The sequence below is a fragment of the Micromonospora sp. NPDC047557 genome (assembly GCF_043205095.1).
GTDB lineage: Bacteria > Actinomycetota > Actinomycetes > Mycobacteriales > Micromonosporaceae > Micromonospora.
Genome location: NZ_JBIDDK010000013.1, coordinates 112672 through 169162, shown reverse-complemented (window position 1 = coordinate 169162; position 56491 = coordinate 112672). Strand labels below are relative to the sequence as shown.

The window sequence follows — 56491 nt, the reverse complement described above, 5'->3', positions numbered from 1 at the left end:
GCGAACCGCCAACGGCGCCACCGGATCGTTCCCGCTCTACCGGTTCGAGGACTCGGGCGAGTACCAGTACCACTACAACCTCCCCCAGCCGGTGCCGAGCCGGCCCGTCCAGCTGACCGCCACCTCCAGCCTCGGCGGAGTCAGCCGGGCGGTCACGCCGGCGCTGTGGCCGAACGCCGCCCCGCCGCCGCTGCCCGCCGGCTACCAGAAGGACTTCATCGACGCGTACCTGACGCCGGTGGACATCCAGGCGCGGATCAAGCGACTGGCCCGCCAGTACCGGGACCTGGTGGACGTCATCGACCTGCCGAACAAGACCCAGGGGTACCGCCGCACCGCGGTCGCGTACCTGGGTGACCCGGCCGTCGCCGCCCTGGTGGTCGAGTCGGTCCGCTTCGGTGACCAGGGCATGAACGGTGTGCAGGTGCGCACGGTCGACCCGGGCAGGCCCAACCGGCCGCTGACCGTCGGCTACCGGGACCGCGTCCTCACGGTCACGCTCGCCACCGACGCGGCCGGCAAGACGGTGAGCACCACCGACGACGTCGCCGCGGCCATCAACGCCCGGCAGGCGAACCGGTTCCGGGCCACCGTCGAGGACGGCTCGACCGGGCTGCCGATGCCGGTCGCCGGTCCGGTCCGCCTCGACGACGGCCTCCAGGGCACCGAGGTGCCGGCGAAGCCGTGGACGGTGCAGGCGCTGCGCCTCGGCGTGCACCGCGACGGCTCCCGAGTCGGCGTGCTGGCGTACTCCCAGGAACACGCCCGGGAGTGGGCCACCCCGCTGGTGACGCTGGAGTTCGCCGAGCGGATGCTGGCCAACGCCCGTACCGACCCGGCCACCCGGGAACTGCTGGAGCAGGTCGACGTCTTCGTCATCCCGACGGTCAACCCGGACGGGGCGAACTACTCGTTCAACGACTACAACTTCCAGCGCAAGAACCTGGTCAACCACTGCACCGGGCCGGCCCGCGACCCGCGCTACCGCACCTCGTGGGGCGTCGACGTCAACCGCAACTACACCGTCGGGTCGTACTTCGACGGGTACGTGGGAGCCAGCGCCAACTGTCTCTCCGGCAACTACGCGGGCACGGCGGAGCTGTCCGAGTCCGAGAGCGGCAACGTCATCGCGCTGGCCAAGGCCCACCCGAACATCAGGTTCGCGATGAACGTGCACTCCTACGGCGGGTACTTCATGTGGCCGCCGGGGGCGTACCGGGCCGACGGTCGGATCACCCTGCCCCGACCGTCGATCGACGAGTCGACGCTGTTCCTCAACAGCGCGCGGCGCATCGTCGGCGCAATCGCCCAGGAGCGCGGCACGGTCACCTGGCCGTCGCAGACCGGCCCGGTCGCCGACGTGCTCTACTCCGCGGCCGGCAACTCGGCCGACCAGCTCTACTACGAGCTGGGCATCTTCGCCTGGGACTTCGAGGTCGGCAACGACCGCTGGAACCCGGCCACCGGCGAGTGGGAGGGCGTCGGCTTCCAGCCGCCGTTCGACGAGGCGCACGGCGAGTCCCAGGAGTACGCGGGTGGCCTTGTCGAACTGGTCCGGGTGGCCCGCGACCACGCCGCCGCCGAGGCGGTCACCGGCTGACCCACCGGCGGTGCCGTGTCGCAGGGTCGACGCGGCACCGCCGGACCGGCCGACCAACGCGGGTGACCGACGTCGCCCGCCGGACGCGACATTCCGGCCGTTTCGGGCTCCCGGCCGGCGGGTAGGGCAGACACATGGACACCAACACCAACGCCCACCTGGTCGGCGGCCCCCGCGACGGCAGCACCCACGACACCGGCGGCGACGCCCTCGTCGAGGTGGAGATCGACGGCATGATGCACCGCTACATCAAGACCACCAAGCAGCACGACGACGGCCGACCGCTCTACAACTACGACGGGATGGTCGACCCGGACGGCGGCGAGCCCGGCGTCGAGGACCCGGCCGCCCGGGTCGCCTCGCCCCGGGCCGACGCCGAGGGTCACGGCGGCAATCGCTGACCACAGCGGTTCGGGCGCACCCGAACGACGGACGCGCCGGCCGGCCACGGATGAACCGTGGCCGGCCGGGTAAGCAGCGGCCTTGCCTGGTGGGGAGACGACCGGGTGCACGGGCGGGCGGGGCTATGCCGGCCCGTCCGTGCATGCCTCGTCACACGTTCGAGGTGATCCAGTTCCAGGCCGAGACGACCCACTCGGTCTGCTGCAACCAGGCCACGCCGAGACCGACGAGGAAGACAGCTGTGGCCAGGTGGGCGCCCCGCGCGCTGCGTCGAACCCGCCCGAGCTGCCGCTCCAGCACCAACCGACCGATCACCCGGGCCAGCGCGAACAGGCCGACCGCCACCAGCAGGCTCAACACGAGCACCAGCAGCGGGCCGGACAGATCGCCCCCACCGGAGAGCGCCCAGATCCCCCAGCAGACGAACGCGAACAGGCCACCCGCCGCGCTCCACTCGCCGCCGCGACGTAACTGGGCCAGGCGCCAGCTCAACGGCCGGCGCGCCGCCGGCTCCCCGGGCCAGCCCGTACCGGTCGGCTCCTGTTCCACCACCGGAAACGGTTCGGTCCGTGGGTTACGCGGCTGACCCACCGGCGCCACACCCCGGCGGAACCCGTCCCGCTGCGGCGGCACCCCGACGCCGGCCTGCGGTGGGACCTCCACGGTTCGCTCCGCCCACGGCTGCGTCTGGTCTGCCATCTCGTCCTCCCCCTGACCGGCGGCAGCCCCGAATTCGAGGGTAGCCAGCCGGCGAACCCGACCGGCGGCACGATCACCGCCCGAATCCGAGGGTAGCCAGCCGGCAAATCGGTCGCCGACCGCCGTCCGGCGCGAACCCGGCACGACGTGCCGAATTCCACACCTGGCGAGGTACGGTCGGCTGATGGGTGATCCGGAGCGACGCAGGCGACGGCTGCGCCACCAGTCCGACTCCGACCCGGCCGGGCGCGGCGCCGACGGTTCGACGGTCAGCACGGCCGGCGTACACGACGGCGTGGAGTCGCCGCCGCGGCGTCGAGGGCCCGGCGGCGACGACCGCGACGGCGAGCGGGGTTTACGGGGGCTGGTCGGCTCCGGCTCGTCCCAGGTGGGGCTGAGCGCCGCGCTGCGGGCCCGGGACGCCGCCCGGCCCACCGACGACGACCTTGCCGAGGCGGAGGCCCGGGTGGTCGTCGTCCGCCGCAACTGGGTGCCCCGCGAGGAGCTGCCCCGCTCGCCGCGCTGAGGCCGGCGGCCCGGGTCAGGGCAGGTCGGGCAGTTCCCGGGTCTGCTCGTACGTGGCGACCTGGATGATCCGGCGGGCGTGCCGCTCGTTGCCGGAGAACGGCGTGTTCAGGAACGCCTCGACGATGCCGGTGGCCTCGTCCAGGGTGTGCTGGCGGGCGCCCACCGCGACGACGTTCGCGTCGTTGTGCTGGCGGGCGAGCTGAGCCGTCTCGACGCTCCAGGCCAGCGCGGCGCGTACGCCGACGACCTTGTTCGCGGCGATCTGCTCGCCGTTGCCGGACCCGCCGATGACCACCCCCAGGGAGGTCTCGTCGGCCACCACCCGGTCACCCGTGTGCAGGCAGAACGTCGGGTAGTCGTCGTCCGGGTCGTAGCTGTGCGGGCCGACGTCGACCACGTCGTACCCCTGCTTGGCCAGGTGATTGGCCAGGTGCACCTTCAACTCGAAACCGGCGTGGTCGGATCCCAGGTAGACGCGCATACCGGGCAGTCTGTCAGGCCGCGCTCTCCGACGCCGCAGGGGCGGCGTCGGAGAGCAGGGTTCGTCACACGGTCGGGCGGATGGTCAGTCAGCGCGGCAGTTCGGCGACCACCAGGCCGCCGCGCGCCTTCGGGGTGAACCAGGTGCTCTTGCGGGGCATCTTCTCCCGGGCCAGGTTCACCGCGACGAAGTCCGCCACGGTTACCGGCGCGATGAGGACGGCCAGCTCGGCCCGCCCGGCGTCGACCTCTTCGGTGAGCCAGCTCGCCGGGTAGTCACCGCCCACGTAGGTGATCCGCTTGTCGCCCGGATCCAACCCCAGGGCGTCGCGCAGCAGCAGCCGCTCGACCAGGGCGTGATCCAGGTTCTCCAGGCGGGCGTCGGCGGTGGCGGGCAGGCGCACCGCGTACCCCTGGCCGGCCAGCCGGAGGTGGACGGTGCCGCCGGCCGCCGGGACCTCGACCGGGCCGTCGATCGGCTCGACCTCGGCCCCCGCCGCGCGCAACCGGTCGAGGAGCTCGGCCGGCGTGGTGGTCAGCTCGCTGACCAGCCGGTTGTACGGCTGGATGGCCACCGACGCGGGGGTGGTGACCACGGCCAGGAAGCGCGACAACCCGCCGGTCTGGGCGGCCAGGCTGCGGTGGTTGCCGTCGGCGACGACCAGCTCGCCGGCACCGGCGAGAGCGGTCAGCGCGTCCTGCTCCGGGCCGGGGCCGACGAGCCAGATGGCGTGGGTGCGCCCCGCCTGGTCGGTGTCGGTCGCGGCGGGCACTCCGGCCGCGTCGGTCGCCGCCGCGAGCGCGGCGTGCAGCTCATCGCCGCTCCCGGTCTGCAGCAGGAGTACGGGTGAGAGCAGGTGACCCAGCGCGTCGGCCAGCGCGACACGCTCGCGCACCTTGGCGATGAAGACGTCCTCGTTGCGGATGACCAGGCCCGGCTCGTCGGCCCGGGTGGAGATCTGGTCGGTGTCCACCATCGCGAACAGCCCGTACGCCGGCTCCTCGCCCGGGGCGCTGATCCGGTACAGCACGATGACCTGCTCGGCGGGGGTGTAGCTGCCGTCGGCCTTGGCCTCGGCGAGGCGGGCCACCGAGTCCGGCAGCGCGTCGAGGAACGACTTGCCCAGGCTGCCCGGGGCCCGATGCGGCATCTCGATGCCGAGGGCACTGTGCGGGTTCGCCTCGATGATCGCGGTGATCTCCGCGTCGTCGGCGAACTCGTCGTAGTTCTGCGCGCCGGTGCCGCCAGTGGTGATCCAGGCCCGGGCGATCGGATGTACGACCGTCATGCCCACTGACGCTACCGGCGGCGACGTCGTCGGCGACGGGGACCCGCGCGGCGTCCACCAGATGAAAGTGCCGGGCCCGGACGCGATGTCAGCCGGCGCGGCCGGACGCGCCGTTGTGCCGCCGGTGTCGGCCCCCCGCGACCGGCCCGGCATTGCCGCGCCGGCCGTTCGCGACGGGCCCGGTGATGGCGTTGCGCCGGGGTGCGGCCGGCGGTCCCGGCACGGGACGCGGTTCCGGCGGTGGCGCCGGAACGGGTCGCGGGTTCGGCGGCGGCGTCGGCACGGGACGCGGGGCGGTGGGTGCCGGCGGGGGCGGGGCGGGCTCGGCCGGCGCGGCCGCCACCACGACCGGTTCCACGGCCGACGGTACGACCGGCTCCGGCGCCACCGGCGTCGACACGACGGGCGTCACCAGCGCCGGTGTGACCGGTGCGGGATGTGCCGCTGTGACCGGTGCGGGCGTCAGCCGTGAGGTGACCGGCACCCGGGCCACGCCGACCACGATGGGCGGGGCGAGCAGGTCCGCCACGTGGGCGGGGAGGTCGGGGCGGACCGTCGGCCAGCGGGAGTCGTCGACCGACCAGTACGCCGCGCCGGGAGTCTCGATCACCCCCTGTCGGGTCAACTGATCGTCACCGGACGCACGGTGCTTGGCCATCGGGATTGCCTCCACGAGCTGCGGGGTGCGGCCCTGCGGGTCGCTGCGGCGGACACCGAGGGAAACGACACCGCCCGCCCAGCGGTGACGCTGTGCCCGCGAGGCGTACCCACCACCGGCGTGGCGCGCCCCCGCCCGGTCCCACGAGCTGGGGACCGGACGGGGGCGCGTGGCGGTCGCGGTCAGTCGAAGATCGGGGACTGCTCGCGGGTGCGCTTCAGCTCGTAGAAGCCCGGGGTGCCGGCGACCAGGAGGACGCCGTCCCAGAGCCGGCCGGCGGCCTCGCCCTTCGGCCGCGGCGTGATCACCGGGCCGAAGAACGCGATCGGGCTGCCGTCCGGGCCGGGCGCGTGCACGACCGGGGTGCCGACGTCCTGCCCGACGGGGCGCATGCCGGCCTCGTGGCTGGCCCGCAGCGCCTCGTCGTACTCGGTGCTGTCGGCGGCGGCGGCCAGCACCGGGTCCAGGCCGGCCTCGGTCAGCGCGGCGACGTAGAGCTCCGGCCCGAGCTGCTCCTTACCGAGGTGGATGCGGGTGCCCAGCGCGGTGTAGAGCTTGCGCAGCGCGTCGCTGCCGTAGCGCTGTTCGGCGGCGATGCACACCCGCACCGGGCCCCAGCCGTTGTCCATCAGTTCCCGGTACTGCTCTGGCAGGTCCCGGCCCTCGTTGAGCACGGACAGGCTCATGACGTGGTAGCGGATGTCCACTTCGCGGACCTGCTCGACCTCCAGCAGCCAGCGGGACGTGATCCACGCCCACGGGCAAATCGGGTCGAACCACATGTCGGCGGTGACACGATCGGTCACGGTGAGGTCCCTTCGCGACGGGTGACGCCGGCAGTCCGGCGTCTCACCTCGATCCTCACCCCACGGCCCATCGACCGGCACCCGAATGAGAGCGTGACCTCGCCCACCGCCGGCTGCCCGTACGTGGAAGACTCGGATCGGGCCGGACGTCACGAGCGGTCGGCAGACGGGCGCCGCCGGGCGTACGGCGAGACGTGGGATGGAGACGAACAGTGCCGGGAGTGCGTAACCTGACGCAGGTCGAGGCGACCGAGCGGGCACGCCTGCTCGAGGTGACCGGGTACGACATCAGTCTGGACCTGTCGACCGCCGTGCTGGCGGCCGACGGCCGCACGTTCTCCTCGACGACCGAGGTCCGGTTCCGCTGCGCCGAACCGGGGGCGAGCACGTTCATCGAGGTGGCCGCCGAGTCGGTGCGCTCTGCCACCCTGAACGGCGCCCCAGTGGACCTGTCCGACTGGTCGGCTGAGAAGGGCCTGACCCTGTCCGGGCTGGACAGCGAGAACACCCTGGTCGTCGACGCGGACTTCGCCTACTCCAACAGCGGGCAGGGACTGCACCGCACGGTCGACCCGGTGGACGGCGAGACGTACCTCTACAGCCAGTTCGAGACAGCCGACGCGCAGCGCGTGTTCGCCTGCTTCGACCAGCCCGACCTGAAGAGCGTCTACACCTGGCACGCCACCGTCCCGGAGCACTGGCGGGTGGTGTCCAACATGCCGGTGCAGCGCGAGGAACCGGCCGGCGAAGGGCTCAAGACCCTCCACTTCACCGAGTCGCCGCGGATGAGCACGTACATCACGGCGCTGTGCGCCGGCCCGTACCACGAGGTGCGCGACAGCCACGACGGCATCGACCTGGGCGTGTTCTCCCGGGCGTCGATGGCTCAATACCTGGACTCCGACGATCTGTTCCTCATCACCAAGCAGGGCTTCGACTTCTTCCACGAGAAGTTCGGCGTGCGCTACCCGCTGCCCAAGTACGACCAGCTGTGGGTGCCCGACTTCAATGCCGGCGCGATGGAGAACTTCGGCTGCGTGACGCACGCCGAGTCGCACTACCTGTTCCGCTCCCAGGTCACCGACTTCGAGTACGAGCAGCGGGCCAACACGATCCTGCACGAGCTGGCCCACATGTGGTTCGGCGACCTGGTCACCATGCGCTGGTGGAACGACCTGTGGCTCAACGAGTCGTTCGCCGAGTGGGCCAGCCACTGGTGCAACACCAACGCCACCCGGTTCACCGAGGCGTGGACGACGTTCCTGTCCATCCGGAAGAACTGGGGCTACCGGCAGGACCAGCTCTCCTCCACGCACCCGGTCTACACCGAGATGCCGGACATGGAGGCCGTCGAGGTCAACTTCGACGGCATCACCTACGCCAAGGGCGCGAGCGTGCTCAAGCAGCTCGTCGCGTACGTGGGTGAGGAGCCGTTCGTGGCCGGGCTGCGGGCGTACTTCGGCAAGCACGCCTGGGGCAACGCCACCTTCGACGACCTGCTGACCGAGCTGGAGGCGGCCTCGGGCCGGGAGCTTCGCAAGTTCGCCGCGCAGTGGCTGGAGACCGCCCAGGTCAACACGCTGCGGCCGGAGGTGACCATCGGCGCCGACGGCACGTACGAGCAGGTGGTCGTCCGGCAGGAGGCGCCGGCGGCGTACCCGACGCTGCGCACCCACCGGATCGGCGTGGGCCTGTACGACCTGACCGACGGACGGCTGGTCCGCCGCGAACGGTACGAGGTGGACGTGACCGGCGAGCGGACCGACCTCGCCGACCTGCGCGGCGTTCGGGCCGCCGACGTGCTGCTGCTCAACGACGACGACCTGAGCTACACCAAGCTGCGCCTCGACGACCGGTCGATGGCCACGGTGGTGCAGCACATCGGCGGCTTCGACTCGTCGCTGGCCCGCGCCCTCTGCTGGACGGCCGCGTGGGACATGACCCGAGACGCCGAGCTGGCGACCCGCGACTACGTGGCGCTGGTGCTGGCCGGGCTGGCCGCGGAGACCGACATCAACCTGGTGACCGCCACCCTGCGCCAGGCCACCACCGCGCTCACCCTCTACGCCGACCCCGCGTGGGCGGCCACCGGCTGGGCGGGGCTGGCTCGCACGGCGAAGGACGCGCTCGCCTCCGCCGAGCCGGGCAGCGGCTTCCAGCTGGCCTGGGCCCGGGCGTACACCTCGGCCGCCCGGTCCGAAGAGGACCTGGCCACGCTGCGGGGCTGGCTGGACGGCACCGGCGTGCCGACCGGGCTGACCGTGGACACCGAGCTGCGCTGGACGGTGCTCGGGGCGCTGGTGGCCAACGGCGCGGCCGGTGCCGCCGAGATCGAGGCGGAGCTGGCCGGCGACCGCACCGCCAGCGGCGAGCGGGAGGCCGCGTACGCGCACGCGCTGGTGCCGACGGCGGAGAACAAGGCGGCCGTGTGGGCGCTGCTGACCGGCCCGGACGCGCTGCCGAATTGGCGACACCGGGCGCTGTTGCAGGGCTTCGCCCACCCGGCGCAGGTCGAGCTGGTCGCCCCGTACCGGGAGAAGTACTTCGCGGCGGTCGGCCAGGTGTGGGCCACGCGGGACAGCGAGCCGGCGCAGGAGTTCGCCCAGTTGGCGTACCCGACCTACCTGGTGGACGACGACACCGTGGCGGCCACCGACGCGTGGCTGGCCGGTGACGGCAACCCCGGCCCGCTGCGTCGACTGGTCGCCGAGGGCCGCGACGGTGTGGTGCGGGCGCTCAAGGCCCGCGCGAAGGACGCCCAGCAGAGCTGAACGCGACGAAGCCCGACCTGCCGTGCGGCGGGTCGGGCTTCGACGTACGAGGAAGGGCTCAGCCCTTGCCGGCGTGGCTGGCGAGCTGGTCGAGGCCGTTGATGATGCCGCCGGCCAGGTCGCCGCCGCTGAACGCGCCGGCCATGGAGAGCGCGGCCAGCTTGGCGTACGTGTCGGGGATACGCTTGCGGGCGTACCGCCCGGTGACGATCTCCAGCTGGCGCTGGTTGGGCGACACGGCGATCAGCACCGACTTGTCGGGGTCGGCGAGCTGGCGGTGCAGCCGCTGGGCGTGCTCACGGATCGGCTCGTCGAGGCCGCCGACGAACACCGAGAAGACCAGGCCGGTGCCCTGGTCGGCCAGGCGCAGGGCCTCGTCGATGCGCAGCAGTTGGCGGGTCGAGAACGGCCCGTCCAGCACCTCGGGCGGATTCTCCGTCCCGGTCTGCTTCTCACCAACGGTCACTTGCGCCTCCGGTTCCACCGGCCGGCGCCTCGACGCTGGCCTGCTCTAGCTTGTGGCTGGTCAGCGCGGGCGCCTGCGCCCCCGCGGTCAGCGCGGTGCCGGCCGAGTCGGCCAGCTGCTCCGGGCGGCCCAGGAACCAGACCGGAGTGAAGTCGAAGGGCCGGCCCGGCCGGTAGCGCTTGGCGCCACCGCCACCGCCGGTGGCACTCCCGCGACTACCGGCGTACGACAGGCCGGCGATGACCAGCACCGCGGCCACCGGGATGCCGACGAAGACCAGCAACGTCTCGGTAACAGACAATCCCAACGCCCCCAGGCGGAAGAAGGACCTCGAACAATCGGGTCGGATGGACGATCATGATGGTGACCGGCCAACTCCGTCACCATTCACGTTAGCGGAGTCGACGGCCCGCCAGATTGCGGGGTGCCGATCCCATCCGTCACTGGCGTGCTCCAGTTGCGCAGCGGTCGCGATGAGCCGCGCGTCGTCGCCGTACCGGCCGGTGAGGAGCACCCCGACGGGCAGGCCGTCGGCGGTGACGCCCACCGGCAGGGACACGGAGGGATCGCCGGTGACGTTGAAGATGGCGCAGTAGGGCGAGAAGCGGCGTTGTCTGTCGAAATCGGCCGCCGGGTCGCCGTCGGCGGTGAACCAGCCGACGGGTGCCTGGGGTGCGGCCAGGGTGGGGCAGAGCAGCAGGTCGCAGCCGGCGGTGCGGGCGGCGCCGAGACGTACCTGCGCCTGCAGCTCGCCGAGGGTGGCGGCCAGCGCGCCCGCGGAGACGCTGGCGCCCCGAGCCCGCAGCAGTTGGGTCAGCGGCAGCAGCTCCGCCTCGCGGTGCGGGGGCACGGGGGCGAGTGCCAGCACGTACCAGATGATCTCGAACAGCGGCCACGCCTGGGGCCCGAGCGGCGGCGGCACCTCGACCACCTCGTGGCCGGCGGTGGTGAGCAGGGCGGCGGCCCGGTCGACGGCGGCCACGCAGTCGGGGTGCACCGGCTCGTCGGCGAGCATCGGCGTGGTGAACCGGCCGATCCGCAGCCGGCCGGGCTCGGCCCGGCGGGCGGCGGCCAGGTACCCACCGGGCGGCGCGGGCGGCGGCAGGTAGGGCTCGCCCGGCACCGGCACGGCCATGACGTCGAGCAGCGCGGAGACGTCGGCGACGGTCCGCCCGAGCGGACCGCTGGTGGGCAGCCCGAACGCGCCGGAGCCGAGCGGCCCGCCGGAGACCACGCCACGACTGGGCTTGTAGCCGATCAGGCCGCAGAGCGACGCCGGGATGCGCAGGGAGCCGCCGCCGTCGGACCCCTGGGCGATCGGCACCAGCCCGGCCGCGACCGCCGCCGCCGCGCCGCCGCTGGACCCACCGGCTGTGTACGCGAGCTGCCACGGATTGCGGGCCGGCGGTGCGACACGGCCCTCCGAGTAGAGCGAGCAGCCCAGCTCGGAGGTGGTCGTCTTGCCGAGGCTGACCAGGCCGGCGGCCTTGATGAACCGGACCACGTCGGCGTCGACCGGCGGGACGAAGTCGGCGAACGCCGCCGAGCCGAAGGTGGTGCGTACCCCGGCGGTGAGGGTGAGGTCCTTGATCGCGGTCGGCACGCCGTGCAGCGGGCCGCGCCGATCAGCGGGCGCGGCGTCTGCGGCGAGGGCGGCCGCACGGGCCAGCTCCGGGGTGACGGTGACGAACGCGCCCACCGTGTCACCGAGCGCGTCGACCCGGCGCAGGTGGTGCTCGACCAGCTCGACGCTGGACAGCTCGCCGCGGGCGATGGCGGCGGCCTGCTCCAGCGCCGTCAGGTCGTGCGGCTCGGCCATGCCCTCATCCTGCCCGCTGGGAGCGGCTGTCAGCGGACCGACACGGCGTCGGCGTCGGACTGCGGTCGACCGCACCACCCTGCCGGCGTCCTTTGCTCTGCTTCAACAGAGGCAACAGCCGATGTCCGATTATCGGACACGTGGTGTTGCGTGGATTGAAGCAGAGCAAAGGCAACAGAACAGGTCCGTCGGCCCGTCGCAGCCGTCCGTCGTGCGAGGGCGCTACCAGGGGTACGCCGTCAGCGCCGCCCGTGCAGGAAGCGCAGGGCGTTGGTGGATCGGAGCTTGTCGCGCTGGGCGTCGGTGAGGAAGTCGGCAGCGTCGACGACCGCACCGGCCGGGCGCTCCCCCAGCGGGTACGGGTAGTCGCTGCCGACCAGCACCCGGTCCTCCCCCATCGTGTCGACCAGCAGCCGCAGCGCGGGCGGCGCGAAGACCACCGAGTCGACGCTGAACCGGTCGACGTAGCTGCTGGGCGGGGCGACGGACGCGCCCCGAACCAGGTCCCCACGTCGGTGCCAGGCGTTGTCGGCGCGGCCGAGCCAGAATGGGAAGCTGCCGCCCCCGTGCGCGAAGCAGATCCGCAGCGACTCGGGCACCCGGTCGAAGACGCCGCCCAGGATCATCGCCAGCACCGACAGGTGCGTCTCGGCGGGCATCCCGGTGAGCCACCGGGCCATCCAGCGGTCCAGACGCGGGCCGTCCGGCATGTCCCACGGGTGGACGAAGACGGGCGCACCCACCTCGGCACAGTGCTGAAGGAAGGTGACCACGCCGGCGTCGTCCAGGTCCCGGTCGCCGACGTGGTTGCCGATCTCCACGCCGACGTGCCCGGCGGCCAGGCTGCGATCCAACTCCGCGCAGGCGGCGTCCGGGTCCTGCAGGGGCACCTGGCAGAACGGCACCAGCCGGTCACCGCCGGCCGCGGTGACCTTCAGGGTGAGGTCGTTGAAGATCCGGGCGACCTTCACCGCCTGGTCGGCCGGACGGTCGTAGCTGAAGAAGACGGGCGTCGGCGACACCACCTGCACGGCCACGCCGTCGGCGTTCATGTCGGCCAGCCGCGTCGGGGCGTCCCAGCACTCGGCGCCGACCGGACGGAACTCCGTCTCCCCCACCATGATCATGGCGGCGCGCTCGGAGTCGACCCGCAACCAGGGCCAGCCGGACCCGCCGCACGCCGCGCCGAGATCCGGCCATCCCTTCGGTACGACGTGCGTGTGCACGTCGACGACACCAGCGGGCATCAGCCCTTGCCCGGGTGCAGAGTGCCGCAGTTGGCGCAGGTGCGGGCCTGCTCGTCTGCGTAGAACGCCTGGAACACCGGCGGCAGGTCGGCCGCGATGTCGCGGACCTGCAACTCCACCTCGTGCACTTTGTGCCCGCACTCGGGGCAGTACCACTGGAACGTCTCCAGCGTGCCCTCCTCGCGGACCCGCTCGACGACCACACCGATCGAGCCGGCCTCCGGCCGCTGCGGCGAGTGCGGGGTGTTGCGCGGCAGCATCCACATCTGACCCTCGCGCACGTGCACCGTACGCGGACCCTCGGGGGTCATCAGGTTGATGTGCATGTTGCCCTTGACCTGGTAGAAGAACTCCTCGTACGGGTCCACGTGGAAGTCGGTGCGCTGGTTGGGCCCGCCCACCACCATCACGATGAAGTCGTCCCCGCCGGGGAACATCTCCTTGTTGCCCACCGGCGGCTTCAGCAGGTGCTGGTTCTCCGCGATCCAGCCCGGAAAGCTGAACGGCTCGGCGATCTCACTCACGACTGACCTCCCGAGGGAAGAAGGGCCACGGCCTGGATCTCGATGAGCAGGTGCGGGTGCGGCAACTGGTGCACCGCCACCGTGGTGCGGGTCGGTCCGGACGCGTCGAAGAACTCCGCCCACACCTCGTTGTAACCACCGAAGTCGTTCATGTTGACCAGGTACGTGGTCACCTGGACGAGGTCAGTGAGGTCCGCGCCGACCGAGCGCAGCAGATCGCCGATGTTCTCGATCACGGCCCGCGTCTGCACCCGGATGTCGAGGTTCGTCGTGCCGAACGCGTCGACCTCGACACCGGCGAAGCTGTTGTCCGGCCGTCGCGACGACGTACCGGAGACGAAGACGAACCCACCCGCCACCTTGACGTGCGGAAAAGCCCCCCGCGGCACGGCCTTCCCGGCCACCACCCGAGCGCCGTCGACACTCACGACGCAGCCCGCAGAGACGCCGTTCCGAGCTTCTCGACGACCGCGCGGACATGGGCACCGGGACGCAACGGCACCGCGGCGGTGGCCGCGCCGGCCAGGAAGACCCAGCCGGACTGCAACCGCACCCCGTGTCGGCCGGCCAGCCGGATGCCCTCGTCGAGCGCCCGGCGCGGATCGCCGAGGATCGCCGCCGTCGAGCCGACCTGGGCCACCCGCCCGTCGATCTCCAGCAGCACGCCCAGGTTGTCGAGGCCCGACGGCACCGGCGACCACGGCCCGACCACGAACGCGGCGGCGGAGGTGTTGTCGGCGATGACGTCCGGCAGCGAGAAGCGGAAATCCGCGTACCGGGAGTCGATCAGCTCAATGGCCGGGGCGACCGCGCGGACCGCCGTGGCGAAGTCGCCGACCGGCTCGCCCGGCTCCGGCAGCCGGTCCAGCAGGAACGCCACCTCCGGCTCGACCCGGGGATGGATGTACGCCGCCGGGTCCACGGAACTGCCGTCGGGCACCCGCATCGCGTCGGTGAGCCGCCCCCAGATCACCTCGTCCACGCCGACCTGCGCCATCTTCGCCCTGCTGGTCAACCCCATCTTCAGCCCGACCAGCCGCTCGCCGCATTCCAGTCGGCGCTGCACCAGCGCGGCCTGCACGCCGTACGCGGTGTCCACGTCGAGACCGGTCTCGGCGGCGAGCTGACCGATCGCGGTGGCCGTGTCGGCCGCCGCGCCGAGCTTGTCGGCGATCCCCGTGATGTCCACGCCGATCATGACTGCTCCCCCTTGCCGGCCAGGTCGAGTGCCACGTCGACGATCATGTCCTCCTGGCCGCCGACCATCCGACGGCGGCCCAGCTCGACCAGGATCGACCGGACGTCGACGCCGTAGCGGTCCGAGGCCCGCTCGGCGTGGCGCAGAAAGCTGGAGTAGACGCCCGCGTACCCCAGGGAGAGCGTTTCCCGGTCGACCTGGACCGGCCGGTCCTGCAGTGGGCGGACGATGTCGTCGGCGGCGTCCATCAGCGCGAACACGTCGCAACCGTGCTTCCAGCCGTGCAGCTCGGCGACCGCCACGAAGACCTCCAGCGGTGCGTTGCCGGCGCCCGCGCCCATGCCGGCGAGGGAGGCGTCGACGCGCACGGTCCGCCCGGACGGCGAGCCGAGCGGCCCGGCGCCGAGGATGCGGCCGTGCTCGACGGCGAGCACGCTGTTGGCCACCCCGAGCGACAGGTTGTGGTGGGCGTGGATGCCGATCTGCGTCTCCGGGTCGAGGACCTGCCGGTACGCGTCGACCCGCTGCGCCACGTCGGACATCAGCAGCCGGCCGCCGGAGTCGGTGACGTAGACGCAGTGCGCCCCGTACGACTCCATGAGCTTGGCCTGCCCGGCCAGCCCGGCCGCGTCGTTCATGTGCGACATCATCAGGAACCCGGAGACGTCCATGCCGTTCTCCCGGGCCCAGGAGATGTGCTGGGCGGAGATGTCCGCCTCGGTGCAGTGCGTGGCGATGCGGACGCTTGTCACGCCGAGCGCCTTCGCCGCCCGCAGGTCGGCGATGGTGCCGATGCCGGGCAGCAGCAGGGTGGTGAGCTTCGCGTTCGTCAGCACCTCCGCGGCGGCGGAGATCCACTCGGCGTCGCTGGCCGCGCCGTGGCCGTAGTTGACGCTGGAACCGGCGAGCCCGTCGCCGTGCGCCACCTCGATGGCGGCCACCCCGGCGGCGTCCAGGGCGGCGGCGATGGTGCGCACCTGCTCGACTGTGTACCGGTGGGCGATGGCGTGCATGCCGTCGCGCAGCGTCACGTCCTGGATGTACAGGTCCGTCATGCCGGGACTCCCTTGGCCCGAAGCGCCACCAGCCGCTCCGCGGTGCGCAGCGCGGCGGAGGTCATGATGTCCAGGTTCCCGGCGTACGCCGGCAGGTAGTGGCCCGCCCCGGACACCTCCAGGTAGACCGACACCTGCAACGCGGCGAGCTGCCGCCCGAGCGTCGGCACGTACGCCTCGACGCGGTCGAACTGCACATCCTGCTTGAGCCGGTAACCCGGGACGTACTCCTGGACCGTCGCCACCATGTCCGCCACCGAGGCGGCGATGGCGGCGGTGTCGGCGTCGACGTCCGGGCAGAGGCAGTAGACGGTGTCCCGCATGAGCAGCGGCGGGTCCGCCGGGTTCAGCACGATGATCGCCTTGCCCCGCTCCGCCCCGCCGACCACCTCGATGGCGCGAGCGGTGGTCTCGGTGAACTCGTCGATGTTGGCCCGGGTGCCCGGCCCGGCGGACTTCGACGCGATCGACGCGACGATCTCCCCGTACGCCACCGGGGTGACCCGGCGGACCGCGGCGACGATCGGCACGGTGGCCTGCCCACCGCAGGTCACCATGTTGACGTTCGGTTCGTGCAGGTGCTCGTCGAGGTTGACCGGCGGCACCACGTACGGGCCGAGCGCGGCCGGGGTCAGGTCGACCACCGTCCGGCCGTGCGCGCGCAGCACCTCGTCGTGGCGTCGGTGCGCGCCCGCCGAGGTGGCGTCGAAGACCAGCCCGACGTCGGCGAACTCGGGCATCGCGACCAGCCCGTCCACGCCGTCGGCCGTGGTGGCGACGCCGAGGCGGCGGGCCCGGGCCAGGCCGTCGGAGGCCGGGTCGATGCCGGCCATCGCCACCATCCGCAGGCTGTCGCTCAGCCGCAACACCTTGATCATCAGGTCGGTGCCGATGTTGCCCGACCCGAGCACTGCCACTCCGACGCTCACGCTGACTCCCCTCGGGTGAAGGCCGTCCGTACCGAGCCGAGGCCGGAGATCCGGGCCTCGTACGCGGCGCCCGGGGTGACCGGCACCATCGGGCCGAGCGCCCCGGAGAGCACCACGTCCCCGGCGCGCAGCGGGTCACCGGCGCGGGCGAGGGTGCTCGCCAGCCAGTGCAGGGCGTGCAGCGGGTTGCCCAGGCAGGCCGCGCCCGCGCCCACCGAGACCGGCTCACCCGCGTGCTCCAGCACCATCCCGCACAGCCGCAGGTCGACGTCGGCGAGGCGGCGCGGCGTGGTGCCGAGCACGAAGAGCCCGCTGGAGGCGTTGTCGGCGACCGTGTCCACGATGGAGATGTCCCAGCCCGCGATCCGCGAGTCGACGATTTCGATCGCCGGCAGCACGTGGTCGACGGCGCGGATCAGGTCGACTGTCGTGATCTGCGGATCCGCGAGATCCTTGTCGAGCACGAACGCGACCTCCGCCTCGACCCGCGGCTGGAGCAGCCGGTCGATCGGCACCTCGACCCCGTCGCCGACCGCCATCGCGTCGGTCAGCATCCCGAAGTCCGGCTGGAACACCCCGAAGGTCTCCTGCACCGCCCGGGAGGTCAACCCGATCTTCGCGCCGACCCGGCGTTCGCCGCGGCCCTGCCAGGCCCGCGCCTGGAGCTGCTGCACGCGGTACGCGGACTCGACGTCGCCCTCGGGCAGCAGCCGCCCGCGCAGCGGCGGGCACGGCTTGCCGGTGCTGCGGGCCTCGGCCAGCTCCCGGTTGGCGGCCTCGATGTCGGCTTCCATGCCCGCTCCCTCGCTACGGCTCACGACAGGTCCACGCAGACGTTGGTGAGTTCGGAGTAGAAGTTCAACGAGTGCACGCCGCCCTCGCGGCCGATGCCGGACGCCTTCACCCCACCGAAGGGCGTGCGCAGGTCCCGCAGGAACCAGGTGTTGACCCAGACGATGCCGGCGTCCAGCCGGACCCCGGCCCGGTGCGCGACGCCCACGTCCCGGGTCCACACGGTCGCCGCCAGGCCGTACTCGGTGCCGTTGGCCAGGGCGTACGCCTCGTCCTCGGTGTCGAACGGCGCCACGTGCACGACCGGGCCGAAGATCTCCTCCCGGTTGGTGCGGGCGTCCGGCCCGAGGCCGGTGAGCACGGTCGGCTGCACGTACGACCCGCCGTCGCGGGCGTCACCGAAGGTGGGCGTGCCGCCACCGGTGAGCACCTCGGCGCCCTCGGCGCGGGCCAGCTCGTACGCGCCGAGCACCTTCGCCCGGTGCTGCGGGGAGATGAGCGGCATGGTGGCGGTGGCCTCGTCGGTCGGCCAGCCGTACGCCAGCTCGCCGGCCCGCTTCGCCAGCCGGGCGGTGAACTCCTCGAAGACCGGACGCTGCACGTAGATGCGCTCGGTGCACAGGCACACCTGCCCGCCGTTGGTGAAGCTGGAACGCATCGAGCCGGCCACCGCGGCGTCCAGGTCGGCGTCGGCGAAGACCAGGCCGGCGTTCTTGCCGCCCAGCTCGAAGCTCACCGCCTTCACGCCGTCGGCGGCGGCCCGCATGATCGCGCCGCCGGTGGCCGACTCGCCGGTGAAGGTGATCGCGTCGACGCCCGGGTGGCGGGTGAGGAACTCGCCGGCCGAGTCCGGTCCGAAGCCGTGCACAAGGTTGAACACCCCGTCCGGTACGCCGGCGGCGGCCATCACCTCGGCGAGCAGCGTCGCCGAGGCGGGCGTCTCCTCGCTGGGCTTGACCACGACGGCGTTGCCGCAGGCGAGCGCCGGGGCGACCTTCCAGGTGAGCAGCAGCAGCGGCAGGTTCCACGGCACGATGACCGCGACCACGCCGACCGGCTTGCGGACGGCGTAGTTCAGCGCCCGGCCGCCGGTCGAGGTGACCGTGGTGAACGACTCGGTGGGCGCGGTCGCCACGATCTCCGCGAACGCCCGGAAGTTCGCCGCGCCGCGCGGGATGTCCAGCGTGCGGGCCTGGGCGATGGACTTGCCGGTGTCCGCGACCTCGGCGGTGACCAGATCGTCGAAGCGACGTTCCAGCTCGTCCGCGACGCGGCGCAGCACCTCGGCGCGTTCCCGCTCCCCCATCCGGCCCCACGGCCCGCGCAGCGCCGCGCGGGCGGCGGCCACCGCGTCGTCCACCGTGGACCGTGCCGCCTCGACCACCTCGAAGACCGGCTCGCCGGTCACCGGGCTGACCTTGGTGAACGTCGACCCGCCGTCGACGAACTCGCCGCCGACGAAGTTGCGCAGCCGCGACGGTCCGGCCGGCGCGCGGCCGGTCATCAGCGTGGCGTCCCAGGTGCCCGTCATGCGCGCCTCCCTCGGCTCAGTGCAGCGCCGATCACGCCGACCAGCAGCAGCGCGGCCCCGCCCGCGACCGCGCCGAGCACCCGGTGCTGCCGGCGGACCCGGCGGCGCACCTCGGCGTACGGGGTGGTGGAGAAGGACACCAGCTCGTACTGGGAAACGTACCGGCCGGGCAGTGCCCGCTCCAGAGCGTGCTCCACCCGCCGCCGGGTCTGGAACACCGGCGAGGCGACCTTGTCGCGCATCTCCACGAAGTTGGTCAGCGCCATCTGCGCGATGGCCTCGGCGTTCTCCTGCCGGCGGCGCTGGAACAGCGGCAACGCCGCCGACCACTCGTCGGCACACTCGTCGAGGCAGCGGTCCAGTTCGACGACGTCCTCGAAGGCGCAGTTGGCGCCCTGGCCGTAGAACGGCACGATGGCGTGGGCCGCGTCGCCGAGCAGGCCGACAGTTCCGTTGACCTGCCAGGGGGCGCTGCGCACCGTGCCGAGCACGCCCACCGGGTTGTGCTGGTAGTCGTCGACCAGGTTCGGGGCCAGCGGGACCACGTCCGGGTAGTGCTCGGTGAAGTGCCGTTCGATCTGGGCCGGGCTGGTCAGCGACGCGAAGCTGCCGTCACCGTCGTTGGGCCAGAACAGCGTGCAGGTGAAGGACCGGTCCGGGTTCGGCAGCGCGATCATCATCGAGGTGCCCCGCGGCCAGATGTGCAGCGCCGCCGGGTCCAGGGCGAAGTCGTCGCCCAGCGGCGGAATCGTCAGCTCCTTGTAGCCGTAGTCGAGGAAGTCCACGCTCTCGCGCAACAGCCCGTGCGCCAGCAGTTGTCCGCGTACCGCGGAGCCGGCGCCGTCGGCGCCCAACACGACCGACGCCTTCGCGCCAACCGTGCCCTGCGGGGTGTCGAAGCTCAGGGTGCCGTCGGCCGGATCGAGCCCGACGAGCCGGTGGTCGAAGACGATCCGGACCCCGGGCAGCGCGGCGGCCGCGTCCAGCAGGGCGTTGTTGAGTGCGCCCCGGCTGATCGAGTTGATCGCCCGGTCACCGGCCGCGCTGTACGACTGGAACTGCGGCTGCCCCTCGACCGGGTGGATCATCCGGCCGCGCATGGGCAGCGCGTCGGTCATCACCTGCTCGGCCAGGCCGATCCGGCGCAGCGCGTCCAACCCGCGCTCGGAGAGCGCCAGGTTGATCGAGCGTCCCCGCTCGGCCGCGCCGGCACGCGGGTCCGGCCGACGCTCGTAGAGGGCGACCGGGTAGCCGCGCCGGGCCAGGAAGCAGGCGGCCAGGCAGCCCGCCAGGCCGGCGCCGATGATCGCGATCTCGTCGCGCCGGGCGGTCACTGGTTCACCTGCCCCACGGTGGCGGCGAGCGCGGCGGCGGCCCGCCAACAGTCGAGGTACGTGGAGTAGAGCGGCACCGGGGCGAAGCGGACGATGTCCGGCTCCCGGGCGTCGGCGATGACGCCGTGCTCGTGCCGCAGTCGCTTGGTCAGCTCGGCGGCGTTGCCGGCGCCGACGCGTACCGACAGCTGGCAACCCCGGCGGGCCGGATCACGCGGGGTGACCACGCGCAGCGGCCGGTCGGCGGTGACCTCGTCGAGGAGAGACTCCAGCCAACCGGTGAGTCGGAGGCTGCGCGCGCGCAGCGCCGGCATGCCGACCACGTCGAACAGCTCCAGCGAGGTCCGCACCGGGCCCATCGCGAAGATCGGCGGGTTGGAGATCTGCCAGGCCTCCACGGTGGACGGCGGCCGGGACACCGGCGTCATCTCGAACCGGGTCGCCGCCGCGGTGCTCCACCAACCCTCGAAGCGCGGCAGGTCGGGATCGCCGAGGTGCCGCTCGTGCACGAAGACGCCGGCAAGCGCGCCCGGCCCCGAGTTCAGGTACTTGTAGGAGCACCAGGCGGCGAAGTCGACGTCCCAGTCGTGCAGGGCCAGCGGCACGTTGCCCACGGCGTGTGCCAGGTCCCAGCCGACCACCGCGCCGGCCGCCCGACCGGCCGCCGTGATCGCGGGGATGTCCAGCAGCTCGCCGGTGAGGTAGTTGACCCCGCCCAGCAGCACCAGTGCCACCCGGTCACCCTCGGCGGCCAGGTAGCCGGTGACGTCCTCGGTGCGCAGCGCGTCCTCGCCGGCACGCGGGCGCAGCCGGACCACCGTGTCGTCCGGGTCCAGCCCGTGGAAGCGGGCCTGGCTGCGCACCGCGTAACTGTCCGAGGGGAACGCGCTGTCCTCGATGACGATGCGGGTGCGGACGCCGGCCGGGCGGTAGAAGCTCACCATCAGCAGGTGCAGGTTGACCGTGAGCGAGTTCATCACCACGGCCTCCGCGGGCCGGGCGCCGACCAGTCGGGCGGCCGGGCCCGTCAACAGCTCGTGGTACGGCAGCCAGGCGCGTTCCGCCTCCAGGTGCCCCTCGACGCCGAGCCGCCCCCAGGCGTCCAGGTCGGCGAGGAGCTCGTCGCGGGTGGCCCGGGGTTGCAGGCCGAGCGAGTTGCCGGCGAGGTACGCCGACTCGGGGTGGTCGCCGCCGTCGGCGGCCGGCACGTGGAAGAGGTGTCGGAGGCCCGGGTCGGCCTGGTCGAGGCGGTGGGCCTCGCTTTCTGGGGTGTGCATGTCTCGCTCTCCGGTCACATCGCGGTGCGGGCCGACCACAGCTCCGGGAAGACCACCCGGGCCATGCTGCGCTGCAACCACGCCAGCCCGGCGGAGCCGCCGCTGCCGACCTTGGCGCCCATTGTCCGCTGCACCGCCTTGACGTGGTTCCACCTCCAGTCGCCGAACTCCTCGGCGACGCCGCTCAGCGCCTCGCCGAGCAGCCGCAGGTGGTTGTCCGGACCGCCGTCGGCGTAGATCCGCACCCAGGCCGCCTCGACCTCCGGCTGCGGGTCGTGCTCGACCGCCACGTCCCGGTTCAACAGATCGGCGGGGAGGTCGAAGCCGCGCCGAGCCAGCAGCGCGACCACGTCGTCCCAGAGGCTCGGGGCGGCCAGCGCGGCGCTGAGCGCGGCGTGCACCTCGACCTGGCGGCGGAACGGCCGGATCAGCGCCGGGTCGCGCAGCCCGAGCAGGAACTCGAGGTGCCGGTACATCGCCGACTGGAAGCCGGAGCCCTCGCCGAGCAGGTTGCGGAACCGGTTGAAGTCGGCCGGGGTCATCCAGCGCAGGCCCTGCCAGGCGGCGTTGAGCCCTTCCAGGTGCAGGGTGGCGCGGCGCAGCGGGGCCAGCGCGTCCCAGATCCGGTCGGCGCGCAACAGACGCTGGGTCTCGCGCAGCTCGTGGCAGGTCAGCCCGAAGTACAGCTCCATGATCTGGCTGACCATGAGGAAGGACATCTCGCCGGGGTCGTCGCTGAGGGGCTGCTGCAACTGGTGCAGGGCGGTGGCCCGCACGTACGCGTCGTAGGGCACCAACTCGGCGAACTCCAGCGTCGGCTCGCCGCCGTTGCGCGCGGCGCGGGCTGCCCGCTGGCGCGGGGTCACCGGTCGTACCGTGGCGACGCGGTTCGGCGCCCGCCGGTCCGTCTGATCCACCAGTCGTCTCCCTTCCCCCGAAGCTGCCGACGCCATGATCTCGCGGCTGGATCGGGCTGCGGAATGCCGGATCAACGGCACTTGTCGGCCTGACCTGACGAACCAAAGGCAGCTGGGCGAATCCGGTTCACGAAAGTAAGGTTCGAGCGTGGACGACATGGACTGGGCGCTGCTGCGCGAGTTGCAGGCCGACGCCCGGCTCTCCTTCAGCGAGTTGTCCCGCCGGGTGCACCTGTCCCCACCAGCGGTCGCCGAGCGGGTCCGCCGGCTGGAGGAGGCCGGGGTGATCACTGGCTACCACGCCCACGTGGACCTGACCCGGGCCGGCCGTACGGTGGTCGCCCTGATCCGGATGTCCTGTTACGGCGCGCGGTGCATCCTGCACGACCCGGAGGTGTCCGGCTGGCCGGAGATTCTCCAGATCCACCGGATCACCGGCGACGCGTGCAGCATGCTCAAGGTGGCCGCCGGTTCGATCGGCGACTTCGAGGCGGTCATCGACCGGCTCGCCCCGTACGGGCAGCCGTCGAGCACGATGGTCCTGTCGTCCCCGCTGGACTGGCAGCCGATCACCCCGCTTCCGCCCGCCGGCGCCAGCTCCCGCCGCCGCTGACCCAACCCGCCCGCTGGTTTGCCTCCGGGCCAACGGGAACTCAGCCCGCGTGCCCAGGGGAGGGTTCCGGCGGTCGTCGCCGGTTGGGGGGAAATCATGCAGGGACTTCGCACGATCAACCGCGCACTCTCGTCCGCGCTGGCACTGGTGGGGCTCATCGGGGCGTTCGTCCTGTTGTCTGTCGCACCGGCGCGTGCCGGTGAGAACACATTCGTCGAGGTGACGCCGAACAGCGTCCCGGCGGGCAGCCGGGTCACGATCCGCGCGAGCTGCGACAACAACAACAATCGACAGGCCACCGTGCAGTCCGACGCGTTCGGGCGCGTGATGCTCAGACCGGACAACGGCTTCCTCAAGGGGGAGGTCACCGTTCCGGGCAACAAGGAACCCGGTGACTACCAGGTCGACCTGCGGTGCCAGAACAACCAGACGGCCCAGACGATGCTGACCGTGCTGAACATGGCCTCGCCCAGCAAGGGGCCGGCGACGGGGGGCGGCGGCACCGCGGGCGGCCGGGGCATGGGGTCGGTCCTGGTCGTCGGCGGCGTGGCCCTGGTGGCCGCCGCGGTCGCGCTCGGCATGGCGGGCGGTCGGCGTCGGACCGGAGCCGGCTCCTGAGCCGGAGCTGCCATGACCCGCAGATCCGCGCGTGCGCGGTCGGACCACCGTGCCCGCCTCCGGGCCGCAGCGGCCCTGCGCGCCTCGGGACGGCTGGTGGCCCGGGTCTCGGTTCGGCTGCGCCGGGTCGCCGGGCAGGCGGGGTCCGCCAGCGTCGCCACCACTGATCCGGACGCCCGCCCGCTGCCGCCGAGCCGTCCCGCCGGGTCGCCGCTGCTCCGGCGTCGGCTCGGCACCGGGCCGGGACTGCCGGTCCTGGCCGTGGCCACGCTGATGGTGCTGATCGTGGCGATGTTGGGCGTCGAGCAGGTGACCGGGGTGAGTCTGCTGCCGGACCGGATCAGCGCCGGCCTGCGACCGCCGCCGAAGAAGTTCCCGGTGCTGCCGGCCAGCCGCCCGACCGCTCTCTCGATCAGCAAGATCGACCTGCGGGCTCCGCTGCACGACGTGGGCATCGCCCCGGACGGCACCATCGCCGTGCCCGACGTGGGCCGCGCCCAGGAGGCCGGCTGGTACGACAAGGGCCCCACCCCCGGCCAGTACGGGCCGGCGGTGATCGTCGGACACGTGGACACCACCACCGGCCCGGCCGTCTTCCACCAACTCCGGGAACTGCGCGCGGGAGACCAGATCGAGGTCACCCGCTCCGACGGCCGGGTCGCGGTCTTCGAGGTGGACTCGCTGGAGCGGTTCGACAAGGACCGACTGCCGGTGGACGAGGTGTACGGCGACTTCAGCCGCCCCAGCCTGCGGCTGATCACCTGCGGCGGCCGGTGGGTGGGCGGTGAGAGGGGCTACTCGGACAACCTGGTGGTCTTCGCCTCGCTGGTCAAGGCCCGTGGTGGTTGATCGCCGGCGCCGGCGTCGAGGTACTCGGCGAGCCGGGCGGCCCCGGTGAGCATGGCCCGGCCGCGCTCGGTGAGCCGTCGGCGCCACTGGCCGAGCGATGCGGCGAGCGGTTCGGCGCCACCGGCGTCGCGTACCCGGCGCAGCACGTCGGCGATGTGGTCGAGCCGGTACCCGCCCCGGCGCAGCAGGTGGGCGAGTTCCGCGTCCCGGACGTCGTCGGGCGAGTAGACGCGGTGGCGGGTCACCCGGTCGCGCTCCGGCCGCAGAATTCCGGCCGACTCCCACTTGCGCAGGGTCGCGGGTCGTACGCCGAGCCGGTGTGCGAGCACACTGATCGGCACGGCTCTCCGGCCCTGCGGGGCGGGCTCTGTCGCGGTGAGAGTCGTGACCGCCGCCTCCACCGCGTCCAGGGTCTCCCGGTCGCGTTGCAGCAGCGCGTGACCGCTGTCGATCGTGCGCAACGCCGTGTCGATCTCGCCCCGGTTGACGGCGCGCATGATGTCGCCGCTGGCCGCGTGGCCGTGACCGACGATGAGCGCGAGGTAGGCGCTCAGTGCTGTGGCGTGCACCTCGGTGAACCGGCGGTACCCGGTCGCGGTGCGCTCGACAGGTGGCAGCACGCCGTCCCGTTCGTAGTTGCGGACGGCCTGCGCCGACAGTCCGTGCCGACGCGCGAGATCGAACGGTCGGCGTACCCCGGGGTTTGAGGGTTTTGTGGTTGTCACTCGCGCTCCATCGCTCTGAAGTCTCCACCGCTGGTGCAACGATACGGTTGATGCAATGACCACCCTTGTTGACCTGCTTGCCGGCTCCCCCGCGCTGCTCGCGCTCGGCGAGCCGACGCACGGTGAATCCGCGTTCCTCCAGATCCGCAACGACGCCTTCCTGACGCTGGCCGAGCACGGCTACCGGTCGATCGCCCTGGAGAGCGACCGGGCCGCGGGACTGCTCGCCGACGCGTTCGTGCAGGGCACGGCCGTGCCGCTCGACCGCGCGCTCGCCGAGGGGTTCAGCCACGGGTTCGGCGCCGCGCCGGCCAACCGTGACCTGCTGCTGCGGATGCGCGAGTGGAACGACGGACGGCCCGCCGCCGAGCGCCTGAGATTTCATGGCTTCGACGCCCCGCTGGAGATCGAGGGCGCCCCGAGCCCGCGGCGTCACCTGCTGCGGGTGTGCGAATTCCTCGACATGGACCGGTCGGTCGAGATCGACGACCTCGTCGGGGACGAGGCCCGCTGGAGCGACACGGCCGCGATCTGGGAGCCGGGCCGGTCGGTCGGACGCTCGTCCGACGCCCAGCGACTGCGGGTGCTCGCCGACGACCTGCTGACCGAGTTGTACCTGCAAGCGCACCGACGGCCCGAGGGCTGGCAGGCGGCATTCGTCCACGCCACGTCGGCGGTCGCGGTGCTGCGCTATCACGCGGCGGCCGCGGCGCCACTGGTCCAGGAGGAACGCTTCGCCCACCTGGCCGCGGTCCGGGGCGCGCTGATGGCCGAGAACCTGCTCGCGATCCGGGCGGTCGAGGCACACCGTGGACCCACGCTGGTCTTCGCGCACAACACGCACCTCCAGCGCCACCCGAGCACGATGACGGTGGGCGGCGCGACGGAGGTGTCGTGGGCCGGTGCCGGCGCGATCGTCGGAGCGTTGCTGGGCGAGCGGTACGCGGTGATCGTCGGCAGCCTCGGCGCGAGCCCCGCGCTCGGCATCGACGTGCCCGCCGCGTCGACCTACGAGGGCAGGCTCCAGCAGAAGGTCGCCCTCCCCGGGTACGTCCGGGCGGCCGAGATTGAGCCGGCTGAGCGGCGAGAGCACGACTACCGCTACTTCCCGCTGGACCAGGCCACCATCGACCACGCCGACGCGGTGCTGCACATCCCGACCGGCGTCGACGCGACCGTGCTCGCCGACCGGATCCGCGCGCTGCCCGACGTCGAGCAGGTGGTGGCGAGCGAGGAGGACGGGTCACCCGAGGGCGCCTGGGGCGACCGGTTCTTCTACGTCGGCTCGGATCGCCGCCAGCCGTTCGCCACCATCGTCGAGCACGACGTGCCCGGCTTCGACGAAGCCGCGCAGCTGGACCGCCCCGGCGTCTTCCGCCTCAACCTGGACCTGGGCCGGGCCGAGTTCGAGAGGATGTTCGGCTTCCCACCGAAGGCGTTCGAGGAGCACCGGGACGCCTTCGACTTCGCCCGGCTGGACACGGTCATGCCGCACCCGGGGTACGCGCTGTACGGCTTCGCCAGCATCGTGATGCCGGGGCCGCAGATGCTGCCCGAGATCGACCGGCTGTTGGCCGTCGCGCACACCCGGGCGGTCGACCGGCACGAGCGCGCGACCCGCCGAGCGGCCGCGCAGCAGGACTGAGCCCGACCGGCGGTTCCGCGCCGCCGGGGCAGGTCGGGCCGCTTCGGGCTCGCGCAGATCGGTCAGGCGGCCGCTTCGGGCTCGCGCAGGTCGAGCCAGTCGGCCCAGCGCGGGTCCGGAGCGCGGTGCCCGAGGACCCGCCAGGCGGTGCCCTTCGGCGCGGTCGGCAGGGCGTGCAGCCGCCAGCCCAGCTCCGCCGGGGTCTTGTCGCCCTTGGTGTGGTTGCACCTGGCGCACGCGGCGACCACGTTCTCCCAGGCGTGCCGGCCACCCCGGCTGCGCGGAAAGACGTGGTCGATGGTCTCGGCCGGCCCTCGGCAGTAGGCGCACCGCCAGCCGTCCCGGGCGAAGATCGCTCGGCGGGACAGCCCGACGTGGGTGCGGTAGGGCACCCGGACGAAGCGGGTCAGACGGACCACCGACGGCACGGGCAGCGCGTCGCGGGCGCTGTGCAGGATGCCGTCACCGTCGGCGACGCAGACGGCCTTGGCGGAGAGGACGAGGATCGCGGCGCGACGCACCGACACGACACACAGGGGCTCGTAGGTGGCGTTGAGGACCAGCGCGCCGGAGCCCACCGTGGGTCGTATGTCAGGCATCGCGCTCACCCTCCCGGTTCAGCGGCTGCTGCGAAACGCCGCCGACCGGAGTTGGGCACGAAGGCCCGCACCGTCGACGCCCGTTCGATCACCGACGTCCGTTGCGCCAATAGTCCCTGATCGGACCCCGGATTGCACGTACTAATCCGGGGTCGGACATGAAGCTCTTTCCCGCACCTGTCACGATGGCCGGTTCGCCCCGGTCCGACCCGGCGCTCGGGCGCATCTCACCCGGCCGGTGGGTCGGCGGCGGCCGGTCCGGGGCGTTGCGGTACGAAGACAGGGTGAGTGCCGCCAGCGAAACGCCCCTTGCCCTGTCCGACGCCGTGTCGGTGAACTGTCAGGGCAGCACCTCCTGCGAGTGGATCTACGAGATCACCAGGTCGGAATGGTTCGCCGAGGGCAGCTACTGGATCCTGCTCAAGCCGCTGCGGGTGCTGTTGATAGTGGCGCTGGCAATGGTGGCCCGCTGGGCGCTGCACCGGACGATCAACCGACTGGTCCGGACGACCACCGACGGCGCCGTGCCGACCATGCTGCGGCCGCTGCGCGAGCGGGTGCCCACGGCCGCGGTCGACCCGGCCGAGTTCGTGCCGGAGCGCCGCCGGCAACGCGCCGAGGCGATCGGCTCGGTGCTGCGCAGCCTGACCACCGCGTTCGTCTTCGGCATCGCGCTGCTGATGATCTTGCGCGAGTTCAGCTTCGACCTCGCCCCGCTGCTGGCCAGCGCCGGGATCGCCGGCGTCGCCCTGGGCTTCGGCGCGCAGAGCCTGGTCAAGGACCTGATCGCCGGGCTCTTCATGCTCATCGAGGACCAGTACGGCGTGGGCGACAACGTCGACCTGGGCGAGGCGACAGGTGTCGTGGAGGCGGTGGGGCTGCGGGTCACCACGGTCCGCGACGGACGCGGCGTGCTCTGGTACATCCGCAACGGCGAGATCATCCGGGTGGGCAACAAGAGCCAGGGCTGGGCGCTGGTGGTCGTGGACCTGCCGATCGGCTTCAGCGGCACGGAGGAGGCCAGCGCCGTGCTGCGCACGGCCGCCGCCTCGGTGGCGCTGGACCCGGAGCTGTCGCCGGAGATCGTGGAGGCCCCGGAGGTGCTGGGTGTCGAGCAGATGACGGTGGATGGCGCCGTGATCCGTACGGTGGTGAAGACGACGGCCGACGGCCAGTTCGCGGTGAGCCGGGAGCTGCGCCGCAGGCTGGCGGAGGCGCTGGAGAACTCGGGGATCACCGCGCAGATCGCCGCCGCCCGCATCTATCCCGGTGTGTCGAGCCGGCCGTTGCCGGAGGGTGAGACCGGCCAGGGCGGCGCCACCTGACACCGGCGAAACTGGCCGGCAATACAGGGGTCGCCAGCCGCCCGGCCCCTGGAGTATCGTCCGTTCGTTCAGTCGGGGATGCGACGAACGATCCGTTCGCCCTAGCTAGTTGTCAGACGATCGGGCAGAATCCGGAGCACGCGTTCCCGCCGGAGCGTGGTCACATCCTCGCTGATCCGTAGATCTGACGAGTGTTCCCGGCCCGGCCGCCACGAGCTGCCGTTACGGGGGCCGATGGAGGCGACGGTGCCCGACGAGCGACCTTCCGCGGAAGGCCCGGCCACTTTTCGCGAAGTGTTCGCCCAGCGCGAGTTCCGTGCCGTCTTCGCGGCCGGGGCTCTCTCCTGGGTCGGTGACTACGTCGCCAAGGCCGCCGTGACCCTCCTCGTCTACCAGCAGACCAGGTCCGTCGCGCTCTCCGCCGCCGCGTTCGCGGTCAGCTACCTGCCGTGGCTGCTGGTTGGCCCGCTGCTCGCCGCCCTGGCCGAGCGGCACCCGTACCGTCGGGTGATGGTGGCGTGTGACGTCATCCGGATGGCGCTGATGCTGCTCATCGCCCTCCCCGACCTGCCCGTTCCGGCGCTGCTGGTGCTGATCTTCGCGGCCACGCTCGCCAACCCGCCGAGCCAGGCCGCGAAGTCCGCGCTGATGCCGCAGATCCTCGCCGGGGACCGGCTGGTGGTCGGGCTGTCGCTGAACGCCAGCATCGGGCAGGCGGCCCAGGTCGTCGGCTACCTGCTCGGCGCCGCCGTCGCCTCCATCGACCCGACGGTCGCGCTGCTGTTCAACGCGGTCACGTTCGGCCTCTCGGCGCTGCTGGTCCGCGTCGGCGTGCGGAACCGGCCAGCGACGATGACCAGCGCGCACCGCTCTCACCTGCTCCGGGAGACCGCCCAGGGGTTCCAGATCGTGTTTGGCACGCCAGTGCTGCGGGCCATCGCGGTGCTGGTGTTCAGCGCGCTGCTGTTCTCGATCGTTCCGGAAGGGCTGGCCGCGGCCTGGGCCAACAAGGGCTCCTCCGGCGGCATGGACCCGGGCACCGCGCAAGCGGTGATCATGGTCGCCAATCCGGTGGGCTACGTCCTGGGTGGGCTGCTGGTGAGCCGGCTGTTCGGCCCGACCCGCCGGCTGGCCCTGATGCGGCCCCTCGCGGTGTTCTCCCCGCTGGTGCTGGTGCCGGCGCTGTTCGACCCGCCACCGCTGGTGGTGGCGTTGCTGGCCGCCCTGTGCGGGTTCGCGGTCGCCGGGATGATGCCGATGGCCAACGGGCTCTTCATCCAGGCGTTGCCGGACGGATTCCGGGCCCGCGCGTTCGGCGTGATGGCCACCGGCGTCCAGGTCATCCAGGGTCTCGCGGTGCTGGTCACCGGGCTGCTCGCCGAGCGGTTCTCCATTCCGGTGGTGGTGGGGGTCTGGAGCGCCGCCGGGGTGCTGCTGATGACAATCGCCGCCCTGCGCTGGCCGGACAAGCAGACGGTGGACGACGCCATCGCCAAGGCCGCCGCGGCCAACGCCGAGCCGACCCCCGATCCGGGCGGCACCGCCGCCGACGGCACGCCGGCGGGCACCGACCTCCGGCCCGCGGACGGCCACCGCCGGCACGCGGTCACCTGATCCACAGCGTGAGCCGGCGCACGGCCTCCGGGTCGGGTCGGCGGCCCACGCACCTGGCAGGATGGAACGGTGAACCCCGCAGGTGAATCCGACCGTAACGATGCGTCGATGACCCTCTTCGAAGCGGTCGGCGGCGAACCCACCTTCCGCCGGCTGGTGGACGAGTTCTACGTCGGCGTCGCCACCGATCCCCTGCTGCGACCCATGTACCCGGAGGAGGACCTGGGCCCGGCGGCCGACCGGTTCGCCCTCTTCCTGATGCAGTACTGGGGCGGGCCGAACACGTACTCCGCACAGCGCGGGCACCCGCGGCTGCGCATGCGGCACGCGCCGTTCCGGATCGGCGGGGCCGAGCGGGACGCCTGGCTGCGGCACATGCGCCAGGCGGTGGACCGGCTCGACCTGGAGCCGCAGCTCGCCGTCGCTCTCTGGGACTATCTGGAGCGGGCCGCGTACTTCATGGTCAACGTCATGGAGGACCCGGCCGAGGGCGCCTGACGGCGCCTTCCGGCACGGACGCCGCGGGGCGCCTCAGAGCAGGGCGCCCTCGTCGTGCAGCCAGTCCACGAAGCTGGCGGCCACCGCCGCGCCGCAGTCGAGCATCTCGACCAGCAGAGCGTCGTGGGTGCCGGCGCCCAGCGGCACCTGCAACTCGGCGTAGATCGGCAGCTGCCCGCGCTCGGTCGGGTCGCCGATGTACGCCTTGCAGAAGCGGCGGGTGTGGTTCCACTCGTTGACCACCCGGTAGGCCCGGTCGGCCCAGTCCGGCGGAACCGTGGCGTGCGGGCGGGCCCGCATCACCAGGATCTCGTCCTCGGGGCCCTCGAGGGTCACCAGCACGGCGTGCCGCTCCCACATGGCCAGCAGGTTGCCGTCGCCGTCGGCCAGGTAGCGCACGTCGAGCAGGTCGAGTGCGTCGCAGACGCGGCTCAGGCTCACCGGCTCGATGGTCGCCGGCATCTCGGTCAGTACGGGCCGGTCGCTGCCCGGGCAGTCGTCCCCCGGCTGGCGAGGGTTCGGCGGGCCGACCCGGACCGCGCTCTCCACTGTGATCCCGCTTCGGGTTTCCGGATCGCCGCCGTCGGCGGGACCGGGGCGCCATGACCACCACGGCATCGCTCGTCGCACCTCACTCCCCAGCGGATCCAGCCGCCTACGGTGCGTTGGATCCGAGGATGGACGGTACCCGGACAGCCGGGTTGAAGCATCCCCCCAACGGCCGCACCGGCCCAGAAGAATGAGCAGGGGTCATCCGTTCGGACGAGTGGCGAGGGGCGTCACGGCGAGATCGGTGGCCTTCTGCAACCAGGCCGCTCCGTATGGTCCCACCAGGCCGACCCAACGGCCCGCCACCCGCACCTGGACCTCGGAGCGCGCGCCAGGACCGGCCGGATCGTCGATCGCGCCGAGGAAGCCCATCCGGACCAGCCCCTGCACCAGCCGCTGCGGCACCTCGACGGCAGGCCCCGGCGGATCGTCCGGCGTGACCAGCACGGCCACGTGGTCGAGCAGCGCGTCGCGCAACGCGCGCTGACCCACCGCGCGGCCCGCCACCCCCTGCTCGCTCGCGGTACGCAGGGTGCCCGCCGCCGCGTCGGCGATCCGCCGCACCTCGACGGCGGGCAGCACCTCCACCGGCTCGCTGCGCGCCGGTGGCAGCGGCCAGCGCCACTGCGCGTCGCGGCGGGCCGGCAACGTCGCGCCACCGCGTTCCAGCTCGGCCAGCAGGTCGGCGGCGCCCACCGTGACGTCTCCGGCGGCCCCACCGGCGACCGTCCGGGCCACCAGCACCTGCCAGGGCAGCCGGGCGAACAGGGCGACCCGGCCGGGAGCGCCAGCCGGCCGCAGCCGGACCGGCGCTGCCGGGTCCAGCCGGACCAGCCGGGCCAGGAAGGCACCCGCGTCGGCCACGCCGGTCACGCCGTGCCCGGACGGCGACGCCGCCACCCGGTCCGGGTCGGCGGTGCCCGGCCGCGTCACGCCCCGCCGCCCTGCGGGGCGTACGTGAGCAGGAACTCCCGCTCCTCGGGCGTGATCCGCCGGGGCACCTGGCGGGTCAGGTCGAACGGCACCAGCACCGAGCGGGCACGGCTGGCCAGCACCTCGCCGTCGTACAGCTCGTACGCGACGGTGAACCGTGAAGCCTTGATCTCCTCCACCCACAGCTCGATCCGGACGGTGGGCGCGGCCTCCGCGGTGGCCCGACCCAGCGCGTAGTCGACCGGGCGCAGGTAGTCGACCTCGTGCCGGCGGATCACCACGCCGTCGGCGAACGAGCCCACTCCCCAGACCCGGCCGCCGGCGAACATCAACGCCACCCGCGCCTCCTCGTAGAGCGTGAGGAAACGCGAGTTGTTGACGTGGCCGTACGCGTCCAGGTCGGACCAGCGCAGAGTGCAGTGGTAGACGAACCGGTCGGACATCAGTCGCGGGTCAGCTTGCGGTAGGTCACCCGGTGCGGCCGGGCGGCCTCCGCGCCGAGGCGGTCGATCTTGTTCTTCTCGTACGCCTCGAAGTTGCCCTCGAACCAGAACCACCTGGCCGGGTCCTGGTCGTCACCCTCCCAGGCCAGGATGTGCGTGGCGACCCGGTCCAGGAACATCCGGTCGTGGGAGATGACCACGGCGCAACCGGGGAACTCCAGCAGGGCGTTCTCCAGGCTGGAGAGCGTCTCCACGTCGAGGTCGTTGGTCGGCTCGTCGAGCAGGATGACGTTGCCGCCGATCTTCAGGGTCAGCGCCAGGTTCAGCCGGTTGCGCTCACCACCGGAGAGCACCTTGGTCGGCTTCTGCTGGTCCGGGCCCTTGAAGCCGAACGCGGCGATGTACGCCCGCGACGGCATTTCGACCTTGCCCACCATCAGGTAGTCAAGCCCGTCGGAGACGACCTCCCAGACGGTCTTGTCGCCGTCGAGGCCCTGCCGGTTCTGGTCGACGTACGACAGCGAGACGGTGGGGCCGACCCGGACCTCGCCGCTGGTGGGCTCCTCCAGCCCGACGATGGTCTTGAACAGCGTGGTCTTGCCGACGCCGTTCGGGCCGATGATGCCGACGATGCCGTTGCGGGGCAGCGAGAACGACAGGTTGTCGATCAGCAGCCGGTCGCCGAAGCCCTTGCTGAGACCGTTCGCCTCGATCACCGTGCTGCCCAGGCGCGGGCCCGGCGGGATCTGGATCTCCTCGAAGTCCAGCTTGCGGGTCTTCTCCGCCTCGTTGGCCATCTCGTCGTACCGGTCCAGGCGGGCCTTGGACTTGGTCTGCCGGGCCTTGGCGTTGGAGCGGACCCACTCCAGCTCCTCGGTGAGGCGCTTCTTCATCTTGGCGTCGCGGCGACCCTCGACGGCCAGCCGGGCGGCCTTCTTCTCCAGGTAGGTGGAGTAGTTGCCCTCGTATCCGATGGCCCGGCCGCGGTCCAGCTCCAGGATCCAACCGGCCACCTTGTCCAGGAAGTACCGGTCGTGGGTGATCGCCATGACGGTGCCGGCGTACTTGGCCAGGTGCTGCTCCAGCCAGGAGACGCTCTCCGCGTCCAGGTGGTTGGTGGGCTCGTCGAGCAGCAGCAGGTCGGGCGCCTCCAGCAGCAGCTTGCAGAGCGCGACGCGGCGGCGCTCGCCACCGGAGAGCTGGGTCACGTCGGCGTCCGGCGGCGGGCAGCGCAGCGCGTCCATGGCGAGTTCGAGCTTGGAGTCGATGTCCCACGCGTCGGCGTGGTCCAGCTCCTCCTGGAGCTTGCCCATCTCCTCCATCAGCTCGTCGGAGTAGTCCGTCGCCATCTGCTCGGCGATCTTGTTGAACCGCTCCAGCTTGGCCTTGGTCTCGGCGACCGCCTCCTCGACATTGCCGAGGACGGTCTTGGCGTCGTTGAGCGGGGGCTCCTGGGCGAGCATGCCGACGGTGTAGCCGGGCATCAGCCGGGCCTCGCCGTTGCTCGGCTTGTCGAGCCCTGCCATGATCTTGAGGAGGCTGGACTTACCGGCGCCGTTCGGGCCGACCACACCGATCTTGGCCCCCGGCAGGAAGCTCAGCGTCACGTTGTCGAGCACGACCTTGTCGCCGTGCGCCTTGCGCGCCTTTTCCAGGACGTAGATGTACTGGGCCACGGTGCGGGCTACCTCCGTCGGTTTGCTGTCGCCTGAGTCGGCGGCGCGGCGCGGGCTAAGACCTGCACCCGCCGCCGCCGGCCGGGAGCCGGCCGCGCGCACGCCATCGTCAATCCTGACAGGTACGGCGCGCTTCGCCCACATCACCCCGCCCGAGGAGTACGCGGGCGGCGCGGCTGTCGACAAGATCACCGTTAGGATTTCGGCGCTGAAGAGGCGGGTAGGAGACTCCGGCACGGGGCACAAGACGCCGCAGCTACGCTCAGTACGCTCATCGCGGTGGACCCGTCAGCACCCGGAGGTGGCCGATCGTGACCGTCCGTAGCTCCTTTGTCGTAGTGGCGAACCGTCTGCCGGTCGACGAGGTGAGCACACCCGAGGGACGGCAGTGGCGACGCAGCCCGGGCGGGCTGGTCACCGCGCTGCATCCCGTGCTCGCCGAACACCAGGGCACCTGGGTCGGCTGGGCCGGCGGCACCGGTGCCGCCCCCGAGCCGTTCGACCTGGAGGGCATCCGGCTGCACCCGGTTCCGCTCAGCGCCGAGGAGTTGGAGCGCTACTACGAGGGCCAGTCGAATGCGACGATCTGGCCGCTCTACCACGACGCGGTGGAGACACCGGCGTACAAGCGGCGCTGGCGCGAGGCGTACCGCCTGGTCAACGCGCGGTTCGCGGAGGCCGCGGCGGACGTGGCGGCCGAGGGCGCGACGGTCTGGGTGCAGGACTACCAGCTCCAGCTGGTGCCGGCGATGCTCCGCGAGCTGCGTCCGGACCTGCGGATCGGGTTCTTCCTGCACATCCCGTTCCCGCCGATCGAGCTGTTCATGCAGATGCCGTTCCGCACCGAGATCCTGCGCGGTCTGCTCGGCGCGGACCTGGTGGGTTTCCAGCAGCGGCTGGCCGCGCAGAACTTCGTTCGGCTGGCCCGGCACCTGCTCGGGCTGCGCTACGAGGGGCAGATGATCCAGGTCGACGGGCGACAGGTGAAGGCGGGCGCCTTCCCCATCTCGATCGACACCCAGGAGATGGAACGGATGGCCGCCGACCCGGCGATCCAGGCCCGGGCCAAGCAGATCCGCGCCGAGCTGGGCGACCCGAAGACGATCATCCTGGGCGTGGACCGGCTGGATTACACCAAGGGCATCGAGTTACGGCTCAAGGCCTTCCGCGAACTGCTTGCTGACGGAAAGTTGACAGTTCCGGACGCCGTTATGGTGCAGGTGGCCACACCGAGCCGTGAGCGCGTCGAGCACTACCAGGCACTACGGGTCAAGGTAGAGCGCGAAGTTGGTCGGATTAATGGCGAATTCGGCCGAGTCGGCGTGCCGGCCGTGCATTACCTCCATCAGTCGTACAGTCGCAGTGAACTGGCCGCGATGTACGTTGCTGCGGACGTGATGATGGTGACCCCGCTGCGAGACGGTATGAATCTGGTAGCCAAGGAGTACGTCGCATCACGCGCCGACCAGGGCGGTGCGCTCGTGCTCAGCGAGTTCGCTGGCGCCGCAACGGAGCTGCGCCAGGCCTTCCTGTGTAACCCGCACGACCCGGACGCGGTCAAGGACGCCCTGCTCCGGGCCGTGCACGTGGAGAAAACCGAGGCGCGCCGCCGGATGCGGACAATGCAACGTCACCTGCGTACCCACGACGTGGGGCACTGGGCCAAGTCTTTCCTCTCCGAACTCGGAGTTCCCGAGGCGGAGGCCGCGTGAACACGTCCGTCAACGACGGAGCGGCGATCACCACCGGGGTGATGGACCCCGAGCTGCGCTCTGCCATCGGCCGGATCGCCCGGGTTCCGCAGCTCCTGATCGCCTGCGACTACGACGGCACACTCGCGCCGATCGTGGAGGACCCGAGCACCGCCGTACCGCTGCCCGAGTCGGTGGCGGCGATCCGCGCGCTCGCCGCGCTGCCGCAGACGAGCGTGGCCGTGGTCTCCGGCCGGGCTCTGCGGGACCTGGCCGCGCTCTCCCGGCTGCCCAGCGAGGTACACCTCGTCGGCAGTCACGGCTCCGAGTTCGACATCGGTTTCGTCGAGCGCCTCTCCCCCGAACTGGTCGCGGTGCGCACCCAGGTGCGCAACGCGCTGCGGGAGATCGCCGCCGAACACCCCGGCATCCGGCTGGAACGCAAGCCGGCCAGCGTCGCGGTGCACACCCGGGGCGTCGACCCGCAGGTCGCCGCGGCGGCCATCGAGGCGGTCCGCAACGGCCCGGCCACCTTCGACGGCGTCACGGTGACGCAGGGCAAGGAGGTCATCGAGCTGTCCGTGGTGGCCACCCACAAGGGCACCGCCGTCGACCAGCTCCGGACCCAGCTCTCGGCCAGCGCGGTGCTCTTCATCGGCGACGACGTCACCGACGAGAACGCCTTCGGCAACCTGCACGGGCCGGACCTCGGCATCAAGATCGGCCCCGGCGAGACCAAGGCCGGCTTCCGGGTGGCCGAACCCATCGAGGCCGCCCGCGCGCTCGGGCTGCTGCTGGAGACCCGCCGCCACTGGCTCTTCGGCGAGCGGGCGGTGCCGATCGAGCGGCACTCGATGCTGGCCAACGGTCGTACGGTCGCGTTGCTCACGCCGGAGGCGAAGGTCAGCTGGCTCTGCCACCCCAAGCCGGACTCGGCGGCGATCTTCGCCGACCTGGTCGGTGGCAGCCCGGCGGGTCACTTCAGCGTCGCCCCGGAACGCGGGGGCATCCCGCTGGGCCAGCGCTACCGCTCGGGCACGATGACCGTCGAGACCCGGTGGTCCGGGCTCACCGTCACCGACTGGCTGGACAAGCCGGCCCGTGAGACGACGCCGGACGGCCCGGCGGTGGTCACCGGCGACTCGACCCTGGTCCGGGTGCTCACCGGCAACGGTCGCGTCCGGGTGGAGTTCGCCCCGCGCCCCGAGTTCGGTCAGGTCGCCGTGCAGTTGCAGCCGCTCGGCGACGGCCTGCTGGTGCTCGGCTCGAACGAACCGGTCGCCCTCTACTCCCCCGGGGTCGAGTGGCAGGTCAACAACGACGGCGGGTACGAGACCGCCAAGGCGGTCGTCGACCTCTCCGCCGCCGGCGGGCAGGTCGTGCTGGAGCTGCGCTTCGGCACGCACAGCCTGGAGCACCACCGGGTGCCGATCCACGAGCGGCAGGCCGCGGCCGAGCAGCCGTGGAAGGACTGGGTGGCCTCGCTGCGGCTGCCGTCCACCTCCCGCGACCTGGTGGCCCGCAGCGCGCTCACCCTGCGCGGGCTCTGCCACGAGACGACCGGCTCGATCCTGGCTGCGGCCACCACCTCCCTCCCCGAGGAGCTGGGCGGCGTCCGCAACTGGGACTACCGCTACTGCTGGCTGCGCGACGCCGCGCTGACCGCCCGCGCGCTTGTCGACCTCGGGTCCATCGAGGAGGCCGAGGCGTTCCTGCGCTGGGTCGACGGCTGCATCGAGCGCACCGGCGGCCACCCGGAGCGACTGCACCCGCTCTACACGATCGACGGCTACGAGCTGGGCGCCGAGGCGGTGATCGACACGCTGCCCGGGTACGCCGGCTCCCGGCCGGTCCGGGTCGGCAACCTCGCCAACCACCAGCTCCAGCTCGACGTGTTCGGCCCGATCGCCGACCTGATCGCGGCGGTCGCCGACGCGCGCGGCTCGGTCCGCGACGACGAGTGGCGGGTCCTGGAGAACATGGTCGAGGCGGTCCGTCGCCGGTGGCACGAGCCCGACCACGGGATCTGGGAGGCACGGCTGCCACCCCGGCACCACGTCTTCTCCAAGGTGATGTGCTGGATGACCGTCGACCGGGCGCTGCACGTGATGCGCCAGCACGGCGGCGAGGACCGGTCGGAGTGGAAGGACCTGCGCGACCGGATCGGCGCCAACGTGCTGGAACACGGCTGGCACGACGACGTCGAGGCGTACAGCGTCGCGTACGGGGACGAGGACATGGACGCCTCGTCGCTCTGGATCGGCCTCTCCGGCCTGCTCCCGGGTGACGACCCGCGCTTCCTGTCCACCGTCCTGAAGATCGAGGCGGACCTGCGCAGCGGCCCGGTCGTCTACCGCTACCACTGGGACGACGGCCTGCCCGGCCGTGAGGGCGGCTTCCACATCTGCACGGCGTGGCTGATCGAGGCGTACCTGCGCACCGGCCGCCGCACCGACGCCGAGGAGTTGTTCGCGCAGATGGTGCTCACCGCCGGCCCGACCGGGCTGCTCCCCGAGCAGTACGACCCGCTCGCCGAGCGCGGCCTGGGCAACCACCCGCAGGCGTACAGCCACCTCGGGCTGATCCGCTGCGCCCTGCTGCTGGACAACATGCTCAAGCAGTAGCCGACAGTCAGTTCGACGAAGGGCCGGGGCAGCGTTGCTCCGGCCCTTCGTCATTCGGCCGACGCCGGCCGGTCGAACCCCACCGGCGGGTACCGGTCACCCGAGAGCCGCCGTCGCGGCCCTCGCGTCGCCCTCTGCGCGGGGACCAGCCGGTCTCCGCCGCCCGCACCGCCCGGGGTCCGCTCCGCCGCCCGCACCGCCCGGGGCCGCTCCGCGCCCGCCTGGACCGTGCCACCGGTCACCCGTCGAGGGCACCCACCACGTCGCCGAGCACCACGACCGCGGGCGGGCGCACCTCGGCGGTGAGCGCGTCGGCGGCCACCGCGCCGAGCGTGGACCGCAGCGTCCGTTGAGCGCCTGTGGTGCCCTCCTGGACCACCGCGGCCGGCGTCTGTGGCGACCGGCCGTGCGCGATAAGCGTCTCGGCGATGGCGGCGAGGTTCTTGAGCCCCATCAGGATCACCAGGGTGCCGCGCAGGCCCGCGAGGGCGTCCCAGCGCACCAGCGAGGCCGGCGAGTCGGGTGCCACGTGCCCGGAGACGACTGTGAACTCGTGCGCCACCCCCCGGTGGGTGACCGGGATCCCGGCGGCGGCGGGCGCGGCGATCGAGCTGGTCACTCCCGGAACGACTGTCACCGGTACGCCGGCCGCCGCGCAGGCCAGCAGCTCCTCGCCGCCACGGCCGAAGACGTACGGGTCGCCGCCCTTGAGCCGGACCACGACGGCGCCGGCCAGGGCACGGTCGACCAGGATCCGGTTGATCTCCTCCTGGGCCCGGGACGGGCCGTAGGGGATCTTCGAGGCGTCCACCAGCTCGACGTCGGCGCGGAGTTCGTCCAGGAGCAGACCGGGCACCAGCCGGTCGGCGACCACCACGTCGGCCTCGGTGAGCAGCCGCCAACCCCGCACGGTGATCAGCTCCGGGTCTCCCGGGCCGGCCCCGACGAGAGCCACCCGCCCGGCGGTCGCGCCGGTCGTCGCCTCGGCGTCGGGCCGGACCCGGGTGGGAGCAGCGTCGCGTACGGCGAGCAGGTCGCGGATGGCATCGCGGACGGTCATCGCGCGGCGGGGGTCACCGCCGCCGAGCACCGCCACGGTGACCGGGCCGTGTCGGGTCACCGCCGGCGTCCAGGCCGTGGCGGCGGTCCGGTCGTCGGCCCGGACGCAGAAGATCCGCCGCTCGGCGGCGACGGCGCTCACCGCAGCCGCCGCCATCGGATCGTCGATCGCCACCTGGACCAGCCAGGCCCCGTCCAGGTCCTCGGGCACGAACCGGCGCGGCGCCCAGTGCAGCCGACCCGCGTCCACCCGGGCCCGCAGCGCCGGGGTCAGCTCCGGGGCCACCAGCAGGACGTCCGCGCCGGCATCCAGCAGCGCCGGCACCCGCCGGGTGGCGACCGCACCGCCGCCCACCACGACCACGCGTCGCCCGTCGAGCCGCAGGCCGAGAGGGTACGGGCTGGCGCTCACCCTGTACCGCCGGAGCGTTCGCTGGGCGTCGTCACTTCTCGGCCACCCCGGCGGAGTCGAAGGTGGCCACGTCGTGCAGCACGCGGACCGCGCCGGTGACCACCGGCAGGGCCAACAGCGCGCCGGTGCCCTCGCCGAGGCGCAGCCCCAGGTCGATCAGCGGGTCGAGGCCGAGGTGGCGCAGTGCCACCGTCGCGCCCGGCTCGGCCGAGCGGTGCCCGGCGACCATGGCCGCGACCGCGTCCGGTGCGAACGCGGCGGCAGCGAGCGCCGCCGACACCGCGATCACGCCGTCCAGCAGGACCGGCGTACGGCGGGCCGCGGCGCCCAGGATCAGCCCGGCCAGCGCGGCGTGCTCCAGGCCACCGACGGCGGCGAGCACGCCCAGCGGGTCGGCCGGATCGGGCGTGTGCCGGGCCAGCGCGGCCCGCACGACGGCCACCTTGTGGGCGTACGTCGGGTCGTCGATCCCGGTGCCCCGGCCGGTGGAGTCGAGCGGGTCGACGCCGGTGAACGCGGCGATCAGCGCGGCGGCCGGGGTGGTGTTGCCGATGCCCATGTCCCCGGTGAGCAGGATGCCCGCCCCGGCGTCGATCAGCTCGTCGGCGATCCGGATGCCGGTCCGCACCGCCGCGAGGGCCTCGTCCCGGGTGAGCGCGGCGGTCACCGTGAGGTCCCGGGTGCCCCGGCGCACGGAGGCGGTGACCAGTCGGGGCGCGGACGGGTCAGCCGGCCCGGAAGCCTCGGGAACGGGCAGCGGGGTGGCCACCCCGACGTCGACCACGGTGACCGAGGCGCCGGCCTGGCGGGCGAACGCGTTGACTACCGCACCGCCGGCCAGGAAGTTGCCGATCATCTGCCCGGTGACCTCCTGCGGCCACGGGCTGACCCCCTGGGCGTGCACCCCGTGGTCGCCCGCGAAGATCGCCACGGCGGCCGGCTCGGGCACCGGCGGTGGGCAGGCCCCGGCGAGCCCGGCGAGGCGTACCGACAGATCCTCCAGCAGGCCCAGAGAGCCCGGCGGCTTGGTCAGCCGGCCGTGCAGCTCGCGGGCGGCGGCCATCGCTGCCTCGTCGAGTGGCCGGATGGCCGAAATCGTGGTCTCCAACATCATGCCTCCATGGTCTCGCGCAGCACCTCGATGAACGCATCGGTGGTGTTCCGGTCGCGTACCGCCACCCGCAGCCAGTCCGGGCCGAGCCCGGGGAAGGTGTCGCCCCGGCGTACCGCCCAGCCCCGATCGCGCAGGCCCTCCCGGACCCGGTTCGCGTCGGGCAGGTGCAGCAGGACGAACGCGCTGGCCGGGCGGCCCGCGACGCGTACGCCGGGCAGGTCGGCCAGGCGCGCGACCAGGTGGTCGCGGTCGGCGGCGAGGTCGGCGGCGATCGCGCGTTCGGCCTCGACCGCGACGGGGGTAGCGCAGGCCGCGGCGGCGGCCAGCGCGGGCGTGGAGACGGCCCAGAGCGGCTGGACGGCGGCCAGGCGGGACAGCAGCTCGGGGGCGCCGAGCAGATAGCCGATCCGCAGGCCGGCCAGGCCCCACGTCTTGGTGAGGCTGCGCAGGACGAGCAGCCCGGGCAGATCCCGCCGCTCAGCCAGCGACTCCGGCTCGCCGGGGTGCGCGCCGCCGGTGGTGTCGGCGAACGCCTCGTCGATGACCAGCACCCGGCCGGGACGGGCGAGCGCGGCCAGGGTCCGCGCGGGGTGCAGCACCGAGGTGGGATTCGTCGGGTTGCCGATCATCACGAGGTCGGCGTCGTCGGGCACCAGGGACGGATCGAGCCGGAACCCGTCGGCCGGGTCCAGCAGCACCCGCTCGACCGGATGGCCGGCGGCCCGTAGCGCCGCCTCTGGCTCGGTGAACTGCGGGTGCACCACCACGGGTCGGCGGATGCCCCGCAGCGCCTGGGCGATCAGCACGAAGCCCTCGGCGGCGCCGGCGGTGAGGAGTACCTCGTCCGGGTGACGCCGGTGCCGGGCGGCGACGGCGGCGCGGGCCGGCGCCGGGTCGGGGTAGCGGGCCAGGTCGGTGAGGGTGGCGGCGATCGGGTCGGCCAGCCAGGCCGGCGGCGGCGCCTGGCGGACGTTGACGGCGAGGTCGATCAGCCCGGCGCCCACCTCGGCGTCGCCGTGGTGCGCGAGGTCCAGCTCGGCCCCGGTGGGCGGGGCGACGGGGATGGGCTGATCACGCATGTCCGCGATCCTTCCGGGAAGGTGGCCGGCGGGACAGTCGATGTCGGCGTAAGCCATGTCACCACCTCGCGGGTTTATGAGTTCTTCTCATGTACGAATCGGAAATGTCATAACTTTGCCACGTGAGCAACCGACCCCTTGCTGCCGCTGGTCGACTCGTTCCTCTTCTCCGCGCCGGCCTCATCGCCGGCATCGTGATCGCCGCCGTCGCGTACCCGGTGGTCGCCTTCACCGGGCTCGGCGCGAAGGCCACCGCGCACGCCACGGAGCAGAAGACCAGACTGCTGACCACCGCCCTGCCCGCCGAGACCTCCTACCTCTACGCCCCGGACGGCAAGACCGTGCTGACCATGTTCTACGAGGAGTACCGGCAGTACACGAAGCTGTCGGACATGTCGCCGAACATCCAGCAGGCGATCGTCGCCGCCGAGGACAACCGCTTCTACCAGCACCACGGCGTCGACCCGAAGGGCGTGGCCCGCGCCTTCGTGTCCAACGCCCGCTCCGGCGGCTCCCAGGGCGCCTCGACGCTGACCATGCAGTACGTCCGGATGGCCCTGCGGGACAGCGCGAACACCCCGAAGGAGGTCCAGGAGGCCACCCAGCAGACCAGCCTGCGCAAGATCAAGGAGATGCGCATGGCGCTGGACCTGGAGAAGGAGCTGAGCAAGGAGCAGATCCTCGAGCGCTACCTGAACTCGGCGTACTTCGGCCACCGGGCGTACGGCATCTACGCCGCCAGCGAGATCTTCTTCTCCAAGACTCCGAAGGACCTCACCCCGGTCGAGGCGGCCACCCTCGCCGGGCTGGTCAAGTCCCCTTCCGAGTACGACCCGGCCGACACCGACCAGAAGGACGCCACCGGGCGGCGCAACTACGTGCTGGACCGGATGAGCCAGCTCGGCTACCTCTCCCCCGACTCGGCCGCCGCCGCGAAGACCGAGCCGATCCGGCTCAAGCTCACCACCCCGCCGAGCGACTGCGCCTCGATCATCGAGAAGTACCGGAGCTGGGGCTTCGCCTGCGACTACCTGAAGAACTGGTGGAGTTCGCAGCCCGCGTTCGGGGCCAACCGGCTGGAGCGGATGGACAAGCTGCGTCGGGGCGGCTACCGCATCGTGCTCAGCCTCGATCCCAAGATCCAGGAGGCGGCGGAGAAGAACGTCGGCGCCAAGGAGGGCACCGGCAGCCCGTTCGCCAACGGGATCGTGGTCTCCGAGCCGGGGACCGGGCGCGTGAAGGCGATGGCGGTGAACCGGAACTACTCCCTGGACCTGGCCGACAACCCACCCAGCTCCAACCCCGAGGCCGGGCCGAAGGTGAAAGCCAACTATCCGAACACGGTGGCGCCGCTGCTCGGCGGCGGCGATCTGCCGGGCTACCAGGCCGGGTCGACGTTCAAGATGTTCCCGATGCTGGCCGCGCTGGACTCGGGAATGACGCTGTCCACCTCGTTCAACGCCCCGTACCGCTACAAGTCGTCGGTCTACGACGGCTGGGCGCCCTCCAATGCCAGCGGCGCGATGACCGGACAACAGACCATGTGGTCCGGCTTCGGCAAGTCCGTCAACACGTACTTCGTGTGGCTGGAGGAGAAGGTGGGCGCGGATAGGGCGGTCCGGCTGGCCGAACAGCTCGGCCTGCGCTGGCGCACCGACGTCGACCGGGAACAGGCGTCCCCGGGCAAGGCCAAGAAGTGGGGCGCGTTCACCCTGGGCGTCTCCGACGCCACACCGCTGGAGATGGCGAACGCCTACGCCGCCGTGGCGGCCGACGGGCGCTACTGCGAGGCGATCCCGGTGCAGGCGATCATGAACCGGGACGGCACCCCGGCCACGTACGCCACTCCGGGTGGTCTGCACCGTGAGGTCGCCAAGCCGCGCTGCCGCCAGGTGGTCAGCGCCGACGCAGCGAGGGCGGCCACCGACGCCGCCCGGTGCCCGACCGGGGACAGTCCGGCACGCGGCGGTTGCGGCGGCTGGTCAACCGCCGACAGCGTCCGGGGTACGGTCGGCCGCCCGGTCGCCGGCAAGACGGGCACCACCGACAGCACCCGGTCCGCCTGGTTCGTCGGCTACACGCCGGAGCTGGCCGCGGCGAGCTTCATCTCCGACCCGGACAACCCGTTCAACGCCGTCGGTGACGGGCAGTCCCAGATCCCGATCGCGGCGGTGGCCGAGACCCTGCGCGACGGCCTGAAGGGCACGCCGACCCGCCAGTTCACGCCACCGTCGGACGCCATCGTGGGATGACGGCGCGGATCAGCGCAGATCCGCGGCCACGAACGACCACAGTTCGAGGTCGACCCGGCCACCGCCGACGAAACCGGCGTTGCGCAGCAGCCCTTCGTAGCTGAAGCCGGCCTTCTCGGCGACCCGGCGGGACGCCAGGTTGCCGGGTGCCACCCGCAGCTCGACCCGCTGGAAGCCGTGCTCCAGGATCAGCGCGATGGCCACCGCGTCCACCGCCTCGGCGGCCAGGCCGAAGCCCCGGGCGTGGGGGGCCATCGCGTAGGAGACCTCGGTGAGCCGGGCGCCCCAGTCGGTGCGCCGCGTCCAGAGGGAGCCGACCATCTGGTCGTCCTCCCGGCGGACCACCGCGTAGTGGTCGCCCTCGCCGCTGTCGCGCCGCTGCCGGGCCAGATCCGTGCACCAGGCGTGCCCGTCGATCGGGCCGGAGTCGTCGGCCAGCGGCAGCCACCGCCGGGTCAGCTTGTCGGCGAAGATCTCCCCGGCGGCCGGCGCGTCCGCCGCCGTGAGCCGACGCACCTCCGTACGCGGAGTGGAGACGGTCAACGCCGGAAACCGGCGGACCGCCAACTCACCGATCACGCGGGCACCACGGGAGGCTGCGCGGGCACCGCCTCGGCTGCCGGCTCGCTCACCGCCGCCGCCACCACCCGGGCGGCGGTCGCCGGGTGTCCCGCCCAGTGCAGGGTGAGCTGCGAGGCGTGCACGTTGCGCCACACGAAACCCTCCGGCGTGCCGCCGTCCCAGCTCCAGGCCGGCCGCTGACCGGCGCGCGGGGTGAGCACCGCCTGGTGCTCCTTGTGCCCGACGACCACCGTGCCGCGCGCGGCGACCACGCTGTCGGTCTGGGCGGTGGCCTCCCGGTAGCCCACCACGAGGCCGTCGCGGCTCACACCCACCGCGTCCAGCACACCGCACATCGGCAGCCCGTCCAGCTCCCGAGCCAGCCACAGCAGGCCGGCGCCCTCGGCGACCACCGGCCGGCCGGTGCGGGCCAGCTCGGCCACCGCGATGCAGAGCCGCCGGTTGGCCGACAGCTGCTCGGCGTACGACTCGGGCAGCGCACCCCCGACGACCAGCGCGCGGGTGCCGACGGGCAGCGCCTCGTCGCGCAGCGGATCGACAGTGACCACCTCGGCGCCAGCGGCGGACAGCAGTTCCGCGGTCTCCGGGTGGCTGAAGCTGCCGCCCGGCCCACCGGCGAGCGCCACCAGCGGGCGCTGCGCCGGAACGACCAGCTCGCCGAGCGCCTCCTGCGGCGACCAGGCCGCCGCCGGCAGCGGCGGAGCGGAACGGGCCAGCCCGAGCAGCCGCTCCAGGTCGACCGTGGCGGCGACCGCCTCACCCAGCCTGCGCACCGCACGGACCGCGTCGGTCGAGGAGTCGACCACCGGCGCCACCCCGTGCCGGCGCGACGGCAACACGGCCGGCAGGTCCTGGCGACGCAGCGCGCCGTAGACCGGCACGCCGACGTCGTCCAGCGCCTCGCGCAGCATCGCCTCGTGCCGCGACGACGCCACCCGGTTGAGGATCACCCCGCCCAGCCACAACTGCTCGTCGTACGAGCGGAAACCGTGCACCAGGGCGGCCACCGACTGCCCCATCGCGGCCACGTCGACCACCAGCACCACCGGACTGCGCAGCGCGGTGGCCGCGGCGGCAGTGGACTCCTGCTCCGGGCGGCCACCGACGGAGTCGTACAGGCCCATGCTGCCCTGCACGACGGCGAGCGCGGCACCCGCGGCGCCGTGTGCGACAAGCGCGGCGAGCCGGTCGACGCCGACCAGCCGGGGATCGATCACCCGACCGGGCCGACCGGCGGCGAGACCGAGGTACGCGGCGTCGACATGATCCGGGCCGAGCTTGAACCCGGCGACGTCGACACCCCGCTCGGCCAGGGCGGCGAGCAGCCCGATCGCCAGCGCGTTCTTTCCGTGCCCGGAGGACGGCGCGCTGAGCACCAGGCGCGGCACGACGGTCATCATCGACTCCTCGCGGGCGGCGGCGGGTACGTGACGGACAACCGAAAAGGTCGATCCGTCGGCGTGACGATACCCGTCCGGTCCGACGGGCGAGTACCGCCAACCGGGGGTCGGCGGACCGTCCCGGCCCGGTCGCGGTGAGTGGCCCCGGTCATACGAGTAGCCTCGGTGCCGTGTACCGGTTCCTGCTGAGCCCACGCTGGTTGGGCGCCCTCGCGCTGACCCTGGTCGCCGCCGCCGTCATGGTGTGGCTGGGCAACTGGCAGCTGGACCGTTACCGGGGCCGTACCGAGATCAACGAGCGGATCGACGCGGGCGAGCGGATGGCCCCGGCGCCCCTGGCCGACGCGTTCCGCGCGCCCACCGGCGGCCCCGGGACCGCCGGCCCGGCCCCCGCGAAGGACAAGGTCTGGACCCGGATCGCCGCCACCGGCCGGTACGACACGTCGAACACCGTCCTGGTCCGTGGTCGGACTGTCGACAGCCGGGTCGGCTTCGAGGTGCTCACCCCGCTGGTGCTCCCCGACGGCAGCGCGCTGCTGGTGGACCGGGGCTGGATCCCGCCCGCGCCGGGCGGGGCGACCGCCCAGCCGTCGGTGCCCGCCCCGCCGGGCGGCGACGTGACGGTCAGCGGCCGGGTGCACGAGACCGAGAGCGGCGCCGGCACGGTGGACCGCCGCGACGGCCGGCTGGAGACGCGGCGGATCGCCGTACCGCGCCTGGCCCGCGAGCTGCCCTACCCGGTCTACGGCGGCTACCTGCTGCTGGACGACCAGACCCCGGCCGCCGACGGGGCGTTCAAGGCCGTGCCGGTCGGGCACACCAACAACTGGCAGAACTTCGGCTACGTCGTGCAGTGGTGGCTCTTCGCCGCGATGGCGCTCTTCGGCTACGGCTGGGTGGCCCGACGCGAGGCACGCCGGGCCGCCGGGCTCGACAGCGCGAGCGCCCCGCTGGACCGGGCGGCCGAGCCGACGCCGAGCGCGTCCGCCTGACCCGTCCTGCCTGCGGCCGGCGTCAGCCGGTGACCCGGCCGGCGTGGATGGCGCGGACCGCGTCGATGGTGTCCGCCTCGGCGGCGGACTTGTCGTCGCGGTAGCGCACCACCCGAGCGAACCGCAGGGCCATCCCACCCGGATAGCGGGTGCTCGTCTGCACCCCGTCGAAAGCGATCTCCACCACCTGCTCCGGGCGGACCCGGACCACCCAGTCGCCGCGCTCCACGGCGAGGTCGAGGAACCGCTCGGTCTGCCAGCGCAGCAGCTCGTCGGTGAGCCCCTTGAACGTCTTGCCGAGCATCACGAAGTCGCCCGTACGCGGGTCACGGGCGCCCAGATGCAGGTTGGACAGCCAGCCCTTGCGCCGGCCGCTGCCCCACTCGACGGCAAGCACCACCAGGTCGAGGGTGTGCCGTGGCTTGACCTTGACCCAGGCGCCGCCGCGCCGGCCGGCGTCGTACGGGGCGTCCGGTGCCTTGACCACCACGCCCTCCTGGCCGGCGTCGAGCGCGGCGGCGAACGCCGCGCCGGCCTGCTCCGCGCTGTCGACCTCCATGCGGCCCACCAGCAGCGACGCGTCCACCGCGCCGGCGAGCGCGGCCCACCGCTCCCGACCGGGCAGGTCGATCAGATCCTGGCCGTCGAGGTGCAGCAGGTCGAAGAAGTACGGAGTGAGCACCGTCGCGCCGGTGCTGGCGGCGGCCGCGAGCACCGCCGGGGCGACCGGAGTCCGCCCGGTGGTGCTCGGTGTGGTGCGCCGGGCGGCCCGGCTGGAGGTCTGCTGGAACGGCAGCGGGCGGCCCGTCTTGTCCAGGCCGATCGCCTCGCCGTCGAGCACCAGCTCCCGGCCGGGCAGGGCGCGGACCGCCGCGACGACCTCGGGAACCCGGTTGGTGATCTCGTCGAGGCTGCGGGTGAACACGGCGATGTCGGCGCCGGAGCGGTGCACCTGGATGCGGATGCCGTCGAGCTTCACGTCGACCACCGCCGGCGTGCCGGTCGCGGCCAGCGCCTCGTCGACCGAGGGGGCGCTCTGCGCGAGCATCGGCGCCAACGGCCGGCCGACCTGCAGGCCGAACCCGGCCAGCTCGGCCTCGCCGCCGGCCAGCGCGGCTACCGCCACGGCACGCAGGTCACCGGCGAGCAGCAGGGCCCGACGGACGGTCGCCACCGGCACCTCGGCGGCCCGGGCCACGGCGTCGGCGAGCAGCCCGGCCTGGGCGCCCTGGCGCAGCTCACCCCCGAACAGGCCGGTGAGCAGCCGTTGCTCGTCGGCGGTGGCCGCCGCGTAGAGGCCGCCGAGCAGAGCCCGGCGGCGGGCCTGCGACCCGGCGCCCTGCACGGCGGCGATCTGCTCGATGGCCGCGTCGACGGCGGCCACGGTCAGCGTCGGCTCGGTGGCCGGTGGCGGCAGGTCACGCAGACTCGCGTAGCCCACGCCGGTCTGCCGCTGGCGCAGCTCACCGGCGAGATAGCCGGCGCCGGGCTCCACCTCGGCCGGGTCGAGCCGGCGCAGCGCGTCGGCGAGCAGCTCCACCTTGGCCCGCCGGCCGCTGGTGGCGCCCACGGCGGCGGAGGTGGCCGCCAGGTCGATGAACCGCACGAAGCCCATCCTGCCAGCCACCTCCGACACCGCCCGGGCATTGCCGTGCCCGGGCGGTGTCGGCGCGGTGCCGCAGCCCACGAGGGGGCAGCGGGAATCAGGCGGAGACGGGCTCCTCGATGCGCAACCCTCGGGCGCGGACCTCGCCGGCGACCCGGGAGAGCACCGAGTCGAGGGCGACCAGGGCGGCGGACAGCTCACCGAGCTGGTCGTTGAGCGTGTCCTCGGACCACGCGGAGACGTCGACGTCCCCCAGTGCGCTGACGGCGGCCCCCAACCGGGCCATCACCTCGTTCGTACTCATGTTCGAAAGGCTATAACAGCCCGCCCGGCGACACGCCGCAAACTCCCAGATGAGACGCAAAGTTGTCGTTCCGACACCTAACTGCCTGCCGCGGCCACCTTGCCCAGCAGCAGCGCCTCGGCGAGGCAGACCTTGGCGAACTCGCCGAGGTGCAGGCTCTCGTTCGGGCCGTGCGCGCGGGCGTGCGGGTCCTCCACACCGGTCACCAGGATCGCCGCAGCCGGGAACATCTCCTGGAACGTGGCGATGAACGGGATCGAGCCGCCGATGCCGATGTCGACCGGGTCGGTGCCGTCCCAGGCGGCGCGGAACGCCGAGCGGGCGGCGTCGAACATCGGCCCGGACGCGTCGATCACGCACGGGTCGCCGTCGTGCTCCAGAGTGACGGTCACCTGGGCGCCCCACGGCGCGTGCTTCTCCAGGTGGGCGCGCACCGCCGCGTACGCCCGCTTCGGGTCGTCTCCCGGCGCGAGACGGACGTTGAGCTTCGCCTTCGCGGCCGGGACCAGGGCGTTCGGCGCCTCGCCGGTGGACGGCGCGTCGATGCCGAGCACCGACACCGCCGGCTTCGTCCAGACCCGGTCGGTGAGCCGGCCGGTGCCGATGAACTGGACACCCTCGGCCAGTCCGGACTCAGCCCGCATCCGGTCCTCGGGGTAGTCGACGGCAGCGCCCTCCCGGCTGACCAGCCCGTCCACCGCCATGTCACCGGCGTCGTCGTGCAGGGTTGCCAGCAGCCGGACCAGCGCGGTGAGCGCGTCCGGGACGACACCCCCGAACATGCCGCTGTGCACGGCGTGGTCCAGCGTGCGGACCTCGACGAAGCAGTTGACGACGCCGCGCAGCGAGGTGGTCAGCGCCGGCACCCCGATGTCCCAGTTGCCGGAGTCGGCGATCACGATGACGTCCGAGGCGATCTCGTCGCGGTGTTCGGCGAGCAGCCGCTCCAGCGAGTCGGAGCCGTACTCCTCCTCGCCCTCGATGAACAGCACCACGCCGACCGGCAGCGCGTCCCCATACGCCCGCAGCGCCGCGACGTGCGCCATGATGCCGGCCTTGTCGTCGGCCGCGCCCCGGGCGTACAGGCGCCCGTCGCGCTCGACCGGCTCGAACGGGTCGGACTCCCACAGCGACAGGTCACCGACCGGCTGCACGTCGTGGTGGGCGTAGAGCAGAACGGTGGGCGCACCGGGTGGGGCCGCCCGACGGCCGATCACCGCGGGCTGCCCGCCGGAGCGCACGATGTCGACGTCCAGGCCGCAGCCGCGCAGCAGCTCGGCGACCGCCTCGGCGGAACGCTCCACGTGTGAGTGGTCGAAGCCCTCGAAGGCGATGCCGGGGATGCGGACGAGGCGTTCCAGGTCGGCGCGTACGCCTGGCATCTCACGCTCGACGGCGGCCCGTACCTCGGACTCGGACATGATCGGTGAGGTCATGACCGGAATCGTATGCCGGCCTTACCCAGGCGTGTTGGCCGAGCCCGTACCGTCACCGTCGCCCGCCGGGCCGGAGCCCGCCCGCGCACCCGGGGCGGCCCGGCCGGCGCGGTGCGCGCGGCCGGCGGCCTCGGTGGCGGCGTCCATCCAGGAGCGGGCCCGGCCGGCCGTGCCGCCCACCCACTCGCCGACGTCGCTGGCGCCGTCGCCGAGGCGGCGCAGCAACCCGACCAGCGGGTCGGTGGAGCGGCTGAACTCCTCCCGGTACGACTCGGCGGCGGCCTTGATCTCCTCCGAGACACTTGTCGAGGCGTCGTCGTCGCGGCGCGGATAGTCCCCGGCCAGCACCCGCCCGTACGCCCCGGCGTCGATCCACTGCCGCAACTGCGCGGCCCGCGCCACCGGCGCCGGGTGCGTGCTCCACGCCGTCATCCGGATCTTGTGCAGGCTGTCGCGCAGGTCGCCGCCGCCGGCGTACTCGGCGGCCTGCTCCAGGAAGGCGGTCGTGTCGATCTGCGACAGGTCGCCGCCGCCCGCGAGCTTCATCAGCAGCCGCAGCGCGGCGGCCGGGTCCTGGCCGGCGAGCAGGCCGGCGCGGTCGGCGGACAGCTCCGCCTTGCGCCACCACTCCAGCATCGCCGCGATGATCGCCCGCAGCGCGAACGCGCCCACCGGCAACCAGCTCAGGTTGGCCGCCCACCGGGTGAGGATCATGAGCATCGTCTTGTAGACCGCGTGCCCGCTGCCCACGTGCCCCAACTCGTGGCCGAGCAGGCAGCGCAGCTCGTCCTCGTCGAGCTGCTGCACGCACGCGGAGTTCAGCACGATGAACGGCCGGTCCAGACCTACCGCCTCGGCGCCCAGCCAGGGCGACTGCGTCACGTACAGCTCGGGCAGCTCGGCGACGTCGAGCGCCGCCGCGGCCTCGGTGTAGCGCTGCCACACCGCCGGATACTGCCGGTGATCGACGCGGATGCCGGACGCCAACACGGACAGCCGGAAACCCCGCTCGTTCCACATGCCGAAGAACGCCCGCACCACGTCGTCGAAACCACGCAGTTCACGCAGCGCGACCAGGGCGCCCCGGTCGGCCGGATGCTCCCAGGCCCGCGAGCTGATGCCGGTGAGGGTGATCCGGCGCCGCGCTGGCGCGTCCGCTGCCGTCATGATGGGCCCCCGTTCGCCGTGACTCCTCGCATCGTGCCGCAGCGGGTGGCCGGCGTCCATGCCCGGTCAGCGGACCCGCACGTAGTAGCGGGACGCGTCCAGCGGCAGCGTCGGCGCACCGTCGACCACCAGGTCGGCGCGCGCCGCGGTGTCGTCGGCGGCGAAATGCGCCCGCTCCCCGGTATGCCAGCGGCGCAGCTCGGGCAGGATCTCCGGCCCGTCCCGCTCGACCGCACGGGCCAGCCGCAGCGGCGCGGGCGCGGTGACGAAGACGGCGAGGGTCAGCTCCGGCCGGACGACGGCACGGGCCGCGCTGACCCCCTCCACGATCAGCACCGGCGTCACCGGCACCGGCACCGGGCGGGGCAGGAAGCACCGCCGCACCCAGCTGTAGCGCCGGTACGCGCCCGGCTTCCCATGGCGCAGCGGGGTCAGCACCTCCCTGTCCAGACGAGGCCAGAAGGTGAGCTGGTCGTCCCAGCCGTCGAGCAGGTCGTCGGTGTGCACCACTGGCGGGCGCCCGCCGGGCAGCGCCGCCAGGGCGTCCGCGAGGTGCGCGGCGAACCGGCTCTTGCCCGCGCCGCTCGGCCCGTCCACCGCGACCAGCCGGGTCCGCCCCAACCGCGCCGGGTCCGCGAGCACCCGACGGGCCAACTCGGCGTACGCCTCGACGACCACCACCGGCGGCACCGGCGCGGCGGATCGCTCGGTCGGCCCGTCGACGTCCACGCCCTCGTTTCCGCCCTGAGCCCCGCCCTCGTTCCCGCCCTGAGCCCTGCCCTCGTCCACGCCCTCGTTTCCGCTCCCAGCCCCGCCCTCGTTCCCGCCCTGAGCGCCGCCCCAGGCCCCGCCCTCGGCCGCGCCGATCCCCGTCCCGGCCCGCGCCGTCGGGGCCGCGCCGCTGGGGGTCCTACGGGCGGGCCCCCTGGTGACGAGTCCGTGCACGACCGAAGTATGCCCCGCCCACGCACCGGCGACGGCGGTTCACCACCCAGATCAACTCGGCCTCATTGATGTCGGGGTATCCCGGCGGCCGGTACACCCCGACATCCAGGAAGCCGAGTCGATCACGCCGATTTCGGTGGGGTGACACGTCCGGCTGACACCCGGGGCCGGTCATTCTCACGACCGGGGGAATTGGGGCGGGCGACGGGTGACGGGCGGCCCGTTCGCCGCGCGGGTTGGCACCCGAGTCGGCATGATCGGGTGGTGCTCCGAGACGTGATGAGCCCCGGCATTGACGCCCTGCTCGAACAGGCCCGCGCCGGGCTGCACCGATTGACTCCACAGCAGACCGTCGAGGCGGTCCGCGGTGGCGCTCTGCTGGTCGACACCCGTACCGACGCACAGCGCCGCGAACAGGGCGACCTGCCCGGCGCGGTCGTCATCGACCGCACGGTGCTGGAGTGGCGGCTCGATCCGGCCAGCGCCTGGCGCATCCCGGAGGCCACCGCCTACGACCGGGAGATCGTGGTGGTGTGCCGCCAGGGTTACAGCTCCAGCCTGGCCGCCGCCAGCCTCCAGACCCTCGGCCTGCGCCGGGCCACCGACATGATCGGCGGCGTCGACGCGTGGCTGGCCGCCGGCCTGCCCACCACGGACCGCCCCGCCGACATCCGGCCCTGAACCGCCCTGCTCAAAGCTGCGGGGCGCCGGGTGGGATGACGGGAAGGCCGGGGGGTGCGCCGCTCTCGATGAGGCGCCAGAGGGCGTCGGTGTCCAGGTGCTCCTCGACGAGGTCGCCGAGCAGGTCGAGCGAGCCTTCCCGGGCTGCCGCGAAGCTGGTGCCCGGCGCGACCCGGAACCCGGTACGCCCCGCCAGCCGGGCGGCCTCGGTGAGGAACCAGCGGCGGAACCCGTCGGACTCGAACGCCCCGTGCCAGTGCGTGCCGTGCACCGCGCCGAGCACCGCGCCCTCACCGTCGCCGTCGGCCCCGGTCAGCAACGGAGTCAGGGCCGGGTCGGTCTGCGAGACGTACCCGTGGTGGATCTCGTAGCCGCGGACCGCCACGTCGCCGGGGCCGGTGCCGACCGACTGCCGGACGGTCTTGCGCGGATCGAAGGTGATCTCGATGGGCAGCAGGCCGAGCCCGGGCACGCTGCCCTGCCGGCTCTCGACCGGGTCGTGGATGGCCCGGCCGAGCATCTGGAAGCCGCCACAGAGGCCGAGCAGCGGCTTGCCGGCTGCCACATGTCTGGTCACCGCGTCGGCGAGGCCGGTCTCGCGTAGCCAGGTGAGGTCCGCGACTGTCGACTTCGAGCCGGGCAGGACGATCAGGTCGGCGGCCGCCAGTTCGGCCGGTTCGACGGTGAGGCGTACGCGCACGCCCGGTTCGGTGGCCAGCGCTTCCACGTCGGTGGCGTTGCTGATCCGGGGTAGCCGGACGACTGCCACGTCCAGCCAGTCGGTGCCGTGCGGAGCGGCGGGGCGGCCGAGCACCCGGCCGTAGGCGAGCGAGTCCTCCGCGTCCAGCCAGAGGTCGAGCGACCAGGGCAGCACCCCGTACGTGGGACGGCCGGTCACCTGACGCAGCATGTCCAGCCCGGGCTGGAGCAGGCCGAGGTCGCCGCGGAACTTGTTGATCACGAAGCCGGCGATGAGCGCCTGGTCCGCCGGGTCGAGCAGGGCCACCGTGCCGAACATCGAGGCGAAGACGCCGCCCCGGTCGATGTCGCCGACCACGATGGCGGGCAGGTTGGCGTGCCGCGCGAGCCCCATGTTCACGTAGTCCCCGGTCCGCAGGTTGATCTCCGCCGGGCTCCCGGCGCCCTCACAGATCACCACGTCGTACGCGGCCCGCAGCTCGGCCAGCGCCGCGTACGCGGTCTCGGCGAGCCGGGGCCGCACCTGTCGGAAGGTGCCGGCGGTGATCGTGTCGACCGCCGTACCGAGCAGAACCACCTGGCTGGCCAGGTCGCTGCCGGGCTTGAGCAGGACCGGGTTGAAGCGCAGGTCCGGGGCGAGCCCGCAGGCGGCGGCCTGCATGGCCTGCGCGCGGCCTATCTCGCCGCCACGCCCGTCCGGCCCGACCACGACGGCCGAGTTGTTCGACATGTTCTGCGCCTTGAACGGCGCCACCTTCACGCCCTGCCGGTGCAGCCATCGGCAGATGCCTGCGGTGAGCACGCTCTTGCCGGCGTCCGAGGTGGTGCCGGCGACCAGCAGCCCGCCGCTCACCGCCCGCTCCCCCGCCGCGCCGCACCGCGGAACAGGCCCCGCTCCGACCCGACCCCGCCGGACAGCAGGCGGCCGTTCCGCCCAGCCATCCGCAGGCCGCCCCCGGCCGCGTCGGACCGCAGGCCGCCCTCGGCCCCGCCGGACCGCAGGCCGTTCCCGGATCTGGCTGCGACGGCCCGCAGACTCCGACGAGCGACGGCGCCGGCCAGGCGGCCGACGGTCACCGGGTACGCGGCCGCCAGCCCGAGTGCGGCCAGGCCGACAGCGCCGGAGATGCGGGCTGCCCGCTTCAGGTGTCGCGCCTCGGGACGGGGGCCGTCACCCAGGAACGGGCGAACCTCGGAGCGCCCGAAGTACCTGTTGCGGCCACCGAGGCGGACGCCGAGCGCGCCGGCCATCGCCGCTTCGCACTGGCCGGCGTTGGGGCTCGGGTGATCGTTGCGGTCCCGTCGCCACACCCGCCAGGCCTGCTCCCGGTCGCCGTTCGCGACCGGCGCGACGGCGATGGTGAGGAGCCCGGTCAGCCGGGACGGCACCAGGTTGAGCAGGTCGTCCAGCCGGGCGGCCGGGGTGCCGAACCGCGCGTAACGCTCCGATCGGTGCCCGACCATGGCGTCGAGGGTGTTGGCGGCGCGGTAGCCCAGCAGCCCGGGCAGGCCGGCGACCGCACCCCAGAGCAGCGGGGCGACCACCGCGTCGGAGGTGTTCTCCGCGACCGACTCGACGGTGGCCCGGGCCAACTCCGACTCGTCCAGGGTCGAGGGGTCCCGGCCGCAGAGGTTGCCGAGGCGCCGTCGGGCGGCGGGCAGGTCACCGTCACGAAGCGTTCGGCCCATGACGGCGGCCTCGTGGCGGAGGGTACGGCCGCCCAGCACGGTCCAGGTGCCGGCGGCGACGAGCACCGCACGGCTCACCGGCCGGTCCCGGGTGGCCGCCGCGGCGACCGCCCCGAGCACCACGGGCCCACCGACGGCCAGCGCCGTGAACACCGCGCCGGCCGTCCGGTCCGGCCGGTGCAGGCGACTCTCCAGAGCGCCCGCCACCTGGCCGAACCCGGCGACCGGATGCCACCGGCGAGGGTCGCCGAGCAGCCTGTCCAGCGCGTAACCGGCCACCAGGCCCACCGCGTTCGCCACCGGCGCTGTCCGTCGCACGCGTACCACCCCCCGGCCGGCCAGCCTAGACG

At 73.0% G+C, this 56491-nt stretch carries 53 protein-coding genes (2 of these 53 running past the window's edge); 16 read left to right on the top strand and 37 right to left on the bottom strand.

What is annotated here, in order from left to right:
* Window positions 1–1600 carry the 3' portion of a M14 family zinc carboxypeptidase gene (locus ACGGAQ_RS26000; protein WP_393053344.1) on the top strand. Its footprint begins 548 nt before the window's first position, so 1600 of the gene's 2148 nt are visible here — the last part of the coding sequence; its start codon lies beyond the left edge, outside the window; the stop codon is at window positions 1598–1600.
* A gap of 134 nt (window positions 1601–1734) precedes the next feature.
* Window positions 1735–2001 (top strand): hypothetical protein, encoded by a 267-nt coding sequence (locus tag ACGGAQ_RS25995; protein ID WP_393053341.1) that lies wholly within the window; start codon window positions 1735–1737, stop codon window positions 1999–2001.
* Window positions 2002–2152: 151 nt separating this feature from the next.
* Here ACGGAQ_RS25995 and ACGGAQ_RS25990 read toward each other — a convergent pair whose 3' ends face one another.
* A complete protein-coding gene (locus tag ACGGAQ_RS25990) occupies window positions 2153–2701 on the bottom strand; it encodes a hypothetical protein (protein WP_393053338.1) in 549 nt (182 codons plus the stop codon).
* A gap of 184 nt (window positions 2702–2885) precedes the next feature.
* On the opposite strand from ACGGAQ_RS25990, the gene ACGGAQ_RS25985 reads away from it, so the two are divergent.
* Window positions 2886–3227, top strand: a complete 342-nt coding sequence (locus ACGGAQ_RS25985; protein WP_355066199.1) for a hypothetical protein — start codon at window positions 2886–2888, stop codon at window positions 3225–3227.
* 15 nt (window positions 3228–3242) lie between these two features.
* Here ACGGAQ_RS25985 and ACGGAQ_RS25980 read toward each other — a convergent pair whose 3' ends face one another.
* From ACGGAQ_RS25980 to ACGGAQ_RS25965, 4 genes are all read right to left on the bottom strand, one after another.
* Window positions 3243–3710: a ribose-5-phosphate isomerase gene (locus ACGGAQ_RS25980; RefSeq protein WP_354861770.1), complete on the bottom strand. Its 468-nt coding sequence runs from the start codon at window positions 3708–3710 to the stop codon at window positions 3243–3245.
* Window positions 3711–3798: 88 nt separating this feature from the next.
* A complete protein-coding gene (locus tag ACGGAQ_RS25975; protein WP_393053333.1) occupies window positions 3799–4998 on the bottom strand; it encodes a DUF1015 family protein in 1200 nt (399 codons plus the stop codon).
* A gap of 88 nt (window positions 4999–5086) precedes the next feature.
* Window positions 5087–5656, bottom strand: coding sequence for a hypothetical protein (locus tag ACGGAQ_RS25970; RefSeq protein WP_393053330.1), 570 nt, complete (start codon window positions 5654–5656; stop codon window positions 5087–5089).
* A 182-nt stretch (window positions 5657–5838) separates the two neighbouring features.
* Window positions 5839–6462, bottom strand: coding sequence for a disulfide bond formation protein DsbA (locus ACGGAQ_RS25965; protein ID WP_393053327.1), 624 nt, complete (start codon window positions 6460–6462; stop codon window positions 5839–5841).
* Between the two features lie 221 nt (window positions 6463–6683).
* Here ACGGAQ_RS25965 and pepN point away from each other — a divergent pair, with 221 nt between their 5' ends.
* The gene (pepN, locus tag ACGGAQ_RS25960) at window positions 6684–9233 is read left to right on the top strand and encodes an aminopeptidase N (protein WP_393053324.1); all 2550 of its coding nucleotides are present in this window, start codon (window positions 6684–6686) and stop codon (window positions 9231–9233) included.
* 58 nt (window positions 9234–9291) lie between these two features.
* On the opposite strand, the gene ACGGAQ_RS25955 is transcribed toward pepN, so the two are convergent.
* The 14 genes from ACGGAQ_RS25955 to ACGGAQ_RS25890 form a co-directional block, all read right to left on the bottom strand.
* Window positions 9292–9699: a DUF5130 family protein gene (locus ACGGAQ_RS25955; RefSeq protein WP_393053321.1), complete on the bottom strand. Its 408-nt coding sequence runs from the start codon at window positions 9697–9699 to the stop codon at window positions 9292–9294.
* Window positions 9686–9982 (bottom strand): hypothetical protein, encoded by a 297-nt coding sequence (locus tag ACGGAQ_RS25950; protein ID WP_354860609.1) that lies wholly within the window; start codon window positions 9980–9982, stop codon window positions 9686–9688. Before ACGGAQ_RS25950 ends, ACGGAQ_RS25955 begins: the two co-directional genes overlap by 14 nt.
* A gap of 72 nt (window positions 9983–10054) precedes the next feature.
* Window positions 10055–11518: an amidase gene (locus ACGGAQ_RS25945; RefSeq protein ID WP_393053318.1), complete on the bottom strand. Its 1464-nt coding sequence runs from the start codon at window positions 11516–11518 to the stop codon at window positions 10055–10057.
* Window positions 11519–11757: 239 nt separating this feature from the next.
* On the bottom strand, window positions 11758–12765 hold the full coding sequence (locus tag ACGGAQ_RS25940) for an amidohydrolase family protein (protein ID WP_393053315.1): 1008 nt from the start codon (window positions 12763–12765) through the stop codon (window positions 11758–11760).
* A complete protein-coding gene (locus tag ACGGAQ_RS25935; protein ID WP_393053312.1) occupies window positions 12765–13289 on the bottom strand; it encodes a 3-hydroxyanthranilate 3,4-dioxygenase in 525 nt (174 codons plus the stop codon). Before ACGGAQ_RS25935 ends, ACGGAQ_RS25940 begins: the two co-directional genes overlap by 1 nt.
* Window positions 13286–13717: a RidA family protein gene (locus ACGGAQ_RS25930; protein ID WP_393053309.1), complete on the bottom strand. Its 432-nt coding sequence runs from the start codon at window positions 13715–13717 to the stop codon at window positions 13286–13288. The genes ACGGAQ_RS25935 and ACGGAQ_RS25930 overlap by 4 nt, the downstream gene beginning before the upstream one ends.
* Window positions 13714–14487, bottom strand: coding sequence for a 2-keto-4-pentenoate hydratase (locus tag ACGGAQ_RS25925; RefSeq protein ID WP_393053306.1), 774 nt, complete (start codon window positions 14485–14487; stop codon window positions 13714–13716). Before ACGGAQ_RS25925 ends, ACGGAQ_RS25930 begins: the two co-directional genes overlap by 4 nt.
* Window positions 14484–15542 carry a 4-hydroxy-2-oxovalerate aldolase gene (gene dmpG / locus ACGGAQ_RS25920; RefSeq protein ID WP_393053303.1) on the bottom strand — a complete coding sequence of 353 codons (1059 nt, stop codon included), beginning with the start codon at window positions 15540–15542 and terminating at the stop codon, window positions 14484–14486. The genes ACGGAQ_RS25925 and dmpG overlap by 4 nt, the downstream gene beginning before the upstream one ends.
* A complete protein-coding gene (locus tag ACGGAQ_RS25915; protein WP_393053301.1) occupies window positions 15539–16471 on the bottom strand; it encodes an acetaldehyde dehydrogenase (acetylating) in 933 nt (310 codons plus the stop codon). Before ACGGAQ_RS25915 ends, dmpG begins: the two co-directional genes overlap by 4 nt.
* Window positions 16468–17265 carry a 2-keto-4-pentenoate hydratase gene (locus ACGGAQ_RS25910; RefSeq protein ID WP_393053298.1) on the bottom strand — a complete coding sequence of 266 codons (798 nt, stop codon included), beginning with the start codon at window positions 17263–17265 and terminating at the stop codon, window positions 16468–16470. Before ACGGAQ_RS25910 ends, ACGGAQ_RS25915 begins: the two co-directional genes overlap by 4 nt.
* Window positions 17266–17285: 20 nt before the next feature.
* Window positions 17286–18767, bottom strand: coding sequence for a 2-hydroxymuconic semialdehyde dehydrogenase (locus tag ACGGAQ_RS25905; protein WP_393053414.1), 1482 nt, complete (start codon window positions 18765–18767; stop codon window positions 17286–17288).
* A 23-nt stretch (window positions 18768–18790) separates the two neighbouring features.
* Window positions 18791–20128, bottom strand: a complete 1338-nt coding sequence (locus ACGGAQ_RS25900) for an FAD-dependent oxidoreductase (protein ID WP_393053295.1) — start codon at window positions 20126–20128, stop codon at window positions 18791–18793.
* Complete coding sequence (gene kynU / locus ACGGAQ_RS25895) at window positions 20125–21405, bottom strand: kynureninase (RefSeq protein ID WP_393053292.1); 1281 nt, start codon at window positions 21403–21405, stop codon at window positions 20125–20127. The genes ACGGAQ_RS25900 and kynU overlap by 4 nt, the downstream gene beginning before the upstream one ends.
* Window positions 21406–21419: 14 nt before the next feature.
* Window positions 21420–22322 (bottom strand): tryptophan 2,3-dioxygenase, encoded by a 903-nt coding sequence (locus tag ACGGAQ_RS25890; RefSeq protein WP_393053290.1) that lies wholly within the window; start codon window positions 22320–22322, stop codon window positions 21420–21422.
* 148 nt (window positions 22323–22470) lie between these two features.
* Between ACGGAQ_RS25890 and ACGGAQ_RS25885 the strand changes: the two genes are divergently transcribed.
* From ACGGAQ_RS25885 to ACGGAQ_RS25875, 3 genes are all read left to right on the top strand, one after another.
* Window positions 22471–22935 carry an Lrp/AsnC family transcriptional regulator gene (locus tag ACGGAQ_RS25885; protein ID WP_354860599.1) on the top strand — a complete coding sequence of 155 codons (465 nt, stop codon included), beginning with the start codon at window positions 22471–22473 and terminating at the stop codon, window positions 22933–22935.
* A gap of 96 nt (window positions 22936–23031) precedes the next feature.
* The gene (locus ACGGAQ_RS25880; RefSeq protein WP_393053287.1) at window positions 23032–23553 is read left to right on the top strand and encodes a hypothetical protein; all 522 of its coding nucleotides are present in this window, start codon (window positions 23032–23034) and stop codon (window positions 23551–23553) included.
* A gap of 75 nt (window positions 23554–23628) precedes the next feature.
* Window positions 23629–24402 (top strand): class F sortase, encoded by a 774-nt coding sequence (locus ACGGAQ_RS25875; RefSeq protein ID WP_393053411.1) that lies wholly within the window; start codon window positions 23629–23631, stop codon window positions 24400–24402.
* On the opposite strand, the gene ACGGAQ_RS25870 is transcribed toward ACGGAQ_RS25875, so the two are convergent.
* Window positions 24348–25127, bottom strand: coding sequence for a TioE family transcriptional regulator (locus tag ACGGAQ_RS25870; protein WP_393053285.1), 780 nt, complete (start codon window positions 25125–25127; stop codon window positions 24348–24350). The two genes, ACGGAQ_RS25875 and ACGGAQ_RS25870, sit on opposite strands and share 55 nt — an antisense overlap.
* A 55-nt stretch (window positions 25128–25182) precedes the next feature.
* Here ACGGAQ_RS25870 and ACGGAQ_RS25865 point away from each other — a divergent pair, with 55 nt between their 5' ends.
* Window positions 25183–26772, top strand: coding sequence for a DUF6194 family protein (locus tag ACGGAQ_RS25865; RefSeq protein WP_393053282.1), 1590 nt, complete (start codon window positions 25183–25185; stop codon window positions 26770–26772).
* Window positions 26773–26834: 62 nt separating this feature from the next.
* On the opposite strand, the gene ACGGAQ_RS25860 is transcribed toward ACGGAQ_RS25865, so the two are convergent.
* Entirely contained in the window at window positions 26835–27371 is a 537-nt protein-coding gene (locus tag ACGGAQ_RS25860) for an HNH endonuclease (protein WP_354860605.1), read from the bottom strand.
* Window positions 27372–27637: 266 nt separating this feature from the next.
* Between ACGGAQ_RS25860 and ACGGAQ_RS25855 the strand changes: the two genes are divergently transcribed.
* From ACGGAQ_RS25855 to ACGGAQ_RS25845, 3 genes are all read left to right on the top strand, one after another.
* Window positions 27638–28696, top strand: coding sequence for a mechanosensitive ion channel family protein (locus ACGGAQ_RS25855; protein WP_393053408.1), 1059 nt, complete (start codon window positions 27638–27640; stop codon window positions 28694–28696).
* Window positions 28697–28930: 234 nt separating this feature from the next.
* Window positions 28931–30310, top strand: a complete 1380-nt coding sequence (locus ACGGAQ_RS25850) for an MFS transporter (RefSeq protein WP_393053279.1) — start codon at window positions 28931–28933, stop codon at window positions 30308–30310.
* 108 nt (window positions 30311–30418) lie between these two features.
* Window positions 30419–30808 carry a globin gene (locus ACGGAQ_RS25845; RefSeq protein ID WP_393053276.1) on the top strand — a complete coding sequence of 130 codons (390 nt, stop codon included), beginning with the start codon at window positions 30419–30421 and terminating at the stop codon, window positions 30806–30808.
* A gap of 33 nt (window positions 30809–30841) precedes the next feature.
* Here ACGGAQ_RS25845 and ACGGAQ_RS25840 read toward each other — a convergent pair whose 3' ends face one another.
* The 4 genes from ACGGAQ_RS25840 to ettA form a co-directional block, all read right to left on the bottom strand.
* Complete coding sequence (locus tag ACGGAQ_RS25840; protein ID WP_393053273.1) at window positions 30842–31426, bottom strand: YbjN domain-containing protein; 585 nt, start codon at window positions 31424–31426, stop codon at window positions 30842–30844.
* 132 nt (window positions 31427–31558) lie between these two features.
* Window positions 31559–32290 carry a hypothetical protein gene (locus ACGGAQ_RS25835; RefSeq protein WP_393053270.1) on the bottom strand — a complete coding sequence of 244 codons (732 nt, stop codon included), beginning with the start codon at window positions 32288–32290 and terminating at the stop codon, window positions 31559–31561.
* A complete protein-coding gene (locus tag ACGGAQ_RS25830; protein WP_393053267.1) occupies window positions 32287–32733 on the bottom strand; it encodes an acyl-CoA thioesterase in 447 nt (148 codons plus the stop codon). The genes ACGGAQ_RS25835 and ACGGAQ_RS25830 overlap by 4 nt, the downstream gene beginning before the upstream one ends.
* Entirely contained in the window at window positions 32733–34409 is a 1677-nt protein-coding gene (ettA, locus tag ACGGAQ_RS25825) for an energy-dependent translational throttle protein EttA (RefSeq protein WP_393053264.1), read from the bottom strand. The genes ACGGAQ_RS25830 and ettA overlap by 1 nt, the downstream gene beginning before the upstream one ends.
* 311 nt (window positions 34410–34720) lie before the next feature.
* Here ettA and ACGGAQ_RS25820 point away from each other — a divergent pair, with 311 nt between their 5' ends.
* Both ACGGAQ_RS25820 and otsB read left to right on the top strand, forming a co-directional pair.
* A complete protein-coding gene (locus ACGGAQ_RS25820; protein ID WP_007464229.1) occupies window positions 34721–36121 on the top strand; it encodes a trehalose-6-phosphate synthase in 1401 nt (466 codons plus the stop codon).
* Between the two features lie 41 nt (window positions 36122–36162).
* Window positions 36163–38724, top strand: a complete 2562-nt coding sequence (otsB, locus tag ACGGAQ_RS25815) for a trehalose-phosphatase (protein WP_393053405.1) — start codon at window positions 36163–36165, stop codon at window positions 38722–38724.
* Between the two features lie 238 nt (window positions 38725–38962).
* Here otsB and cobA read toward each other — a convergent pair whose 3' ends face one another.
* From cobA to cobC, 3 genes are read right to left on the bottom strand one after another with little or no spacing between them, the layout of a single operon-like run.
* Window positions 38963–40195: a uroporphyrinogen-III C-methyltransferase gene (gene cobA, locus ACGGAQ_RS25810; protein WP_393053260.1), complete on the bottom strand. Its 1233-nt coding sequence runs from the start codon at window positions 40193–40195 to the stop codon at window positions 38963–38965.
* A gap of 31 nt (window positions 40196–40226) precedes the next feature.
* Complete coding sequence (gene cobT, locus ACGGAQ_RS25805) at window positions 40227–41306, bottom strand: nicotinate-nucleotide--dimethylbenzimidazole phosphoribosyltransferase (protein WP_355066229.1); 1080 nt, start codon at window positions 41304–41306, stop codon at window positions 40227–40229.
* The gene (cobC, locus tag ACGGAQ_RS25800) at window positions 41306–42388 is read right to left on the bottom strand and encodes an Rv2231c family pyridoxal phosphate-dependent protein CobC (protein WP_393053257.1); all 1083 of its coding nucleotides are present in this window, start codon (window positions 42386–42388) and stop codon (window positions 41306–41308) included. The genes cobT and cobC overlap by 1 nt, the downstream gene beginning before the upstream one ends.
* A 122-nt stretch (window positions 42389–42510) precedes the next feature.
* Between cobC and ACGGAQ_RS25795 the strand changes: the two genes are divergently transcribed.
* Window positions 42511–44640 carry a transglycosylase domain-containing protein gene (locus ACGGAQ_RS25795; protein ID WP_393053254.1) on the top strand — a complete coding sequence of 710 codons (2130 nt, stop codon included), beginning with the start codon at window positions 42511–42513 and terminating at the stop codon, window positions 44638–44640.
* Between the two features lie 9 nt (window positions 44641–44649).
* Here ACGGAQ_RS25795 and ACGGAQ_RS25790 read toward each other — a convergent pair whose 3' ends face one another.
* Complete coding sequence (locus ACGGAQ_RS25790; protein WP_393053251.1) at window positions 44650–45219, bottom strand: GNAT family N-acetyltransferase; 570 nt, start codon at window positions 45217–45219, stop codon at window positions 44650–44652.
* On the bottom strand, window positions 45216–46619 hold the full coding sequence (locus ACGGAQ_RS25785; protein WP_393053248.1) for a cobyrinate a,c-diamide synthase: 1404 nt from the start codon (window positions 46617–46619) through the stop codon (window positions 45216–45218). The genes ACGGAQ_RS25790 and ACGGAQ_RS25785 overlap by 4 nt, the downstream gene beginning before the upstream one ends.
* Before the next feature lie 173 nt (window positions 46620–46792).
* Between ACGGAQ_RS25785 and ACGGAQ_RS25780 the strand changes: the two genes are divergently transcribed.
* Window positions 46793–47614, top strand: a complete 822-nt coding sequence (locus ACGGAQ_RS25780; protein WP_393053245.1) for an SURF1 family protein — start codon at window positions 46793–46795, stop codon at window positions 47612–47614.
* A gap of 22 nt (window positions 47615–47636) precedes the next feature.
* On the opposite strand, the gene ACGGAQ_RS25775 is transcribed toward ACGGAQ_RS25780, so the two are convergent.
* From ACGGAQ_RS25775 to ACGGAQ_RS25755, 5 genes are all read right to left on the bottom strand, one after another.
* A complete protein-coding gene (locus tag ACGGAQ_RS25775) occupies window positions 47637–49229 on the bottom strand; it encodes an ATP-dependent DNA ligase (RefSeq protein ID WP_393053401.1) in 1593 nt (530 codons plus the stop codon).
* An 88-nt stretch (window positions 49230–49317) separates the two neighbouring features.
* Window positions 49318–49524, bottom strand: a complete 207-nt coding sequence (locus ACGGAQ_RS25770; protein ID WP_007464240.1) for a hypothetical protein — start codon at window positions 49522–49524, stop codon at window positions 49318–49320.
* Between the two features lie 77 nt (window positions 49525–49601).
* Window positions 49602–50945, bottom strand: a complete 1344-nt coding sequence (locus ACGGAQ_RS25765; RefSeq protein ID WP_393053398.1) for a dipeptidase — start codon at window positions 50943–50945, stop codon at window positions 49602–49604.
* A gap of 36 nt (window positions 50946–50981) precedes the next feature.
* Window positions 50982–52127, bottom strand: coding sequence for a M48 family metallopeptidase (locus ACGGAQ_RS25760; RefSeq protein WP_393053242.1), 1146 nt, complete (start codon window positions 52125–52127; stop codon window positions 50982–50984).
* Between the two features lie 66 nt (window positions 52128–52193).
* Window positions 52194–52856 (bottom strand): uridine kinase, encoded by a 663-nt coding sequence (locus ACGGAQ_RS25755; RefSeq protein WP_393053395.1) that lies wholly within the window; start codon window positions 52854–52856, stop codon window positions 52194–52196.
* 495 nt (window positions 52857–53351) lie between these two features.
* On the opposite strand from ACGGAQ_RS25755, the gene ACGGAQ_RS25750 reads away from it, so the two are divergent.
* The gene (locus ACGGAQ_RS25750) at window positions 53352–53753 is read left to right on the top strand and encodes a rhodanese-like domain-containing protein (protein ID WP_354858820.1); all 402 of its coding nucleotides are present in this window, start codon (window positions 53352–53354) and stop codon (window positions 53751–53753) included.
* 10 nt (window positions 53754–53763) lie between these two features.
* Here ACGGAQ_RS25750 and ACGGAQ_RS25745 read toward each other — a convergent pair whose 3' ends face one another.
* Together ACGGAQ_RS25745 and ACGGAQ_RS25740 are read right to left on the bottom strand one after the other, a co-directional pair.
* On the bottom strand, window positions 53764–55305 hold the full coding sequence (locus ACGGAQ_RS25745) for a cobyric acid synthase (protein ID WP_393053239.1): 1542 nt from the start codon (window positions 55303–55305) through the stop codon (window positions 53764–53766).
* On the bottom strand, window positions 55302–56491 hold the 3' portion of the coding sequence (locus ACGGAQ_RS25740; RefSeq protein WP_393053236.1) for a cobalamin biosynthesis protein. It continues 37 nt past the right edge of the window; only the last 1190 of its 1227 coding nucleotides appear in the window; its start codon lies off the right edge, out of view — the gene reads right to left on this strand; it ends in the stop codon at window positions 55302–55304. The genes ACGGAQ_RS25745 and ACGGAQ_RS25740 overlap by 4 nt, the downstream gene beginning before the upstream one ends.

Excerpts from the sequence above, each read along its gene's own strand:
- ACGGAQ_RS25785 (WP_393053248.1), bottom strand. The coding sequence starts at position 46,619 with ATGACCGTCGTGCCGCGCCTGGTGCTCAGCGCGCCGTCCTCCGGGCAC.
- cobC (WP_393053257.1), bottom strand. The coding sequence starts at position 42,388 with ATGCGTGATCAGCCCATCCCCGTCGCCCCGCCCACCGGGGCCGAGCTG.
- ACGGAQ_RS25925 (WP_393053306.1), bottom strand. The coding sequence starts at position 14,487 with ATGATCGGCGTGGACATCACGGGGATCGCCGACAAGCTCGGCGCGGCG.
- ACGGAQ_RS25830 (WP_393053267.1), bottom strand. The coding sequence starts at position 32,733 with ATGTCCGACCGGTTCGTCTACCACTGCACTCTGCGCTGGTCCGACCTG.
- ACGGAQ_RS25765 (WP_393053398.1), bottom strand. The coding sequence starts at position 50,945 with ATGTCCGAGTCCGAGGTACGGGCCGCCGTCGAGCGTGAGATGCCAGGC.
- ACGGAQ_RS25990 (WP_393053338.1), bottom strand. The coding sequence starts at position 2,701 with ATGGCAGACCAGACGCAGCCGTGGGCGGAGCGAACCGTGGAGGTCCCA.
- ACGGAQ_RS25945 (WP_393053318.1), bottom strand. The coding sequence starts at position 11,518 with ATGGCCGAGCCGCACGACCTGACGGCGCTGGAGCAGGCCGCCGCCATC.
- ACGGAQ_RS25995 (WP_393053341.1), top strand. The coding sequence starts at position 1,735 with ATGGACACCAACACCAACGCCCACCTGGTCGGCGGCCCCCGCGACGGC.
- kynU (WP_393053292.1), bottom strand. The coding sequence starts at position 21,405 with ATGCACACCCCAGAAAGCGAGGCCCACCGCCTCGACCAGGCCGACCCG.
- ACGGAQ_RS25975 (WP_393053333.1), bottom strand. The coding sequence starts at position 4,998 with ATGACGGTCGTACATCCGATCGCCCGGGCCTGGATCACCACTGGCGGC.
- ACGGAQ_RS25860 (WP_354860605.1), bottom strand. The coding sequence starts at position 27,371 with ATGCCTGACATACGACCCACGGTGGGCTCCGGCGCGCTGGTCCTCAAC.
- ACGGAQ_RS25910 (WP_393053298.1), bottom strand. The coding sequence starts at position 17,265 with ATGGAAGCCGACATCGAGGCCGCCAACCGGGAGCTGGCCGAGGCCCGC.
- ACGGAQ_RS25865 (WP_393053282.1), top strand. The coding sequence starts at position 25,183 with ATGACCACCCTTGTTGACCTGCTTGCCGGCTCCCCCGCGCTGCTCGCG.
- ACGGAQ_RS25940 (WP_393053315.1), bottom strand. The coding sequence starts at position 12,765 with ATGCCCGCTGGTGTCGTCGACGTGCACACGCACGTCGTACCGAAGGGA.
- ACGGAQ_RS25750 (WP_354858820.1), top strand. The coding sequence starts at position 53,352 with ATGAGCCCCGGCATTGACGCCCTGCTCGAACAGGCCCGCGCCGGGCTG.
- ACGGAQ_RS25845 (WP_393053276.1), top strand. The coding sequence starts at position 30,419 with ATGACCCTCTTCGAAGCGGTCGGCGGCGAACCCACCTTCCGCCGGCTG.
- ACGGAQ_RS25760 (WP_393053242.1), bottom strand. The coding sequence starts at position 52,127 with ATGACGGCAGCGGACGCGCCAGCGCGGCGCCGGATCACCCTCACCGGC.
- ACGGAQ_RS25905 (WP_393053414.1), bottom strand. The coding sequence starts at position 18,767 with ATGACCGGCCGCGCGCCGGCCGGACCGTCGCGGCTGCGCAACTTCGTC.
- ACGGAQ_RS25980 (WP_354861770.1), bottom strand. The coding sequence starts at position 3,710 with ATGCGCGTCTACCTGGGATCCGACCACGCCGGTTTCGAGTTGAAGGTG.
- ACGGAQ_RS25840 (WP_393053273.1), bottom strand. The coding sequence starts at position 31,426 with ATGCCGTGGTGGTCATGGCGCCCCGGTCCCGCCGACGGCGGCGATCCG.
- ACGGAQ_RS25770 (WP_007464240.1), bottom strand. The coding sequence starts at position 49,524 with ATGAGTACGAACGAGGTGATGGCCCGGTTGGGGGCCGCCGTCAGCGCA.
- ACGGAQ_RS25850 (WP_393053279.1), top strand. The coding sequence starts at position 28,931 with ATGGAGGCGACGGTGCCCGACGAGCGACCTTCCGCGGAAGGCCCGGCC.
- ACGGAQ_RS25775 (WP_393053401.1), bottom strand. The coding sequence starts at position 49,229 with ATGGGCTTCGTGCGGTTCATCGACCTGGCGGCCACCTCCGCCGCCGTG.
- dmpG (WP_393053303.1), bottom strand. The coding sequence starts at position 15,542 with ATGACGGACCTGTACATCCAGGACGTGACGCTGCGCGACGGCATGCAC.
- cobT (WP_355066229.1), bottom strand. The coding sequence starts at position 41,306 with ATGTTGGAGACCACGATTTCGGCCATCCGGCCACTCGACGAGGCAGCG.
- ACGGAQ_RS25880 (WP_393053287.1), top strand. The coding sequence starts at position 23,032 with ATGCAGGGACTTCGCACGATCAACCGCGCACTCTCGTCCGCGCTGGCA.
- otsB (WP_393053405.1), top strand. The coding sequence starts at position 36,163 with ATGGACCCCGAGCTGCGCTCTGCCATCGGCCGGATCGCCCGGGTTCCG.
- ACGGAQ_RS25985 (WP_355066199.1), top strand. The coding sequence starts at position 2,886 with ATGGGTGATCCGGAGCGACGCAGGCGACGGCTGCGCCACCAGTCCGAC.
- ACGGAQ_RS25970 (WP_393053330.1), bottom strand. The coding sequence starts at position 5,656 with ATGGCCAAGCACCGTGCGTCCGGTGACGATCAGTTGACCCGACAGGGG.